The sequence below is a fragment of the Nocardioides montaniterrae genome, assembly GCF_054782655.1.
Window position 1 is genome coordinate 55654 of record NZ_BAAGSB010000008.1, and the last position, 54793, is coordinate 110446.

Sequence of the window (54793 nt, forward strand, 5' to 3'; positions counted from 1 at the left end):
CAGTAGGCGGGCGTCACCAGGATCAGGAAGATCGTGGTGAGGCCGAAGATCCAGCTCTCGACCTTCATCGGGTGACTCCATCCTTCTCGGTCAGCTCGGCCAGGTCGTCGTCCATCTCGATGGCGGCGATCTCCGGGTGGTGGAGGTCGAACGCCGGGGACTCGGACCGGATCCGCGGGATGCTCACGAAGTTGTGTCGCGGCGGCGGGCAGCTCGTGGCCCACTCCAGCGAGCGGCCCCAGCCCCACGGGTCGTCGGTGTTGACCATCGGGGCCTTCTTGGCCGTCACCCACACGTTGTAGAAGAACGGCAGGAACGAGGAGGCCAGGATGAACGCGCCCACGGTCGAGACCTCGTTGAGCGTGGTGAACCCGTCGCTCGGGAGGTAGTCGGCGTAACGACGCGGCATGCCCTCGATGCCCAGCCAGTGCTGGACGAGGAAGGTCGTGTGGAAGCCGATGAACAGCAGCCAGAAGTGGATCTTGCCCAGGCGCTCGTCGAGCATCTTGCCGGTGAGCTTGGGCCACCAGAAGTAGTAGCCGGCGAACATCGCGAAGACGACCGTGCCGAACACCGTGTAGTGGAAGTGCGCCACCACGAAGTAGGAGTCGGAGACGTGGAAGTCCAGCGGCGGGCTGGCCAGGATGATGCCGGTCAGACCACCGAACAGGAAGGTCGTCAAGAAGCCGACCGACCAGAGCATCGGGGTGTCCATCCGGATGGACCCGCCCCACATGGTGCCGATCCAGTTGAAGAACTTGACGCCTGTCGGGACGGCGATCAGGAACGTCATGCCGGAGAAGAACGGCAGGTTGACCGCGCCCGTGACGAACATGTGGTGGGCCCACACGGCGACGGACAGGATCGCGATGCCGAGCGTCGCGGCGACGAGCCCGACGTAGCCGAAGATCGGCTTGCGGCTGAAGACCGGGAGGATCTCGGAGATGATGCCGAAGAACGGCAGCGCGATGATGTACACCTCGGGGTGACCAAAGAACCAGAACAGGTGCTGCCACAGGATGGCGCCACCGTGCGAGGTGTCGAAGACGTGCGCCCCGATCTGGCGATCAGCCTCCAGGGAGAGCAGCGCACCGGCCAGGATCGGGAAGGCCACCAGGACCAGGATCGCGGTGATCAGCACGGTCCACACGAAGATCGGCATCCGGAACATGGTCATGCCGGGCGCCCGCATGCAGATGATCGTGGTGATGAAGTTGACCGCACCGAGGATGGTGCCGAGACCGGCCATCCACAGGCCCATGATCCACAGGTCGCCACCCGCACCGGGGCTGTTGACCGAGTCGGAGAGCGGCGTGTACGCGAACCATCCGAACGAGGCCGCACCCTGCGGGGTGAGGAAGCCGGCACCGGCGATGAGGCCGCCGAAGAGGTAGAGCCAGTAGCTGAACATGTTCAGTCGCGGGAACGCGACGTCGGGCGCACCGATCTGCAGCGGCATCACGGCGTTGCCGAAGCCGAAGAACAGCGGGGTCGCGAACAGCAGCAGCATGATCGTGCCGTGCATCGTGAAGAGCTGGTTGAACAGCTCCTCGTTCACGATCTGCTGGCCGGGGTAGGCCAGCTCGGAGCGCATGATCAGCGCCATGATGCCTGCGGCGACGAACCAGGCCATGGCCGTGCCGAAGTACAGGTTGCCGATCAGCTTGTGATCGGTGGTCGTCATCGCCCGGACGAGGAGCGTGCCCAGGGGCTTGCGCTTCGTCGTCTCGACGGATCGCGCGGCGGTCGCGGTCACTTCTCGCCCTCCTCGGCGTTGTCCCCGTTGAGGTACGGCTGGGAGGCGTACTTGCCACCCAGGACCGGAGCGTCAGAGACGTTGGCGGGGTTCTTGGCCAGATCGGCCAGGTACTTCACGTAGTCGGCCCACGGGACGACCTTGACGTTGAACAGCATCCGCGAGTGGTAAGTGCCGCAGAGCTCGTAGCACTTGCCGGCGTACGTCGCGGAGGTGACTCCGTCGTCGAGCGGGAGCGTCTTGACCTGGTACGAGTTGTGCTCGCCCGGGACGACGTCCATGCGCATCCCGAAGGCGGGGATGCCGAAGTCGTGGATGACGTCAGGGCTGTGCAGGTTGAACAGCACGGTCTTGTCCGCCGGGATGACCAGGGTGGGGATGTCCTCACCGGTACCGGAGACGAAGGTGTTGTCCATGACCTTGTCAGCGGCGGCACCGTTGCGGTCGTGGGCGTACTTGGAGTCGGGGACCGACTGGTTGAAGGTCCACTCCCACTTCTGGCCGACGACGTTCACCACGACGTCGGGGTGCGCGCTCTCCTCGAGCGCGAAGTTCTGCACACGCACGGTGTGGGCGAAGAACGCCACGACCATGATGATCGGGAAGATCGTGTAGAAGATCTCGATCGGCAGGTTGTACCGGGTCTGAACGGGGACCTCGTCGTCACTGCGGCGGCGGAACCAGAAGGCGGCACCGAGGATCAGTCCCCAGGTCACGACACCGGTCGCCAGTGCAGCGATCCAAGCGCCCTGCCAGAGCTCCAGGACCTTCACGCCGGTCTCGGTCCGCATGACAGGCATGCCGAACCGCTCCCACTGGTTATCGGTGGCGCAGCCGCTCAGGCTGAGCGCGAGTACGACGAAGCCGGCGAGCGGGACAACGCGGCGAAGTCGCCGGCGGGGAGCCCGCATGCGCTCGGGGTGCTTCAAGCCCACGAACGAGCCTTCCTCTCGAGGGTCACAGAACATCGGAAGAGTATCGGAATCCGAGGCCGCGGTGCCCGCAGGGTCACGATTAGTTCCACGGTGCGGCGTATCCCACACGACCCGTCGATAGTGTCGAGGCGTGAACGACGAGCGGCACTACCTCGACACCGCGTCGACCGTGCCGTTGCACCCCGCCGCTCGCGACACGCTGCTCGCTGCGCTCGTGCGGGGGTACGCCGACCCGCGGCGGCTCCACCACGAGGGGCGTGATGCCCGGCTGCTCCTCGACAACGCCCGAGCGGTCGTGGCCGACGCCCTGAGCGCCCATCCGGACGAGATCGGCTTCACCTCCTCGGGCACCGACGCGGTCCACCGGGGTCTCCTGGGCCTGGTCACCGGGCGCGACGAGCGCGCCGGCATCGTGCACTCCACGGTCGAGCACTCCTCGGTGCTCCATGCCGTCCAGTGGCGCGACGGCCACAGCGCCGGCGTACCCGTCGACGCGACCGGGCGGGTCGACCTTGCCGAGATGGACCGGCTCGCGGCAGAGCCCGACGTCGCCGTGGTCGCGCTGCAGGCCGCCAACCAGGAGGTCGGCACGCTGCAGCCCGTCGACGACCTCGACGTGCCGGCCGGCACCTCACTCTTCGTCGACGCCGCCGCGGCCGCCGGCCACGTCCCGCTCCCCCGCCGCTGGGACGTGCTCACGGCCTCCGCGCACAAGTGGGGCGGCCCTGCCGGCGTCGGCGTGCTCGCCGTACGCCGCAAGACGCACTGGACCTCGCCGTTCCCTGGCGACCACGGCCTGGACTCCCCCGGCTTCGCCAACGTGCCGGCCGCGCTCGCCGCGGCGGCCGCCCTGCAGGCGGTGGTCGCCGACCAGGAGACGTCCGCCGATCGCCGGTTCCGTCAGGTCGAGCGCATCCGGCAGGCGGTCGCACTGCTGCCGGACACCGAGGTGCTGGGCGACCCCGTGCGCCGGCTCCCGCACCTGGTCACCTTCTCCTGCCTCTACGTCGCCGGCGACGAGCTCGTCCACGCGCTCGACCGGCGCGGGTTCGCGGTCGCCAGCGGTTCGGCGTGCACGGCCTCTACGCTGGAGCCCAGCCACGTGCTGGCCGCGATGGGGGCGTTGACCCACGGCAACGTGCGCGTCTCGGTCGGCGCGACCACCTCCGACGACGAGGTGGAGGCGTTCTGCGCGGCCGTCACCGAGGTCGTCACCGAGATCCGCCGGAGTGCGGGCCTGTGAGGGAGTCGACCGGCCGCCTCGGCGCGCGACGCGGTCGCGGGCCCCGGTCCGAGGCCGGGCGCGACCGAACGAAGCTGGTGAACCTGTGAGCGAGCGGATGGTGCTGGACTGCGGGGACCAGCCGTGCCCGCGGCCGATCATCGAGCTGGCCAAGGCGTTCACGGGCGTGCCGACGGGCGGCGAGATCGCGGTGATCGCCCGCGACCCGGCGGCCCGCTTCGACGTACCTGCCTGGTGCCGCATGCGCGGCCAGGAGTATGTCGGCGAGGAGGTCACCGCGTCGGGTGACCCCCTCTACGTCGTACGACGTCTCAGCTGATGAACTGAGCGATCTCGTCAGCGGCCTCGTCGCCGTACGACTCGCGGATGCGCTCGACGAACTGGGCGTGGGTGAAGTCGTACTCCTGGGTGCCGACCGTCTCCACGACGTACGCCGCGAGCACGCAGCCGATCTGGCAGGCGCGCTCGAGCGAGAGGCCCCAGTTGATCGCGGCCAGGAAGCCGGAGCGGAACGCGTCACCGACGCCGGTCGGCTCGATGGCCTTGACGTTCGTGGCCGCGGGGACCTCGAGCTTGAGGCCGTCCTTGTCGGTGACCCGGACGCCGTCCTTGCCGAGCGTGGTGACCTGGTAGCCGACCCGGCTCAGGACCTCGTCGGCGCTCCAGCCGGTCTTCTTCTCGATGACGTGCGACTCGTACTCGTTGGAGAAGAGGATCGCGGCGCCGTCGATCAGCGGGCGGATCAGGTCCCCGTCGGCGAAGGCGAGCTGCTGGGAGCAGTCGGAGATGAAGGCGTAGCCGCGCTGACGGCACTCCTCGGTGTGCCGCAGCATGCCGTCGGGGTCGTCCGCACCGATCAGGACGTACGACGGCGTGCCGACCCGCTCCACGATGGGGGCCAGCTCGATCAGCCGGGCCTCGCTCATCGCGCCGGGGTAGAACGAGGCGAACTGCGCCATCGTGGAGTCGGTGGTGCAGACGAAGCGGGCGGTGTGCTTGGAGTCGGAGACGTGCACCGACTCGCAGTCGACGCCGTGGCGCTCGAGCCAGGACCGGTAGTCGCCGAAGTCCTCGCCGACCGCACCGACCAGCACCGGCTTCTGGCCGAGGCGACCCAGGCCGAAGGCGATGTTGGCGGCGACGCCGCCGCGGCGTACCTCCAGGTCCTCGACCAGGAACGAGACCGACAGCTTGTCCAGCTGGTCGGGCACGAGGGAGTCGGCGAACTTTCCGCCGAAGGTCATCAGGTGGTCAGTGGCGATCGAGCCGGCGATCAGCAGCGGGCCGTGGGAAGCAGCAGTCACGTGACGGCACCCTACCCACGCCTCGTCACACATGATCAGCGCCGCCTGAAGATCTCGCGAATGTGACGGTGGGCGAAACATCCGAAGCTACCGACCAGTAGACCTCGGCGTACCTGTCGGTAACCCCTAGCGTCGAAGGCATGACCCCTTACGAGGAGCCGGGCTCCCCCACCGAGCTCAAGGACAGCTGCGAGGCCGTCACCCGTCTGCTGCGCGCCGCCGCCGACCGTGCCCTGAAGCCTGCCCCGAGCATCCACTTCGACGAGTTCGTGCAGGACGTCCCGAAGAAGGCCATCGCGATCTCCGAGGCCGCCCGCAAGCTGGCCGGCGCGATCCACTTCCACCTCGACTGACCGTCGAGTGACCGGCCCGACCGGCCAGCCTCAAAAACGCCGAACGCCCCTGGTTTCCCAGGGGCGTTCGTGCGTGCTGGATCAGCTGAACGAGTCGCCGCAGGCGCAGGAGCCGGTGGCGTTCGGGTTGTCGATCGTGAAGCCCTGCTTCTCGATGGTGTCGACGAAGTCGATGACGGCACCGTTGAGGTAGGGGACGCTCATCCGGTCGACGACCACGTTGACGCCGTCGAAGCCGGTGACGACGTCGCCGTCGAGGGTGCGCTCGTCGAAGAAGAGCTGGTAGCGCAGGCCGCTGCAGCCGCCCGGCTGGACGGAGATGCGCAAGGCCAGGTCGTCACGACCCTCCTGGTCGAGCAGGCTCTTGACCTTCTCGGCAGCAATGGGGCTGAGGTTGATCTGGTCCTCGCGGCGGTCGGTCAGGACCGGGGCCGCGACGGTCTGGGTGCCGGCCTGAGCCGCACCGGTCTCGGCGTTCGCACCGTGGCTGTGGCCGCCACCGCAGCAAGCGTCTCCCATGGTCACTCCAAACGTGTGTCGCAATGTCTGTGCAGCAGGCCCGGGATCGGGCTCACTGAGGTCAATGGTCGCACACGGCCGGTTATTCCCGGTGTTCGTCAGTCCCAGACGAGAACGGGCTTCACGACCTTGCCCGAGCCGCTGTCGGCGACGGCTTGCGCGATCTGGTCGAAGGGGTAGGTGGTGACCAGCCGGTCGACGTCGAGCCGTCCGTCGGCAGCGCGCGCGAGCAGGTCGGGGATCATCGTCAGCGGATCGCCCTCACCCTCGATCGACGAGCGGATCGTCAGGCCCTTCTGGAGCAGCTCGATGGCGTCGATCTCGTACGTCGGGGCGCCCAGGCCCAGCGCGATCAGCGTCCCCTGGGGTCGCAGCGAGCGCTGCGCCTGCAGCACGACGGCGGAGATCGCCGTCGTGTCGATGGCGTACGCCGCTCCGCCCCCGGTCGCCTGCTTGACCCGCTCCTGGATCGGGGAGTCGCCCTGGGACGGGTCGAGCGCGATCGCGCCGTACTCCTCCGCGAGGCTCCGCCGCGAGGCCACCGGGTCGACGGCGACGACCGTGCCGATGCCGGCGCCGCGTGCGGCCGCGATGGCGGCCAGCCCGACCGCACCCGCTCCGAACACGACGAGGCTGAGCCCGGGCGCCGGCGTACCGCCACCCAGGACGACGTTGAGGACGGTGCCGGCACCGGTCTGGAAGCCGCAGCCGTACGGGCCGAGCCGGGTGAGGTCGAGCTCCTTGTCGACGACCACGCAGTTGTCGGCGTACGCCAGCGCGTGGCGGGCGAAGGACGACTGCCCGAAGAAGCTGCCGCCCACCCGCTCGCCGTCGCGGCTCATCGTCGAGGACCCGTCGGCGCGCATGCCCATGTAGTTGAGCAGCAGGGTCTGGTCGCAGTAGCCGACGTCGCCGGCGCGACAGGCGTCGCAGTCGCGACACGAGCGGAAGCTGAGCACCACGTGGTCACCGACGACGATCCCGGTGACGGCCGAACCGACCGCCTCGACGACACCCGCACCCTCGTGGCCGACGACGACGGGCATCATCTCGGCGGGCAGCATCTGCGGGACCGTCAGGTCGGTGTGGCACAGCCCGGTCGCGACGACGCGGACCAGCACCTCGTCCTCGCGCGGCTCGTCGAGCTCGATCTCCGCCTCGACGAACGGCCCACCGGGCGTCTCGACGACGTACGCCGTGGTCCTCATGCCTGACGCTCCAGCCAGAACCAGTAGAGCTCGGCGACACCGAAGGTCTGCTCCAGCTTGCCGTTCATCACGCCGACGAGCGTGTCGCCATCGACCGCCTTGAAGTGGTCGAAGACCGGCAGCTTGTCGTAGACCATGGTCGCGGTGGTCTCGCCGCGGAAGCCGACCTCCCAGAGCGAGGCCGCTCCCCCGCCGGCCGCCTCGGCGTTGGCGAAGAGCTCACCCTGCTCGTCGCGGCAGACCATCGGCACGGCGTCGAGCGGCCCGTCGAACCGCTTGCCGTGCCAGCGCAGGCGGGTCAGCGCCTTGCCGGCGAGGTGGCCGGTCGCGAAGTCGCCCCCGTGCCAGGCGCCGAGGATCTCCTGGACGCTGACGGTGCGCAGGTCGGCCCAGAGGGCGTCCAGGTCGGCGGGATCGACGTGGTCGGCGGTGCGGAGCGCCTCGAAGCGGGCGCGGAGATCGGTCACCGAGCCAACGTAGAACACGTTTCAGTACGGCGCCACGGCCACCCGAGGATCAGCGCGGGGACCAGGTGCGGGCCACACGCTCCGCGAGCTCCGCGAGCGCCGCGCGCGGCTCGGTGAGAGCGCGGTCGCCGGCCGTCTCGGTCAGGGAGTACGCCGCCTCGATCCCCAGCGCGCGCATCTCGCGGGAGCCCACGTCGACCCGGCCGGCCAGCGCGATGCAGGGGCGGAGGGCGTGCGCGGCGATCGCCGCGACGCCGTACGGGACCTTGCCCGCGCGGCTGCTGAAGTCGAAGGCGCCCTCGCCGGTGATGACGAGGTCGGCGTGGCCCGCCCGGTGCTCGAGCGCGTTCAGGCCGGCGACCAGCTCGATGCCGGAGACGCGGGTGGCACCGAGCAGCATCAGCCCGAAGCCGATGCCACCACCCGAGCCGGCGCCGGGCTCGAGGGCGAGCCGCTTGTCGGTGAGGTCGGCGAACCGCTGCAGCGCCCCGTCCACCCAGGGCAGGTCCTCCTCGCGGATCCCCTTCTGGGGACCGAACGTCTTGGTCGCACCGAACAGGCCGGTGAGCGGGCTGTCCACGTCGCTGGCGAGCACCAGCTCGATCCCGGCGAAGAGGTCCTGCACCGCCACGAGGTCCACGGCCTCCAGCGTCTTGAGGCCCTCCGGCCCGTCGTCGAGGTCGCCGCCGTCGGCGTACGCCCCGAGCGCAGCGAGCAGGCCTGCTCCCCCGTCGGTCGTCGCCGTGCCACCGACGCCCACGACGATGCGCCGCGCGCCGGCCTCGAGCGCGTGCGCGAGGAGCACGCCGACGGAGTGGCTGCTGCGCCGCAGCGGATCGGAGTCGCCGGCCACCTCCAGGCCCACGGCCTGGGCGCACTCGAGGTAGACGGTGTCGCCGTCGCGCAGCAGCGTGGCCGGCAGGACGTCGTACTGGACGTCCTGGTCGGGCAGGCTGGTGACGGCGGTCGCGAGCAGCTCGCCCTGCGTCGCCGCGGCGATCACGTCGACGAAGCCGGGGCCGCCGTCGGACATCGGCGCGAGGTCGATCGTGTCGTCGGGCGCGTGCCGCCGCCAGCCCTCTCCGATCGCCTCAGCGGCCTCGACCGCGGTCAGGGTGCCGGCGTACTTGTCGGGCGCGACCAGGATCCGCATGGGGCCAGCCTAGGATTGAGCACATGAGCACTGTGGACCTGCCGCTGCTTCCCCTGGGCAAGGGCGTCGACCCGCTGTCCGAGCGCGGCGTCGACTGCCCCGGCGACCTGCCCGAGGCGTCCGACCCCGACCTGGTCGAGCGCGCCCGCGCGGCGAAGGCCGCCTTGGGCGAGAAGCTCTTCGTCCTGGGCCACCACTACCAGCGCGACGAGGTCATCCAGTTCGCCGACGTCACCGGCGACTCCTTCAAGCTCGCCCGCGACGCGGCGGCCCGCCCGGACGCCGAGTACATCGTCTTCTGCGGCGTGCACTTCATGGCCGAGTCCGCCGACATCCTGACCAGCGAGAAGCAGCAGGTGATCCTGCCCGACCTCGCCGCCGGCTGCTCGATGGCCGACATGGCCCGGATCTTCCAGGTCGAGAAGGCCTGGGAGGCGCTCGCCGCCGCCGGCGTGCAGGAGCAGGTCGTCCCGGTGACGTACATGAACTCCTCGGCCGCCATCAAGGCGTTCTGCGGCCGCAACGGCGGCGTCGTGTGCACGTCCTCCAACGCCGAGGTCGCCCTCGACTGGGCGTTCGAGCAGAAGGGCGAGGACACCAAGGTCCTCTTCCTGCCCGACCAGCACCTCGGCCGCAACACCGCCGTCCTCAAGCTCGGCCTCAGCCTCGACGACTGCGTCCTGTGGAACCCGCTCAAGCCCAACGGCGGCCTGACCGTCGACCAGGTCAAGGCCGCCAAGATCATCCTGTGGCAGGGCCACTGCTCGGTCCACGGCCGCTTCTCCGCCGACGTGATCGACGAGCTGCGCGCGAAGGTCCCCGGCCTCAACGTGATCGTCCACCCCGAGTGCCAGTACGAGGTCGTCACCAAGGCCGACCTCGTGGGCTCGACGGAGTTCATCATCAAGACGATCGAGGCCGCCGAGCCCGGCACCAGCTGGGCCATCGGCACCGAGCTCAACCTGGTGCAGCGCCTCAAGAACGCCCACCCGGACAAGAACATCATGTTCCTCGACCGCAACGTCTGCTACTGCTCGACGATGAATCGGATCGACCTGCCCCACTTCGTGTGGGCGTTGGAGAACCTCGTCGCCGGCAACGTCGTCAACGTCATCGAGGTCGACCCGCAGACCGAGGCCGACGCCCTCGTCGCCCTCCAGCGCATGCTGGACCTCCCCGGAAAGTCCCACCGTGACTGATGCCCTCCCGCCGTGTCCCGAGTGCGCGAGCGAGTACACCTACCCGCTCGGTGACCTGATGGTCTGCCCCGAGTGCGCGCACGAGTGGTCACCCAGCGAGGCAGCGGCCGAGGCCGACGCCGAGGCGGCCGCCGCGGTCATCAAGGACGCCAACGGCAACCCGCTCGCCGACGGTGACGACGTCGTCATCGTCAAGGACCTGCCGGTCAAGGGCGCTCCCAAGGCGATCAAGGCCGGCACCAAGGTCCGCGGCATCCGCCTGATCGACCCGGCCGTCGCCGGCCACGACATCGATTGCAAGGTCGACGGCTTCGGTCCCATGCAGCTCAAGTCCAGCGTTGTCCGAAAGGCCTGACCGACCCGTGTTCCGCCGTACCAAGTCCGAGGCCGCCCAGGCCCACGAGCCGTCCGCGACCCAGGTCAAGGAGGGTGGCAAGGGACGACCCACGCCCACCCGCAAGGAGGCGGAGGCCGCCGCGAGGGCGAAGGCGAAGGTCCCGCGGACCCGCCGCGAGATGATGCAGGCCGACAAGGCACAGCGCGCGGCCGCTCGCCAGAAGATGCAGCAGGGCATGAAGGACGGTGACGACCGTTACCTGACCTCGCGCGACAAGGGGCCGGTCAAGCGGTTCGTCCGCGACTTCGTCGACGCCCGCTTCTCCATCGTCGAGATGATGATCCCGCTGCTGGTGGTCTCGCTGATCCTCGGCTGGAGCGGAAAGCCGGCGCTCGTCAGCGCCAGCTCGCTGGTCCTGATGGTCACGGTGCTGTTCGTCGCCATCGACATGGTCTTCGTGATCATCCGGCTCAAGCGTCAGCTCAAGGTGCGGTTCCCGAACGAGTCGCACAAGGGCACCACGTCGTACGCCGTGATGCGGTCCATGCAGATGAAGTTCATGCGGCTGCCCAAGGCCCGCGTCAAGGTCGGCCAGCAGCTCCCCGACACCTATCACTAGGGCCGGGGAGCCTTCGCGGCTCAGGCCTGAGCGGTCCACTCCGAGCGCTGCGGCGACTCGGTGAGCGACGGGTCGCTGACGATCACGCCGTCCAGGACCCGGTCGATCGCGGACATGACCTCGGCATCGAGCTTCACGCCCGCGGCCTTGACGTTCTCGCTGACCTGCTCGGGACGGCTCGCCCCGATGATCGCCGCGGAGACGTTGTCGTTCTGCAGGACCCAGGCGACGGCCAGCTGAGCCAGCGACAGGTCGACCGACTCGGCGATCGGCTTGAGCTGCTGCACGCGCTCGAGCACGTCGTCCTGGAGCAGTCGCGCGATGAAACCGGAGCCCCCGTTCTCGTCGGTGGCGCGCGAGCCGGCCGGCGGCGGCTGACCCGGGAGGTACTTGCCGGTGAGCACGCCCTGCGCGATCGGCGACCAGACGATCTGGCCGATGCCGAGCTCCTTCGAGGCCGGCACGACCTCGGACTCGATGACGCGGTAGAGCATCGAGTACTGCGGCTGGCTGGAGACGACCGGGACGTGCAGCTCCTTGGCCAGCGCGGCAGCCTCACGCAGCTGCGAGGCCTTCCACTCCGAGACTCCGATGTAGAGCGCCTTGCCCGATCGCACGACGTCGGCGAACGCCAGCATCGTCTCCTCGAGCGGGGTGTCGTAGTCGTAGCGGTGGGCCTGGTAGAGGTCGACGTAGTCGGTGCCGAGCCGCTTGAGCGACCCGTTGATCGACTCCATGATGTGCTTGCGCGACAGACCGTGGTCGTTGTGCTTGCCGGGGCCGGTGGGCCAGTAGACCTTGGTGAAGATCTCCAGGCTCTCGCGCCGCTGGCCGATGAGCGCGCGTCCCAGCACGCTCTCGGCGGCCGTGTTGGCATAGACGTCCGCGGTGTCGAAGGTCGTGATGCCTTCCTCCAGCGCGCGGTGCACGCACGCCGTCGCCGCCTCTTCCTCGATCTGTGAGCCGTGGGTGAGCCAGTTGCCGTAGGCGATGGCCGAGATCTTCAGCCCGCTCGCCCCGAGGTTGCGGATTTCCATGCTCCCGACCCTATCCAGCACCCCAACCGGTGCACCCGCCATCGGCTCGCCCTGACAGGATCGCGGCATGGACATCGCAGACGTCTCCGTCCGGGTCGCGTGGCCGGCCGATGCCGGGGCGATCGCGGACCTCCAGCTGCGCAGCTGGTACGCCGACGCGCTGACCGCCCGCCTCGCAGAGAGTGGGCTGGGGCGTGACGACCTGGCGGACGCCGTACGCCGCGGTCTCTCGCAGCCGCCCGAGGCGCGGCGCCGCTGCCTGGTGGCCCTGGCCGGCACCCACGTCGTCGGGATGGCCTACACGGGCCCGGCCACGGATCCCGACGGCGACCCGGCCGCCGACGGCGAGATCGTCGAGTTCCTCATCGACCCCGCGGCCGTTCGGGCCGGCCACGGATCCCGCCTCCTGCAGGCCTGCGCGGACACCCTCGTCGCCGACCGGTTCTTGCGCGCCACCCACTGGCTGGCCACCACGGACGACGCCGCACGCACCTTCTTCGAGTCCGCCGGCTGGGCCGCCGACGGCGCGACCCGCGAGCTGGCCGACGACCGCACCGGCACTCCCCTGCGCCAGGTCCGCCTGCACACGTCGCTGACGTGACGCAGGCCCGCACCGTCCCCATAAGCCGGTGCGGGCCTGCCGCAGGTGGGTCAGCTGACGTCGACCGCGCTCCAGGCCGCCGCCACCGCGGCGTACTGGCTGCTCGTGGCGCCGTACAGGTCGGAGGCGGCCCGCAGGGTCGCGGTCCGCGCGCCGGCGTAGTCGGTGCCGGAGGTGAAGTACGTCGTCAGCGCGCGGTACCAGATCCGCTGCGCGGCATCGCGTCCGATGCCGGAGACGGTGCTGCCGTCGCAGGTCGGCGAGTCGTAGGCGACGCCGTTGACGGTGCGCGCGCCCGAGCCCTCGGCGAGCAGGAAGAAGAAGTGGTTGCCGATGCCTGAGGAGTAGTGGACGTCGGCGTTGCCGGCGTTGGGGGTCCAGCAGTTCAGCGACGAGCCGTCCGAGGCGGGGTCGTCCATCCGGCGCAGCGGCTTGGCACCGTTGAGCGCGAACTGCTCACCGATCAGGTAGTCGCCCGGGTCCTTGGGGTTGTTCGCGGAGAACTCGACCATCGACCCGAAGATGTCTGAGGTGGCCTCGTTGAGCCCGCCCGACTCACCGGAGTAGGTCAGGCCAGCGGTGTTCTCGGTGACGCCGTGCGACATCTCGTGGCCCGCGACGTCCAGCGACGTCAGCGGGCCGTAGCTGGTGCCGTTGCCGTCGCCGTACGTCATCTTGGTGCCGTCCCAGAAGGCGTTGACGTAGTTCTTGCCGTAGTGCACGCGGTTCCACGAGCCCGCACCCGTGCCGAAGATCCCGTCCCGGCCGAAGGTGGTCTTGTAGTAGTCCCAGGTCATGTTCGTGCCGTACTGCGCGTCGACGGCTGCCGACTCGCGGCTGGCCGTCGTACCGGTCCCCCACACGGTGTCGGAGCTGGTGAACTGGGTGCCGGTGACGCACGCGAGCCCGAGCAGGGTGCACAGGATGCTGTCGGTGCCGTTCTTGGCATCGACGGTGTAGGTGCCGCCGCGGGTCGCGTCCTTGAGGATGTACGACGACCCCGACTGGCTCACCTGGAGCGGGACCTCTCCGCCGTAGAGGGAGTAGCCATCGCCATCGACGGTCTCGATCGTCTCCTCACGACTGATCACCCGGCCGGAGGACGCGTCGACGTAGGTGATCAGACGGCTTGGCGTGCCGTCGGCGTGGACCCCGCCGGTGGTGACGCGGTAGGCCAGCCGCGGGGTGGCGGCCAGCGCGTCGACGACGAGCTCGGGCGTCCCGTGCGCCTTGATGCCGGCGACGTCGCGGGCGGCACCGGTACGGACCAGAGCGGCGGCCGTGGCGGCGCTCGCGCTGACGCGGGGTGTCACGGAGAGGTCGAGCGGAGCGGCCAGGGTCTGGCTGACGCCCTTCCAGGAGTCGTCGGCGCCCCGGTGCACGACCAGGTCGCCACCCTCGACGGGCAGCCCCTGGTAGGTGCGGGCCATCCGCACGTGCGTCGCCCCGTCGGCGTCGACCTCGGTGGCCGTGACCGCGAACCGCTGGCCGCCGGTGGCACGAGCCGCCGCCGGGTGGTCCGCGAGAGCCGAGAGCGCCTGGTCCGCCCGGGAGTGGCGTGCGGACGCCGTCGCGCCGTGGGCGCCGCCCGGCACGACGGCCACACCGATGACCGCCGCGACGGCGAGGGTGGAGACAAGTCTGGGGAGCATGTCTCGACACCTTGCCGCGCGGCCGGTCTAGCCCACCATCGATCGGGCACTGCAAGTTCCTGCATTGCAGGAACCTGAGGGAGAACGGCCAGGCTCAGCCGAGGTCGAGGAAGTGCTCGAGACCCACGGTGAGACCCGGGTGATCGACGATCGCGCGACAACCGACGAGCACGCCGGGGCCGAACGACGCGCGGTCCATGGAGTCGTGCCGGATGGTCAGCGTCTCGCCCGGGCCGCCCATGACGACCTCCTGGTGCGCGATCATGCCCCGGATCCGCAGGGCATGGACGCGTACGCCGTCGACGTCGGCGCCTCGCGCGCCGTCGATCTCCTGGGACGTGGCGTCCGGGAACGGCGCCGACCCTGCGGCGCGGCGCGCCTCGGCGATCAGCGAGGCGGTGCGGGCGGCGGTACCGCTCGGCGCGTCCGCCTTGGTCGGGTGGTGCAGCTCGATGACCTCGACCGAGTCGTAGAACGGTGCCGCGATGGTGGCGAACCGCATCATCAGCAGGGCGCCGATGGAGAAGTTGGGGGCGATCAGCACGCCGGTCTGCGGCGAGTCCGCCAACCAGGTCTCCAGCTGCGCGAGGCGCGAGTCGTCGAAGCCCGTCGTACCGACGACGGCGTGGATCCCGTTCTTGATGCAGTGCTCCAGGTTGCCCATCACCACGTCCGGGTGGGTGAAGTCGATGACGACCTGGGTGTCGCTCTCGACGAGGGCCGCGATGTCGTCACCCTGGTCGATGCCGACGGTGAAGGTCAGGTCCTCGGCCGCCTCGACGGCCTTGACCATCTCCTGGCCGACCTTGCCCCGGGCCCCGATCACCCCTACGCGCACGCTCTCAGTCACGACACAGGAGTCTATGGGCCTCGACCTGCGCACCGGAGTGCGGTCGCTTCTGGCAGGCTGACCCCCATGGCAGTTCAGACGATCCCGGCTCGCATCCGCTGGGCGGTCGACTTCATGGACGTCCAGCACAACGACCACGTGCTGGAGATCGGCTGTGGCTCCGGTGCGGCCGCCGACCTGATCTGCCGCCGCCTCGAGGGCAAGGGCAAGATGTTCGCCATCGATCGCTCCGAGGCCGGCGTCGACCGCACCAAGCAGCGCTGCGCCCAGCACGTCGAGGCCGGCAAGCTCAGCGTCCGCCAGATCGACCTGGCCACGCTCCGCGTCCCGGTGAAGCGTCTGACCAAGGTCTTCGCCTTCGACGTCCACCTGTTCTGGGTCCGCGACTGCACCGACGAGGTCGCCCTGCTCCACGAGCGCGTGCTCCCCGGCGGCTCGGTCAACCTCTTCTTCGGCACCCAGCGCGAGGAGGACGTCCCGGAGATCCTGCAGAAGACCTCCGCCGCCCTCACCAAGGGTGGGTTCCGCGTCTACATCGTCGACAGCAAGAACCCGGGCGTCATCGGGATCATCGGGCGCCGCTGAGTCCTGCAGGTTTCCCAAGGGATGCAGGAAAACCTGCACTCCCCCGTGGTTGTAGCGCTTGGGAAGTGCAGGTTCGGCTGCATACCTTGGGAAAACTGCAGCGCGAGCCCTACGGCCCGACGACAGCCAACAGCTCGGGCCGCGCGAACACGTCGGCTGCGACACGGGCGCAGTCGTCGAGGGTGACGGCATTGATGCGCTCGATGATCTCGTCGATGCCGTAGAGCTGGCTGTGCGTCAGCTCGCCCTTGCCGATCCGCATCATCCGGGCGCCGGCGTCCTCGAGGCCGAGCACCAGACCCCCGACCAGCTGGCCCTTGCCCCGGCGCAGCTCGTCCTCGTCGATGCCGTGGGCGGCGAGGCGCTGGAGCTCGGAGCGTACGACGGCCAGCGCGTCCTCGGCACGGTCCGGCAGGCAGCCCAGGCCGACGCCGGTGAGGCCGGAGTCGGAGTAGTGGCTGGCGAAGGAGTAGACCGAGTAGGCCAGGCCGCGGCGCTCGCGCACCTCCTGGAACAGCCGGCTCGACGTCCCTCCGCCGAGCGCGGTGCTGACCACACCGAAGGCGAACCGGTCGGCGTCGTCGCGGGCCGGGCCCTCGGAGCCGACCACGAGGTTGACCTGCTCGAAGGGCCGGCGTACGCGTGCCTCGCCGGCGTGGACCTTGGGACGGCGTACAACGGCGCGCGGAGCGATCGGCTCGGCCCGGCCGGCGAGGAAGTCACCGCGACCGAAGGACTTCTTGACCAGGCGCACCACCACGTCGTGGTCGACCGCCCCGGCGGCCGCGACCACCATGTTCTGCGGGGTGTAGTGGCGCCTCCAGAAGCGGCGGATGGTCTCGCGCGGCATGCCCCGGATCGACTCGACCGTGCCGGCGATGGAGCGGCCCAGCGGCGACTCGGCGCCCCAGGCCACCTCGGCGAACAGGTTGTGCACCACGTCGTCCGGGTCGTCCTCGTGCATCGCGATCTCGTCGAGGATGACGTCGCGCTCGGCGTCGACGTCGGCCGCGGTGATCAGCGACTCGGTGATCATGTCGCCGAGCACGTCCACGGCCAGGGGTAGGTCCTCCCCCAGCACCCGCGCGTGGAAGCAGGTGTACTCCTTCGCGGTGAAGGCGTTGAATTCTCCGCCCACGGCGTCGAGCGCGATCGAGATGTCCAGCGCGGTACGCGACCGGGTGCCCTTGAACAGGACGTGCTCGAGGAAGTGCGAGGCGCCGTGCGTCGAGGCACGCTCGTCGCGCGAACCGACGCCCACCCACACACCGACCGTCGCCGATCGCGCCCCGGCCATCTCCTCGGTGATGATCCGCAGGCCCGACGGCAGCTGCGTCCGGCGTACGACGGAGGTGGTCCGCCCTTCGGTGTCGCGAACCGTCTCGATGGTGGTCGTTCTGGCTGCCGACGACGCGCGCAACTGCATCCCCCGACGGTACCCAAGCGTTTGACCAGTCGCCGTATCGGGAAGCCGTTCCTTGTACCGCCGTTCGGAGCGGTGCAAGGCGCACAGGAGGTATCGGGGCGATGGCCGAGGATGTACAGGTCCAGTTCAGGGCGCTCTACCGGGCGGGCACGCACTCCTTCCCCGCCACAGCGAGCGAGATCGGGACCTCCCTGCAAGGCATCGGGGACGTCTACCACCAGTGGAAGAAGCCGGTGAGCGATGCCGGCTCCCCTGCCAGCCTGGTCAAGGCCCTCGACATCAACGCCGAGATCTACCACCTGCTCCGCCGCGCCGAGCTGTCCTGGCAGGACGCCGCCCACGGCGTGCTCGGCATCGCCCGCGACTTCGAGCGCAGCGACTCCGACGCCGCTGCGGCCATGCACCGGCTGGGGATCAAGGAGCAGGATCTCCAGCCACCCCCGATGGCAACGCCGCCGAAGCTGAACGGGGACGCGTCGTGAGGGCGCCTGACCCCGACTCCGGCGACGGCGGCACTTTCAGCCAGTCCGTCTTCGTCAGCCTGACCAACGAGGTCGAGCAGCTCCTCGGCGACCTGCTGGGTATCGAAGCGGTGTCGCAGATGTTCCTGAGCTATCTGCGCAACCTCGCGCTGCATCCCGAGGACGACGCAGGTACTCCCACGGTGCGGGCTCAGCAGATACCGGCGACCGCGGCGTACACGGTCTACCCCACCCTGCCGCTGGCCCCGATCCAGAGCACGGGCCAGGCGGACTACCAGCAGTGGACCAACGATGCGTTCAACATCGGCAAGGACCAGGCGTACGGCACGGCCGCCTGGCTGAGGTCGATCACCTGCAACTACTACGAGGTCGATGCGGAGGCGCTCACGTCCGGCGCCGCGCACCAGCTCCAGAACGCCGTCAACCACGGGATCCAGATCAACAACGACATCGACGACGTCAACGTCGCCTTGGGGCACTGGCACGGCGACGCCAAGGACTCCTACGCGAAGTGGGCCGCCGACGCCTGCGTCGTGCCCTCCGCTCTGCTCCACTACGCCTGCGGCGCTGCGCTCTGCGCAGGTGCGGGCGGCCGAGCGATCGACGCCACCCAGCAAGCCATGCTCAAGCAGGTCACGCACGCCCGCGACCTCCTCCGCACGACGATCCAGGCATGGCACGACTCGGCTGCAGACTTTCCGTTTCCGCCCGGCAGCGGGTGGAAGTTCGCAGACATCGGGGCCGCCATCGACGGCAAGATCAAGAAGGCTGTGTCCGACCTCGTCGACCAGATCCCTGCACCCCACTCGGTCAAGACGCTGGCCGAGCAGATGGTGACGGGCAAGGTCGAGTCGACGCTCACCGGCCTGGTGGCGAAGGCTCCCGGCGGCGCGGAGGTATTGGGGGCGTACCACATCGCGACGGTCCTCGAGAGCGACGTCGTCGACGTCGCTCCCCAGCAGGCCGCCCACACCATCTCCACCAAGCTGGTCGCGAGCCTGCAGGCGATCGTGCGCGAAGGGGACACCGCCCTCTCGCTGCCCGAGGCCAAGGTCGCGAGCCTGCTGCACAAGCTGGAGACCGACCCCGACCTCGTGCTCGCGCGCCTGCCGCGCGACCCGCACGGGACCTACACGACCTACTGAGAAAAGACCGAGGCCCGGCCAGCGGATCGCTGGCCGGGCCTCGGCGGTGGAGCTAGGAGGTCACTCGTCCTCGGAGCCCTCGGCCTCAGCAGCCTCGTCGGAGGCGTCCGCGCCACCCTCGACGACGGGGATGAGGGAGAGCTTGCCGCGGTCGTCGATCTCGGCGATCTCGACCTGGAGCTTCTGACCCACCGAGACGACGTCCTCGACGTTGTCGACGCGCTTGCCGCCGGCCAGGCCACGCAGCTTGCTGATGTGCAGCAGGCCGTCCTTGCCGGGCATGAGCGCGACGAACGCACCGAAGTTGGTCGTCTTGACGACGGTGCCGATGTAGCGCTCGCCGATCTCGGGCATCGTCGGGTTGGCGATCGCGTTGACCGCGGCGCGAGCGGCCTCGGCCGCCTCGCCGTTGGTCGCACCGATGTAGACCGTGCCGTCGTCCTCGATCGACACGGTCGCGCCCGTGTCGTCCTGGATCTGGTTGATGACCTTGCCCTTCGGGCCGATGACCTCGCCGATCTTGTCCACGGGGACCTTCACGGTGATGATGCGCGGCGCGTGGACCGACATCTCCTGTGGGGCGTCGATGGCCTCGGCCATCACCTCGAGGATGGTCAGGCGGGCGTCCCTGGCCTGCTTGAGGGCGGCGGCCAGGACCTCGGCCGGGATGCCGTCGAGCTTGGTGTCGAGCTGGAGCGCGGTGACGAACTCCTTGGTGCCGGCGACCTTGAAGTCCATGTCGCCGAACGCGTCCTCGGCACCGAGGATGTCGGTGAGCGCGACGTACTCGGTCTTGCCGTCGACCTCACCGGAGATGAGGCCCATCGCGATACCGGCGACGGAGGCCTTCAGCGGAACACCGGCGGCGAGCATGGCCAGCGTCGAGGCGCAGACCGAGCCCATCGAGGTCGAGCCGTTGGAGCCCATGGCCTCGGAGAGCTGACGGATCGCGTAGGGGAACTCCTCGCGCGACGGCAGCACCGGCAGGAGCGCGCGACGGGCGAGCGCACCGTGACCGACCTCGCGACGCTTGGGCGAGCCCACGCGACCGGTCTCACCGGTGGAGAACGGCGGGAAGATGTACTTGTGCATGTACCGGCGGTGCTTCTCCGGCGAGAGCGTGTCGAGCTGCTGCTCCATCTTGAGCATGTCGAGGGTGGTGACGCCCAGGATCTGGGTCTCGCCACGCTCGAACAGCGCGGAGCCGTGGACGCGCGGGATGACCTCGACCTCGGCGTGCAGCGGGCGGATGTCCGCCAGGCCACGACCGTCGATGCGGACCTTGTCGCGCAGGACCTGGGTGCGGATGGCGGACTTGGTGACGGCCTTGTACGCCGCACCGATCTCGCCCTCGCGACCGGCGAAGTCGGCGCCGATCTTCTCGAGCAGGGCGCTCTTGATGCGGTCGCCCTCCTCGTCGCGCTCCTGCTTGGACAGGACGGCCTCGCGCTTGCCACCGACGCTGTAGAGCTCGCGGACGTCCTCGCCGACAGCGGCGTCGACGGCGGCGTACACGTCGTCCTGGAAGTCCAGGAAGATCGGGAACTCCTGAACGGGCTTGGCAGCCACGTTCGCGAGCTCGGTCTGGGCCTCGCAGAGCTGCTTGATGAACGCCTTGGAGGCGTCGAGGCCCTGGGCCACGACCTCCTCCGTCGGTACGACGGCGCCGCCGGCGATCAGCTCGAGGGTGGCCTCGGGGGCCTCGGCCTCGACCATCATGATCGCGACGTCACCGGTCTCGGTGACCCGACCGGCCACGACCATGTCGAAGACCGCGGTCTCGAGCTGGCTGTGCGTCGGGAAGGCGACCCACTGGCCCTCGATGAGGGCGACACGGGTGGCACCGACCGGGCCGGAGAACGGCAGGCCGGAGAGCTGGGTGGAGAGCGACGCGGCGTTGATCGCCAGGACGTCGTACGGCGTGTCCGGGTTGAGCGCCATCACGGTGATGACGACCTGGACCTCGTTGCGCAGACCCTTCTTGAAGGTCGGGCGCAGCGGACGGTCGATGAGGCGGCACGCGAGGATCGCGTCCTCGCCCGGGCGACCCTCGGAACGGAAGAACGAGCCGGGGATCTTGCCCGCGGCGTACATGCGCTCCTCGACGTCGATGGTCAGCGGGAAGAAGTCGAAGTGGTCCTTCGGGTGCTTGCCGGCCGTGGTGGCCGACAGCAGCATCGTGTCGCCGTCGAGGTAGGCGCTGACCGAGCCAGCGGCCTGACGGGCCAGGAGGCCCGTCTCGAACTTGACGGTGCGGGTGCCGAACTTGCCGTTGTCGATAACGGTCTCTACGGCGGAGATGACGGGTTCAGTCACAGATGTTCTCTTGTTTCGTACGTCGTGGGACTCGTTGTCCCACAGGAATTGGACTTGTTGTCATGGTCACCCTAGCGAGGGCGACCGGAAATGCAGAACGGACAGCCCCGTGCGGGGCTGTCCGTTCTCGTGCATCTGAGGGTCGCGATCAGCGACGCAGGCCCAGTCGCTCGACGATCGAGCGGTAGCGCTCGATCTCGGTCTTCTTCAGGTAGTTGAGAAGACGACGGCGCTGGCCGACGAGCAGCAGCAGGCCACGACGGCTGTGGTGGTCGTGCTTGTGCTGCTTGAGGTGCTCGGTCAGGTGGCCGATGCGGTGGCTGAGCAGTGCGATCTGCACCTCCGGCGAACCGGTGTCACCCTCGGTCGTGGCGTACTCGGCGATGATCTTCGCCTTGGTCTCAGCGTCGGTTCCGACTGCCATTTCTTTCCTGCTTCCGGTTCGTTGCGCGGTGCCCCAGCCTGAATACCTGGAGCGCTCTCGTTCCGCGGCCGTTCATACGGCGTACGTCGCCCCTGGGGGCAACCTGGCGAGGCTATCAACCGGCGCGGGGGCCGGCCGAATCCGCGTGACGAGCACGACGCTCGTCACACCGATAAATAGGTGACAGATGGAACTGTTCTGCGGGAGAATCCAGGGGTGGCTCCCCCACGTCCCACCTTGCTCCAGCTGCGTGCCGGCCAGGCCCTCGGCCTGTTGAGCATTCCTGCGTACAACTGGTGGATCGGCGCGATCGCGGCCGGCATGGTGACCAGCCCCGACGGCATGTTCAGCGACCTGGAGGCCGTCGGCCAGCCGCACGCCACCCTGTTCGGCCGCCTCGACATGGTCTCCGGCGCCCTGGTGGTCCTGGGGCTGCTGCTGATGGGCGCTCCTCGCACGAGCGAGCGCCTGCGTGAGTGGAAGCTGATGCTGGGCTTCGGTGTCACCGGCGTGATCGGCGGGATGTATCCCTACGCGTGCCCGGAGGGCCGCGACGACGCCTGCCGCGACGCCGAGTGGTCCCTGCAGCTGCCGCTGCACCACTACGTCCACATGGCCTCAGGCATCGTCGAGTTCGCCCTCATCACGATGACCGTCGCCCTGATGTGGCGTCGGGTCCGCGACGCGGCACCGAGCCCGTTCCGCTCGTTCGTCGGGCTGCTCGGTGCGATGCTGGCGATCGGCTACCCGGCGATCGCGTGCTCGTACCTGCTCGACCGCTTCGACGCCCCGGTCGAGGCGCTCTTCTTCATGGTCTTCGCGGGCGCTGTCGCCGCGACCGTCCTCGAGCCGGAGCCCGGGCGGGTCCTCGTGCCGGCACCCCGCCTGCAGACGGCCACGCACGAGCCGTCCTGCTGACGTCGCCGCCCGGTCAGGCGAGGAGGTCGCGCGCGCGGCGTACGTCGTCGGCCATCGCGGCCAGCAGGTCCTCGACCGAGTCGAACCGGACCATGCCCCGCAGGCGGTCCACGAAGGCGACCTCGACCTGACGGTCGTAGAGCTCCAGACCGGTCCGGTCGATGACGTAGGACTCGACCCGGCGCTCGCGCTCGCCCTCGAAGGTCGGATTGGTGCCGACCGAGATGGCGGCGGGGTACGTCGTGCCCGCATCGGGGCCGTCCAGCACGGTCAGGTGACCGGCGTACACGCCGTCGGCGGGAGCCGCGGCGCCCTTGCGCAACGGCACGTTGGCGGTCGGGTAGCCGAGCTCGCGACCACGCTGGTCGCCCTTGATGACGACGCCGCGCACCGAGAAGTCACGGGCGAGCGCCTCGGCCGCACCGGCGACGTCGCCCTCGGCCAGGCAGGTCCGGACGTAGGTCGAGGACCAGACCTGCGGGCCGCCGTCGAGGGTGACCTCGTCGACCACGAAGTCGTGGACGGCTCCCTGGGCACGCAACAGGTTGCAGTCGCCGGCTGCGCGGTTGCCGAAGCGGAAGTTCGCGCCGACGACCACCGCGTTCGCGCGCAGCGCCTCGACCAGGATCCGCTCGACGAACTCCAGCGGGCTCCACGCCGCGATCTCGCGCGAGAACGGGATGACCAGGACGTCGTCGACGCCCGCGGCGGCGAGCAGCTCGAGCCGCTCCTCGACGCTGGTCAGCGTCGGAGGCGCGTGCTCGGGGCGCAGCACCGCGATGGGGTGCGGGTCGAAGGTCACCGCGACCAGACCGGCCGAGCCGACCTGGGCGGCCAGCTCGCGTGCGCGGCGTACGACGTGCTGGTGGCCGAGGTGCATGCCGTCGAAGTTGCCGATGGTGACCGTGGAACGGCCCAGGTCGGCTGGTACCTCGCCGAAGTCTCGCCACACACGCACGGCGCTCATCCTACGAAGACCGCCTCCGGGCGCGCGACGGCACCGTCGGGTCGGTAGAGCGCGAGGAACTCCCCCGCCGGGTCGAAGACCGCGGTGAGGGCGTCGATCGCCAGCTCCAGCGGCCGGCCGTAGCGGACCAGCTGTGCCTGCTCGGCGTCCAGGTCGATGCTCGGGAAGGCCGCGCGGGCGGCGTCGGCGATCGGCAGGATCGTGAAGTCCTCGCCCAGCTCGTCGAGGGTGCGGGCGGAGGTCAGGTCGTAGGGACCGACGGCCGTACGCCGCAGCGCCGTCAGGTGTCCGCCCACGCCGAGCGCGGCGCCGACGTCGCGCGCGATGGCGCGGATGTAGGTGCCCGACGAGCAGCGCACGGAGATGTCGACGTCGTGCCCACGGACCGCGTGCACCGTCAGCTCGTGCACGGTCACCGGTCGTGCCCGGAGCTCGACGTCCTCGCCGTCACGCACGCGCTGGTAGGCGCGCTTGCCGTCGACCTTGATCGCGCTCACGGCGGTCGGCACCTGGTCGATGTCGCCGACCTGGGAGGCGAACGCCGCTCGGACGGCCTCCTCGGTCAGGTGGTCGGTGGCCACCGGCGTGCCGAGCTCGCCCTCCGCGTCGTCGGTCGAGCTGACCTGCCCGAGCCGCACGGTCGCGTCGTACGCCTTCTCGGTCAGCATCAGGTGGCCGAGCAGGCGCGTGGCCCGCTCGACCCCGACGACCAGCACGCCGGTCGCCATCGGGTCGAGCGTGCCGGCGTGGCCGACCTTCCGGGTACCGGCGAGGCGGCGTACGCGTGCGACGACGGTGTGGGAGGTGATGCCTGCCGGCTTGTCGACGACGACCAGACCGGACTCGGTCATGGTTCCTGAGTAGGCGACGAAGGAGCCGTATCGAAGGGCTCCTCCTCGTCCCAGTCCTCGCCGTCCTCGTCCTCGAGCTCGCGGGGCTTCTTGTACGGGTCCTCCTCGGAGGCGTACGCCGCGCCCTCGCGCTGCGCTGCCACCTCGGCGTCGGCCTGACGGGCCCGCTCCAGCACCTCGTCGAGGTGCCGCGCGGTCTCCGGCAGGGCGTCGTGGAAGAACGTCAGCGTCGGCACGATGCGCATGCCCAGCTGCTTGGAGACCTCGGAGCGGATCAGGCCCTTGGCCGACTCCAGCGCCTTGGCCGTCTCGGTCTCGTCACCGTTCAGGACTGTGTAGAAGATCGAGGCCTGCTGGCTGTCGCCGGTCAGGCGTACGTCGGTGATGGTGACGAAGCCGAGACGCGGATCCTTGATCCGGCGCTCGAGCATCTCGGCGACGATGACCTTGATGCGGTCGGCGATCTTCCGCACGCGGGGGTTGCTCATGTTGTGTTCCTATCAGTCGGCAGAGCCGGTGGCATCCAGGGGACACCACCGGCTCCGACCGGGTTGAACGATCTCGCAGATCAGCTGCGCTGGATCTCGCGCATCTCGTACGACTCGATGACGTCGCCTTCCTGGATCCCACCGAAGCCACGGAGGACCGCACCGCACTCGAAGCCCGAACGGACCTCGGTGACGTCGTCCTTCTCGCGCTTGAGCGAGGCCAGGTCCAGGTTCTCCTGCAGCGTGACGTTGTTGCGCAGCAGGCGAGCCTTGGCGTTGCGGCGGATGACACCGTCGGTGACGTAGCAACCGGCGATGGTGCCTTCCTTGTTGTCCACCTTCGAGGACTTGAAGATCGCCCGGATCTCGGCGCGGCCGAGGGAGACCTCTTCGTACTCGGGCTTGAGCATGCCCTTGAGCGCCGCCTCGATCTCCTCGATCGCCTGGTAGATGACCGTGTAGTAACGGATCTCCACGCCCTCGCGGTCAGCCCGCTCCGTCGCCTTGCCCTGCGGGCGGACGTTGAAGCCGATGATGATCGCGTCGGAGGCCGCGGCCAGGTCGACGTTGGTCTCGGTGATCGCACCGACACCGCGGTCGATGACCCGGATGCCGACCTCGTCGCCGACGTCGATCTTGGACAGGGCGTCCTCGAGAGCCTCGACGGAACCGGACACATCGCCCTTGAGGATGAGGTTGAGCTCCTGGCTCTCGCCCTTCTCCATGGAGGCCATGAAGTCCTCGAGCGAGCGACGGATCCGACGCTTGGCCTGCTGGGCGGCACGCTCGCGCGCCTCCCGCTTCTCGGCGATCTGGCGAGCCATGCGGTCGTCCTCGACCACGATGAAGTTCTGGCCTGCGCCGGGAACGGCGGAGAGACCGAGAACCATCGCCGGACGACCGGGGTCGGCCTGCGTCATCTCGTTGCCGTACTCGTCGAGCATGGCGCGGACACGGCCGTGGGCCGGACCGGCGACGATCGAGTCACCGACGCGGAGCGTTCCGCGCTGGACCAGGATCGTGGCGACCGGACCGCGACCGCGGTCGAGGTGGGCCTCGACGACCAGACCCTGGGCGTCCTGGGTCGGGTTGGCCCGCAGGTCGAGCGACGCGTCGGCGGTGAGCACGACGGCCTCGAGCAGCTTGTCGAGGTTGAGCCCCGCCTTGGCCGAGACGTCGACGAACATCGCGTCGCCGCCGTACTCCTCGGGGATCAGGCCGTACTCGGTCAGCTGGCCACGAACCTTCGTCGGGTCGGAGTCCGGCTTGTCGATCTTGTTGACCGCGACCACGATCGGGACGCCGGCGGCCTTGGCGTGGTTGAGCGCCTCGACCGTCTGCGGCATGACGCCGTCGTCGGCCGCGACCACGAGGATCGCGATGTCGGAGGACTGCGAACCACGCGCACGCATGGCGGTGAACGCCTCGTGACCCGGGGTGTCGATGAAGGTGATGCGACGGTCGGTGCCGTCGACCTCGGTGTGGACCTGGTAGGCACCGATGTGCTGTGTGATGCCACCGGCCTCGCCCTCGATGACGTTCGCACCGCGAAGCGCGTCGAGGAGCTTGGTCTTTCCGTGGTCGACGTGACCCATGACGGTGACGACCGGAGGACGGACCACGAGGTCGTCCTCGTCGCCCTCGTCGGCGCCGAACTCGAGGTCGAAGGACTCGAGCAGCTCGCGGTCCTCGTCCTCCGGGGAGACGACCTCGACGACGTAGTTGAGCTCGTCACCGAGCAGCTCCAGGGTCTCGTCACCCACGGACTGGGTGGCGGTGACCATCTCACCGAGGTGGAACAGCATCTGCACCAGCGAGGCGGCGTCCAGACCGATCTTGTCGGCGAAGTCCGTCAGCGAGGAGCCACGGGCGAGACGCACGGTCTCGCCGTTGCCCTTGCGGACACGCATGCCGCCCAGGGTCGGAGCCTCCATGGCCTCGAACTCCTGGCGACGCGCCCGCTTCGACTTGCGGCCACGACGGGCGGGACCGCCCGGACGACCGAAGGCACCCTGGGTCTGGCCACGCTGGCCGGGACGGCCACCGCCGCCGGGGCGACCGGCGAAGCCGCCGGGACGACCCGGGGCACCGGCACCGGCACCACCGGGGGCGCCACCCGGGCCACCACGGCCCGGAGCGCCGGGACGGCCGGGGCCACCACCGGGACGGCCGGGACCGCCACCGGGACCACCGGGGCCACGACGGCCCGCGGGACCGGCCGCGAACGCGGCAGGCGACTTCGGCATCATCGCCGGGTTGGGACGCGGCATGCCGGGACGGCCGGCGCCGCCGGCCGGCGGACGCGGCGGACGGTTGTCGTCGGTCGTGCCGTCACGCGGCGCCGGGGCGGGGCGACGGCCCATGCCCTGGCTGGGCGCGAACGGGTTGTTGCCGGGGCGGGTACCGCCCGGCTTGCCGACCGGACGCGGGGCCGGGGGCCTGGGGGCCGGAGCCTTCGGCGCGGGCGCCTTGGGCGTGGCAGGGGCCGCAGCGGCCGGCGCAGCAGCGGCCGGCGGCTCAGGAGCCTCGGGCGCGACCGGCTCGGGAGCCGGCGCGGCCTTCTTGGCCGGACCGGGACGCGGTCCGGGCTTGACGGCGGGCGCGGCGGCCTCGGCGGCGGGCGCCTCGGCAGCAGCGGGCGCCTCAGCAGCGGCGGGGGCAGCCGGCGCGGCGGCCTTCTTGGCCGGCGCCTTGGGCGCGGGGGCCTTGGCGGGCTCGGCGGCAGCGCCACCATCACCCTTGGCAGCCAGCAGGTCGGCGGCGTACGCAGCCTCGAACTTCTTGACAGCCGGAAGCTCGACGCTGGATGAAGCAGTCTTGGCGAACTCTCCGATCGCACTCAGCTTCTCCAGCGCTTCCTTGCTGGTGATGCCGTACGTCTTCGCGAGTTCGGAAACTCGGGTCTTGGCCACAATTCTCCTTTTGGCCCAGACCCGATGGGGCGAGTCTTAGACCGTTGATGGGTGAAGCGAAACGAACATGCTCATCGCGAAGTACTCATCGAGTGCTCATGAGCGGGGTGCTCCCGTTTCTGTTGGACCGGCTTCCCTTGTTCGGCCGGTCGGATCGGTCTGAGTGTCGAGGTGGTCCCCCACCGGTGCGCTGGACAACCCCGACGCAGCTCCGGTCACCCGGAGCGCACGTGCGAAGGCCTTCCGCCGCACCGCGAGGTCGTAGCACGCGGTCGTGGGGTGCAGGTGCGCTCCACGACCCGGTGCAGTGGCGTTGGCATCGGGTACGACGACCGGCTGACCGGTCTTCGGATCCGAGCCGACGGTCACCCGCAACAACTCGCTCTTGGCCGCTCGTCTCCGGCAACCGATGCATGTGCGGACGGGCCCCGTGAGGGGAGAATCGTCCGCCTGTGCAGGGGAAAACCTTTGGCGAGCCACCAAGGCGCAACACTACCGCCTCGGGCCACGAAGACCCGAACCGGCAGACGGGTCAGGCGCCCGCAGGCTCCTCATCGGAGTGGATGTCGATCCGCCAGCCGGTGAGGCGGGCCGCGAGGCGGGCGTTCTGGCCCTCCTTGCCGATCGCCAGCGACAGCTGGAAGTCGGGTACGACGACCCGTGCGGACCGCGCCGCGGCATCGACCACGCGGACCTCCTTGACCTGGGCCGGCGACAACGCGTGGGCCACCAGCTCACTCGGGTCCTCGGACCAGTCGACGATGTCGATCTTCTCGCCGTGCAGCTCGGACATCACGTTGCGGACCCGCTGACCCATCGGGCCGATGCAGGCGCCCTTGGCGTTGAGCCCGGCGACCTTGGTGTGCACCGCGATCTTGGTGCGGTGGCCGGCCTCGCGGGCGATCGCCGCGATCTCGACGGAGCCGTCGGCGATCTCGGGGACCTCGAGGGCGAAGAGCTTCTTGACCAGGTTGGGGTGTGACCGGGACAGGGTGACCTGCGGGCCGCGCATGCCCTTGCGGACCGAGATGACGAGGGCCTTGATCCGGGTGCCGTGCTTGTACTCCTCGCCGGGTACCCGCTCGCTCAACGGCAGCATCGCCTCGATCTTGCCGAGGTCGACGAGCACGTCGTCCGCGTTGCGCCCCTGCTGGATGATGCCCGAGATGATGTCGCCCTCCTTGCCGGAGAACTCACCGAACCTGATCTCGTCCTCGGCGTCGCGCAGGCGCTGCAGCATGATCTGCTTGGCGGTCATCGCAGCGATCCGGCCGAACCCGTCCGGGGTGTCGTCGAACTCGCCGATCTCGTTGTCGTCGTTGTCGTACTCGACGGCCATGACCCGCACGTGGCCGGTCTTGCGGTCGAGGTCGACCCGCGCCTTCTCGTAGGCACCCGGGCTCTTGTGGTAGGCCATCAGGAGGGCCTGCTCGATCGCCTCGACGAGGACGTCGAACTTGATCTCCTTCTCGCGCTCCAGCGTGCGGAGGATGCTGAGGTCGATGTCCATGGGTCACTTCTCCTTGCGGTTGAACTCGATCTGCACGAGCGCCTTGGCGACGTCGGCGTACGACACCGCGCGCTCGGCGCCCTCGACCGAGAGGGTCACGGTGGCGTCGTCGGACGCGGTGATCCGGCCGGTCACCGTCTCGCCGTCGGCGAGGGTGACCTTGACCAGGCGGTCGGCGTTGCGGCGCCAGTGGCGCGGAAGCGTGAGCGGACGGTCGACGCCCCGCGAGGTGACCTCGAGGGTGTACGGCATCTCCCCCATCGCGTCGGACTCGTCCAGCAGGGCGTTGAGGGCCCGGGTGGCAGTGGCGACGTCGTCCATCGAGACGCCGCCGTCCTTGTCGACGGCGATCCGCAGGACGCGGCGCTTGCCGGCGGGCGTGATCTCGACCGCCTCGACGTCCAGGCCGAGGTCGCTCAACGGCTCTGACACGAGGGACTCGACCCGGTCGGCGTCATTCGATCGATTACCCGATCCCATGGGGAGTCTCCCTGTGTCCTGTTGTACGAGCTGGTTGTAGAGCCAACCCTAGGGCATGTCAGGTGACCCTCCGACTATCCTCACCCGGTGACCATCAGCCTGCCGCCGACCGATCGGCGCGGCCTCCTGCGTGGCGCCGCCGTCGCCACCCTCGCCCTGCCCGTCCTGGCTGCCTGCGACGCGACCGAGGTCACGCCGCGGAGCGGATCGGTGAAGCAGTCGGGCGACTCCTCGGCCGCCGACGCCGCCCTCGTCGCGAAGATCGCCGGGCAGGTGGCGGGCACGCGCGCCGCGGCCCAGAAGCTGGCCAAGCACGACCACGCGCACCGGACCTGGGCGCTCCAGCTGGCATCCCTGCACCAGCAGCACCTGGCCCGTCTCGGCACCGGCTGGATCGCGCCCGGGGTCGTCGCGGGGACACCGAAGTCGCTCATCGCCGCCGAGGAGCGCCTGCAGCAGTCGTTGGTCAGGGCCACCGGCCAGGTCGAGAGCGGAGCCCTCGCCCAGGTGCTCGCCTCGATGGCCGCCGCGATCGGGCAGCGGCTGGTGGTCGCATGAGCACCTCGCCCGCGATCAATGCGCTCCAGGACGTGCTCGCCGCCGAGCACGCCGCGACCTACGTCTACAGCGTCCTCGGCGCACAGACCTCCCAGTCGGCCCAGGCCTCGCTGTACACACAGGTGACCGCCGCCTTCCTGGCGCACCGCGACCGCCGCGACACCGTGACCGACCGGATCCGCGCGCTCGGTGCCGAACCCGTCGCGGCCTCGCCGGCGTACGCCGTCCCCGCGAACCTCTCGACCGCTGCCGCCATCGGCGCTGCGGCCCTGAAGCTCGAGAGGTCGTGCGCTGCGACGTACGCCTTCGCCGTCGGGAGCACCACGGGCGCCGACCGCGCCTGGGCGACCGATGCCCTCCTCGACGCGGCGGTCCGCGAGGTCCGGCTGGGCGGGCACCCCGAGGCGTTCCCCGGCATCTGACCCTCGTTCTGCAGGTTCGTGCACTGCATGTTTATGAGGATCGTTCCTAGGTGTACATCGGGCCGATGCATTGCATGATTGTGCATGCGCGGCGTACGAGCCCCACCTCGTCGCTCGCGTGTATGGACCGTGTCCCCGGTCACCGAGGGTCCGCGGCTCCGTACTTCGGGGGACATCTCGGGAGTTCCTCGGAGTTCGAGGCCGCGGACCCCGGCATTTTTCAAGGCGCGAGCGCGTCGCCGCCACCGGCGCCGCGCTGCCGCGCTCGCAGTTGACGTTCGCTCGGGCCAAGGCTCGTTGGCGGCTTGCGGTCAGCAGCTCATGCTTGGTGCGCTCGGTTGCGGTGGCGGTCAGCGCCAGGGGGCGATGAGGGCGGCGATGTCGGCGAGGCGGTGGGCGACGGCGTCGGGGGTGCCCTCGGTGTGGCCGACCTGGTCGGGCGGGATGGCGCTGTGCGGGATGTGGACGGCGCGCATGCCGGCGTTCTGGGCGCCCCAGACGTCGTCGTACAGGCGATCACCGACGTAGACGCAGGCGCTCGGCTCGGTGACGCCCACGGCCTCCATCGCTGCCTGGAAGGCGCGTGGGGACGGCTTGGTCCACGGGATCTCGCTGGAGTAGACGTCGCCGTCGATGAGGTGGTCGATGCCGTCGCGCTCGAAGACCCCGCGGTGCCATGCTCGCGGCCAGAGGGTGTTGCTGAGCACCCCGACCCGGATGCCGTCGGCGCGCAGGGCCTCGAAGAGCGGGCCCACCTCGGGGTCGGTCTCGGTGTGGGGCACCCAGAAGTCGTGGTAGGCGCCGAGCAGCTCGGGGTCGTGCGGCAGCCCGGCCGCGTCGAAGAGGTCGGCGATGGTCGCGCTGCGCTGCTGGTCACGACTGCGTCCCCAGATCACGCTGCCGGCCTCGTGCAGGGCACGAGCGTGGGTCTCGACAGGCTCGACCACCGAAGGATGGTCCGCGGCACGGTCGACCGCCGCCGCGAGGGCCAGCGACTCGGCGTGGAAGTCGATGTCGTGCCAGCGCGTCAGGGTGCCGCCCCAGTCGAAGATCACGGCCGCGATGCGTGAGCTGCTCATGCCGCCGACCCTACGAGGCGGCACCCCCGGCGGGCACCCGGGCGAACGCGGCGATCTTGCGGGCGAGGCGCTCGGGCTGGTCCAGGGCAACGAAGGTGAGCGCGTCCGGGATCTCCACCAGCCGGGCGTCCGGGAAGGCAGCAGCCAGCCGCTGCCCCAGCGCGAGCGTGAAGAAGCGGTCGCTCGGGCCCCAGCAGAGCAGCACCGGGCGATCGAAGCGGGACAGCCACGACTCGGCGTCGACGAGCTCACGTCCCGTCCACCCCCGGGCGAAGCGTGCGACGTCGTCGCGCACACCTGCGTCGTCGACGTACGGCATCACCCACCCGAGCGTCTCCGCCGCGGTGAGGGAGCGGGCGACCAGCGGCCCGAAGCCGAGCAGGCCGTTGCGGAGGCGAGCCGACCGCATCGGCCGCATCAGCGCGCGGGCGAGGCCCGGGTGACGCGCGGCGCGGAAGAGCACGTTGAAGGGCGCCGGAGGGAAGGCCTCGAAGGCATCGCAGTTGGTCAGCACGAGCCGCCCGATGCGCTCCTCCCCCACGCCGAGGAGGAGCTGGCAGACCGCACCGCCCGTGTCGTTGCCGACCAGCACGACGTCGCGCAGGTCGAGGGCGTCGAGGAACGAAGCGACGATGCGCGCGACGCCACGCGGCGAGAGGTCGGCGTCGGGCCGCATCGCCGTCCGGTGCGCGCCCAGGGGCCAGGTCGGCGCGAAGGTGCGGAAGCCCTGCTCCGCCAGCCGCTCCGGCACGTCGGACCACAGCGTGTCGTCGACCAGGAAGCCGTGGACGAGCACGACCGCCGGTCCCTCGGCAGGACCGGACTCCCGGTAGTGGACCGTCCCGGCCGGAAGCTCGATGCTCCGGCGCGTCCCTGCTGTTCCCATGACTGCCTCCACTAAGGTTACGAACACGTTGTACGTAACTTACGGACAGGTTGTATGGAAATCAAGAGGACCCAGGCCGAACGTTCGGCGACGACCCGTGCTGCCCTGGTCGCCGCCTCGCGCGGGCTCATCGCCGAGCATGGGTACGGCGCACTCTCGACCGACCAGATCGCCAAGGCGGCCGGTGTCACCCGCGGCGCGCTCTACCACCAGTTCGCCGGCAAGGAGGAGCTCTTCGCCGCTGTCTTCGAGCAGGTCGAGTCCGAGATCGCCGAGCGGATCGACGCCTTCATCGAGGCGGCCGCGCCCGACGACGTCCAGTCCATGCTCGGTGCCAACATCGACGCCTGGCTCGCGACCTGCGCCGAGCCCGAGTTCCACCGGATCGCGCTGATCGAGGCTCCCGCCGTCCTGGGCTGGGAGCGCTGGCGCGAGGTCGGTCTCCGCTACGGCGTCGGTCTCGTCGAGTCGGCGCTCCACTCGCTGATCGACGCCGGCCTGGTGGCCGATCGACCGGTCCGACCGCTCGCCCACGTCCTCGTCGGCGCCCTCGACGAGGCCGCCCTGTACTGCGCCCAGGCCGAGGACCGGGTGCGGGCCACGGCCGAGGTCCGCGAGGCGCTGCTCGCGCTCCTCACCGGCCTGCTCATCGGCTGACCACCGCGTCGAGCGCGACCCTCAACCCGTCAGTCGGTGCGGTAGGTCCACGGAGAAACCATGAAGTGGTTGTCGCCGCCGTCGCTGCAGGTGACGCCCCACCGGCGCGACCAGCAGCTGATGGGGCCGTCGCGGAAGACCTGGCCGTAGGCCAGCACCTCGTCCGGGTCGGGGACCAGGACGTCCGTGGCGCACAGGAAGCTGGGCTCGTCGCCGTTGGCCATGCCCAGCCCCTCGAGCGCGGTCGGGCCGCACCAGTGGCGGTCACCACCAGGGACGTGCCAGCGCTTGGTCGAGACGGCGCACTCAACACCACGGGTCGCGGGCGTCGCCCGACAGGTGATGTTGTGGTCGGGCGTCTCGAAGGTCGAGGGGTGGCGCGGGTGCGTCCCGGGCGCCCTGCTCGAGGTCGCGCTCGTCGCGGCGCCCGTCGCGGCGACCGGGTGCGTCGTGGGTGCGGCGGGGTGCGCGACGGGACCGCCCGCACCGCATCCCGTGAGCACGAGCCCGGTCAGGCTCGTCGCCGCCAGCAGGGTCAGCCTCTTCACGATCATGACGAACCTCCGGCTCAGGAGCGCCGAGAGCGCCCACTCCCCTCTCCTGACGCGGGGAACCGCCCGGAAGTTGCAGGTCAGCCGCGGACGATCTCGCCGATGCGTGCGACGGCATCGGCCAGCGGGAGCTCGGTGCGCTCGCCGGTACGCCGGTCCTTGACCTCGATCACCTGGTTGTCGGGGTCGGCCACGCCGCGGCCGACGGTCACGATGGTCGGTACGCCGATGAGCTCGGCGTCCTTGAACTTCACGCCGGGGCTGATCTTGCCGGCGCGGTCGTCGTACAGGACGTCGAGGCCCGCGGCCGCGAGCTCGCCGACGAGCTGCTCGGCAGCCGCGAAGACGGCCTCCTCGCGGCCGGCGGCGACCACGTGGACGTCGTACGGCGCGATGTTGCGTGGCCAGCAGAGTCCGATCTCGTCGAGGCTGTCCTCGGCGATCGCGGCGACGGCGCGGGTGACGCCGATGCCGTAGGAGCCCATCGTCACGGTGACCAGCTTGCCGTTCTCGTCGAGCACCTTGAGCTCGAGCGCCTCGGCGTACTTGCGGCCCAGCTGGAAGACGTGGCCCATCTCGATGCCGCGCGCGGTCTCGAGGGTGCCGTCGCAGCGCGGGCACTCGTCGCCATCGCGGACCTCTGCGGCCTCGATCGTGCCGTCGGGAGTGAAGTCGCGGCCCGCGACCAGGTCGATGACGTGGGAGCCGTCGACATTGGCGCCGGTGACCCAGCGGGTGCCCTCGACGACACGGGGGTCGACCAGGTAGCGGATGCCGCTCTTGGACTCCTCACCCAGGACCTCGGGGCCGATGTAGCCCTTGACCAGCGCGTCGTGCTTGCGCAGCTCGCCGTCGTCCATGGGCTCGACGGTGATGGGCTCGAGCTGGCCCTCGAGGCGCTTGACGTCGACCTCTCGGTCGCCGGGCAGGCCGATGGCCAGGGGCTCACGCGTGCCGTCGGGGTGGGTGAGGACGAGCAGCACGTTCTTGAGGGTGTCGCCGGCGGCCCACGGACGGTCGTCGCGCGGGAAGGCCTCGTTGAGGTGGTCGACCAGGGTGGCGATGGTCGGCGTCGCGGGCGTCGCCTCCGCGTGGGCGGCCGGGGCGTCGGCGTACGGGAGCGCCTCGGGGGCGCGGACCTCGACGGCCTCGACGTTCGCGGCGTAGTCGCAGGTGGTGCAGCGGACGTAGGTGTCCTCGCCGACCTCGGCCTTGGCGAGGAACTCCTCGGAGGCGGAGCCGCCCATGGCGCCGGAGGTCGCCTTGACGACGACGTACTCGAAGCCGAAGCGGTCGAAGATCTTCACGTACGCCGCGCGGTGGGCGTCGTACGACGTCTGCAGGCCCTCGTCGGAGATGTCGAAGGAGTAGCTGTCCTTCATCACGAACTCGCGGCCGCGCAGGAGGCCCGCCCGCGGGCGCGCCTCGTCGCGGTACTTGTTCTGGATCTGGAACAGGCTGACCGGCAGGTCCTTGTAGGAGCCGTAGAGGTCCTTGACCAGGAGCGTGAACATCTCCTCGTGGGTCGGACCGAGGAGGTAGTCGGCCTCCTTGCGGTCCTTGAGCCGGAAGATGCCGTCGCCGTACTCGGTCCAGCGGTTGGTGGCCTCGTAGGGCTCGCGGGGCAGCAGCGCGGGGAAGTGCACCTCCTGCGCACCGATCGCCGCCATCTCCTCGCGGATGATCGTCTCCACCTTGCCCAGGACCCGCAGGCCCAGCGGCAGCCAGGTGTAGATGCCCGGCGCGGCACGGCGGATGTAGCCGGCCCGCACCAGCAGGCGGTGGCTCGGAACCTCGGCGTCCGACGGGTCCTCGCGCAACGTGCGCAGGAAGAGCGTGGACATGCGGCTGAGGTTCCCGGTCATGGGAGCAAGGCTAAGGGTGCCTAACGACCGGCGCGGAGCGCGCCCCGGATCATCGGGAGCTGCAGGGGCAGACGCGCCAAGGACGCCGCCTGCATCGCGCGGTTGTCGCCATGGAACGCGTCGACCGCCATCTTGACGTTGCCCGGGAAGACGCCCGCGAGCAGACCGGCACTCGCCAGGCCGGCGACCCGCCGGGTCGCCGGGTTCAGCATCCCGACGGCGCAGAGCAGCTCGGCCACGCCCGAGCCCACGATCACCTCGCGGTGGGCCGGCACCCACGAGGGCATCAGCGGCTCGAATACCGACGGCTTGAGCAGGTGGACGGTGCCGCTGACGAGGAAGGCGCCGGCGACGATCTTGGCGTCGGTGCGGAGTGGTGCGGTCATCGGGTCTCCTCGGTTCAGAACATGATGGTGGCGAAGCGGTTGGTCTCGACGAAGCCGACGGTCTCATAGACCGCGCGGGCCGCGTCGTTCCAGTCGTTGACGTAGAGCGAGACATGGGGAGCGATGGTTGCCCGCACCTGCTCGACGACGGCCGCCATGCCGGCGGTCGCCAGGCCCTGGCCACGCAGGTGGGGCGGCACCCAGACCCCCTGGATCTGCGCGGCATCCCGGGTCGCACAGGCGACCTCGGCCTTGAACACCAGCTCGCCGTCGGCGTACCTGGCGAAGGACCAGCCGCGGTTCACGAGCTGCAGCACGCGGGCACGATAGAGGTCGGACCCGCCGTACTCCGGCGAGACGCCGACCTCCTCGGTGTACATCGCGACGCAGGCCGGGTAGAGAACCTCGAGATCGGACGGGCCGCTGAGGCGTACGTCGGGGTCGGCCTCGACGGCCGGTGCGGTGGCGATCTCCAGGTGTCGCTGGTCCCAACGGATCTCCCGCGGCCTCCCCCAGCGCTCGCCCACGCGCTCCCAGAACGGCCGGACGGCCTCCTGCGGGCCCACCAGCGTGGACGCCGTACGCCGGTGCGCGAGCGCGCGGTCCGCGAACGCGACCGCGTCGTCGGGGTCGGCCTCGACCGGCACCAGGTTGGCGCCGAGGTGACACGCCGCGACGAGCTCGCCGGCCTCGAACCGGCCCCACATCTCGCCGCCCAGCCAACGCGGCTCGAGGTTGGTGGTCTGCGCGCGGTGGATCGCGAAGACGTTGGTGACCGGGTCCTGCTGCGCGAGGTCGAGGAAGGAGCCGAGATCGGCTCCGGTCAGGGCCCGCACCCCGCGACGTGTGGTCAGCACGCCGCCACCCTAGTGCGCAGCGCCGCCAGCACGCCCCACCTCCACCTCAGCTGTCTCCGGGGAGGCGGCATGGCCCGAAATGACCATAGGATGCGGGACGATGACCCGATCCGGGCATGGGGGCTGCTGCACGACGCTGGACCCGGCCGCTCGGTCTGCGGCCCTCGGGAACCACCTGCACTCCAGCCCACGAAGGAACGACCCATGTCACGCTCCCTGCCGTTCAGCTCCCGGATCCGCAAGCGTGTCGCCGTGCTGGCGGGCACCGCCCTCGTGGTCGGTGGGCTCCTCTCCGCCCCGGGTGCCGCTGAGGCACGTCCGGGCGGCGGCGGTGGCGGGACCACCGACCCGTGCGGCACCGCCGTCTACAAGCCCGGCGGCGGCAGGTGGGCCTGCACGTTCGACGACGACTTCTCCGGACGCAGCATCGACACCAGCAAGTGGCTGGTCAGCTCGACCGCGCAGAGCGGCTTCACGGTCGGCCAGACCTGCTTCACCACGAACAACGCCTCGGTTGGCAACGGCGAGCTGCGGCTCACGGCCCGCGACATGGGCGCGCCGTTCACCTGCACCACGCCGTACGGCTCCTTCCAGACCCGCTACGCCGGCGCCCACATGGGCACGGTCGGCAAGTGGTCGCAGACCTACGGCCGGTTCGAGGTCCGTGCGCGCTATCCCCAGAGCGGCCCCGGCGCGCGCGGCGGGTTCTGGCTCTATCCCGCCAAGCAGGCGTACGGCGCCTGGCCTGCCTCGGGCGAGATCGACGTCGCCGAGTGGTGGTCCAGCGCCAAGACGATGGTTCTGCCGACGCTCCACTACTCCGGCAGCTCCTCCACCGACACCGGCTGGAACTGCTCGGTCGTCGACCCGACCCAGTGGCACACCTACACGCTCGACTGGGAGCCGACCCAGATGACGTTCTCCATCGACGGCACCACGTGCTTCACCGACAGCTGGACGCCGGACGCCCCGCTCGTGGCGCCGCAGCCGTTCGACCAGCCGTTCAACATGATCCTGAACATGGCCGTCGACAACACCGGATCGAACCTGGTCGACAGCACGACCACGCTGCCGGCGACGTACGAGGTCGACTACGTGAAGGCCTGGAAGTAGTCCAGCGGGAGGCCCTGCGACGCGGGCGGGCTCGGCGGCTGCCGACCCCGCCCGCGTCTCTTTTTGCGTTTCACCTCCCCCAGGGGGCCGTGCGGGTCTACTGTGCGCTCAAACCGCTGGGGGTCTCGGGAGCCGGCCTGCGCTCTCGAGGAGCTTTGCATGCACCACCGTTCCCGCCGTCGCGCCTTTTTCGCCGCCCTGGCCACGTTCGTCACGGCCGTCGCGCTCGCCGCGCCCGGACGCACCGCGTCGGCCTCCCCCACCTCCCCCGCGGCCACGACCTCGGCCCGCAGCACCGCGCCGTACTGCGGGACCGCGATCCACAAGGGCGACGGATCGCCGTGGCACTGCACGTTCGGTGACGACTTCGGCGGGACCACCCTCAACGGCAACAACTGGGTGATCGGCGAGACCGCGAAGACGGGCTTCAGGATCGGCAAGACCTGCTTCACCAAGGACAACGTCGCGGTCGGCAACGGACACCTCAGCCTGACGACCAAGGACATGGGCCACGAGTTCTACTGCGGCGGCGGGCCGCTGATCGTCGGCTTCTTCACGCGCTACACCGGCGCCCACATCGCCACCTGGAGCAAGTTCGCGCAGGCCTTCGGACGATTCTCGGTCCGCTCCCGCTACCCCGACAACGGCTCGGGGCTCAAGGCCGGCCTGTGGATGTACCCGCAGAAGCAGGTCTACGGCAAGTGGCCGAACTCGGGCGAGCTCGACGTCTCCGAGTGGTGGTCGAACACCCCGCGCCAGGTGGTGCCCGGCCTGCACTACCGCGGCAGCGACTGGCACGTCGACAACGGCTGGAAGTGCTTCACCTCGACGCCCTACCGATGGCACACGTACACGCTGGTGTGGACCCACAAGGAGATGCGGTTCAGCATCGACAACAACACCTGCTTCCGGCGTACCGTCCAGCCGGACGCGCCGTTCGTCGCGCCGCAGCCGTTCGACCAGCCGTTCACGATGATCCTGAACATGGCGGTCGGCAACGGCAACCGCGGGAACTACATCGACGACACCTCCCGGTTCCCCGCGACCTACCAGGTCGACTGGGCGCGGGCCTGGCGCTGAGCCCCACCACTTGCCCCGCCCGCTTCCGCCCTCAGGAGACCCCTTGGCCGCCGTACGTCGTCGCTTCGTCCTGCTTCCCGCTGCACTCGTCGCGTTGGCCGCGACCGTCACGCTGACGGTGCTGCCCGGCTCGCCCTCCCCCGCTCAGGCCACGTCCGGCCGGACGACCGCTGCGCGTACGGCGGTGGACGGGTGCGGCCCGGTGATCCGCCGCTCCAACGGCAGCGCGTGGCAGTGCAGCTTCGCGGACAACTTCAGCGGGGTCGCGATCGACACCAGCAAGTGGCTGGTCAGCTCGACCGCGAAGAGTGGCTTCCGGGTGGGCAACACCTGCTTCATGACCCAGAACGTCGCCGTGACCGGGGGCCATCTCGACCTGACCGCAGCCAGCGGACGCCGTTTCTACTGCCGCTCGGGCGCCGGCGGGTTCTCCACGACCTACACCGGTGGCCACATCGGGACCGTCGGGCGCTTCTCCCAGACCTACGGGCGGTTCGAGGTCCGCGCCCGCTACCCGCAGAACGGGCCCGGGCTGCACGGCGGGTACTGGCTCTACCCGGCGAAGATGACCTACGGCCGCTGGCCCGCGTCCGGTGAGATCGACTCGGCCGAGTGGTGGTCCAAGGACCCGACCCACGTGCGGCCCACGCTGCACTACCGCGGCAGCACAACGGCAGCCGACTCCGGCGCCGGCTGCGTCGTCGCCGACCCGACCGCGTGGCACAGCTACACCACGGTGTGGACGCCGACCCTGATCCGGTTCGCCATCGACGGCACCACCTGCTTCCGGCGTACGTGGAAGCCCGGCTACCCGTTCGTCGCCCCGCAGCCCTTCGACAAGCCGTTCAACATCATCTTGAACATGGCGGTCGACGCTCCGGCATCGTGGAACCACCCCACCGCCGAGACGGTGCTGCCGGCGAAGTACCAGGTCGACTACGTCAGGGCCTGGCGCTGACCCCGGACGACATCAGCCGACGCTGACCTCGGCGCCGGCGCCGTCGACGGGCTCCATCGTCTCGGCGAGCTTCATCGCCTCCTCGATCAGCGTCTCCACGATCTCGGACTCGGGAACGGTCTTGATGACCTCGCCCTTGACGAAGATCTGCCCCTTGCCGTTGCCGGAGGCGACACCGAGGTCGGCCTCACGGGCCTCCCCGGGACCGTTGACGACGCAGCCCATGACGGCCACGCGCAGCGGGACCTCCATGCCCTCGAGGCCCTTGGTGACACGCTCGGCCAGTGTGTAGACGTCCACCTGGGCGCGGCCGCAGCTCGGGCACGAGACGATCTCGAGCTTGCGCGGGCGCAGGTTCAGGCTCTGCAGGATCTGGATGCCGACCTTGACCTCCTCCACCGGCGGGGCCGAGAGGGAGACGCGGATCGTGTCGCCGATGCCCTTGCTCAGCAGCGCGCCGAAGGCGGTGGCGGACTTGATGGTGCCCTGGAACGCCGGGCCGGCCTCGGTCACGCCGAGGTGCAGCGGCCAGTCGCCGGCCTCGGCGAGCAGCTCGTAGGCGCGGACCATGACGACCGGGTCGTTGTGCTTGACCGAGATCTTGAAGTCGCGGAAGCCGTGCTCCTCGAACAGGCCGGCCTCCCAGATCGCGCTCTCGACGAGCGCCTCGGGCGTGGCCTTGCCGTACTTCTCCAGCAGGCGCTTGTCGAGCGAGCCGGCGTTGACGCCGATCCGGATGCTCGTGCCGTGGTCGTTCGCCGCGGCCGCGATCTCCTTGATCTGGTCGTCGAACTTCTTGATGTTGCCGGGGTTGACGCGTACGGCGGCACAGCCCGCCTCGATCGCAGCGAAGACGTACTTCGGCTGGAAGTGGATGTCGGCGATCACCGGGATCTGCGAGTGCTTGGCGATCTCGGGCAACGCGTCGGCGTCGTCCTGGCTCGGGCACGCCACGCGCACGATGTCGCAGCCCGCGGCGGTCAGCTCGGCGATCTGCTGGAGCGTGGTGTTGACGTCGCTGGTGAGCGTGGTCGTCATCGACTGCACCGAGATCGGGTGGTCGCTGCCCACGCCCACCTTGCCCACCTGGATCTGCCGCGTCGGGCGACGCGGAGCGAGGACGGGCGCCGGAGCGGAGGGCATTCCCAAGCCGATGGCAGTCATGGCTCCAGCCTAGTGCGCGGGGTCTCGGCGGGCTCGATCACCGGACCGGCTCGACGTCGTGGGTCGGTCAGGACGTGATGTGGACGGGCACGACGAGGTCGCCGACGATCAGCACGACGCCCATCACCAACATGGCACCCGCGACGACGTACGCGACCGGGAGCAGCTTGGCGGCGTCGACGTACCCGGGGTCGGGGCGACGACGCAGCCGCGCGAGGCCGCGGCGTACGGCCTCCCACAGGGCGCTGGCGATGTGGCCGCCGTCCAGGGGCAGCAGCGGCACCAGGTTGAACATGCCGATGAAGAAGTTGAAGCCGGCGATCAGCATCAGGAGGGACAGGGCCTTGTCCTGGATGCGGATGTCGTGGTTCGCGGCGGTCTCCCCCGCGAGCCGGCCGCCGCCGACGATGCTGATCGGCCCGGCCGGATCACGCTTCTGGATGCCGACGATCGCCTTCGCTACGCCCCAGACCTTGACCGGGAGCGTGGCCAGCGAGGTGACGACGTCCTTGGTCATCCGGCCCATCTGCTGCAGCGTGTAGAGCGGGCCGCCGGTGGTGGGGTCGGAGGTCGGCACGACACCGAGGAAGCCGACGCGTTTGTTCACCAGCTGGCCCGCGTGGTCGGGCGGACGCACCGTGGTCGTGGTGCGGATGGTCACGTCGTGGCCCCCACGGGCGACCACGATCGTCGCGCGACGGGTGCCGTTCGCGCGGATCAGGGAGTTGAACTGGCTCCAGTCGGCGATCCTGGTGCCGTTGAAGGAGACCATCCGGTCACCGGTCCGGATGCCCGCGGCGTACGCCGGCGTCGGGTGCTTGCTCAGCTCCGCCGGGGTGCAGACCCGGCCGTCTTCGCTGAGCGGGACGACGCAGGGGATCACTCGCTCGACGGTGATGCCGGTGTGCTCGTCGCCCTTGTTGCCGTAGGTCGCGAAGACCGAGGCGAAGATGGTGAAGGCGATGACCAGGTTCATGGTCGGACCGCCGACCATCACGACGACCTTCTTCCACCAGGGCATCCGGTAGAAGAGGCGGTCGTGGTCCTCGGGCCGGATGTTCTCCCACTCGGCCACGCGCGCGTCGGAGATGAGCTGCGTGAACAGGCCCGTGTTGGACTTGCGGACCCGGAGGACCTGGTTGCCGTCGGCGTCGACCGCGGCCTCGTCGGCGAGGTCGGTCGCGCCCGGGGGCAGCATCCCGACGATCTTGACGTACCCACCCAGGGGGACGGCCTTGAGGCCGTACTCGGTCTCGCCGACCTGCTTGCTCCACACCGTCGGCCCGAAGCCGATGAAGTACTGGGTGACCTTCCCGCCGAACGCCTTCGCCGGGATCAGGTGGCCGAGCTCGTGCAGACCGATCGACGCGGCGATCGCGAGCACGAAGATCAGCACGCCGGCGGCGTACAGCAGGGCGGTCATCGGTCACCTCGGGTCTGGATCGTGCGGGCCGCGGCCTCGCGGGCCCAGGCGTCGGCGGCGACGATGTCGTCGACGCCCAGCGCCTCTCCCGAGCGTACGTCGTGGGCGGCGAGCACGTCGCCGATCGTGTCGACGATCTGGGTGAACCGGAGCCGTCCGTTGCGGAAGGCGTCGACGGCGACCTCGTTGGCCGCGTTGTAGACGGCCGGGGCGGTGCCGCCCGTTGCGCCCGCGGTGCGGGCCAGGCCGACCGCGGGGAACGCCGCGTCGTCGAGCGGGAAGAACTCCCACGTCTCGGGTCGGGACCAGTCGACGGCCGGAGCGGCCTCGGGCACCCGGTCGGGCCAGTCCAGGCCGAGCGCGATGGGGATCAGCATGGTCGGCGGACTGGCCTGCAGGATCGTCGAGCCGTCGACGAGCTCGACCATCGAGTGCACCACCGAGGTCGGGTGCACCACGACGTCGATCCGGTCGAACGGGATGCCGAACAGCAGGTGGGCCTCGATGACCTCCAGGCCCTTGTTGACCAGGGTCGCGGAGTTGATGGTGATGACCGGGCCCATGTCCCACGTCGGGTGGTTGCCGGCCTGCTCCGGCGTGACGTCCTCGAGCTGGGCGCGGGTCCGGCCCCGGAACGGTCCGCCGCTGGCGGTGAGCACGAGCCGGCGTACGTCCCGGTAGTCGTGGGTGCCGTCACCGGTGGAGACGCGCAGGCACTGGGCCAGCGCGCTGTGCTCGGAGTCGACCGGCACGATCTGGCCCGGCTTCGCGCGCTCGAGGACGAGCGGGCCACCCATGACCAGGCTCTCCTTGTTCGCGAGCGCGAGGGTGTTGCCGGCGTCGAGGGCCGCCAGCGTCGGCCGGAGGCCGACGGCGCCGGTGATGCCGTTGAGCACCACGTCGCAGTCGTACGCCGCGGCCTCGATGCTGGCCTGCTCCCCCAGTCCGCTCACGGCCGGCGTGAACTCCGCGACCTGGCGCTGGAACAGGTCGGGGTTGCCGCCGCCGGCGGTCAGCCCGACGACCCGGAACCGGTCGGGGTTGGCCCGGACCAGGTCGAGGGCCTGGGTACCGATCGAACCGGTGGATCCGAGGATGACGACGTCACGCACCCCTCCATCCTCGCAGCCACCCACCACCGAGCTCCGCAGTGGCGGACACGACACCGCGATCTCTCCGATCTCCCTGCGCCGACGCCTCCGGCAGAGGATCCTTGGGCCGTGCCATCCCGGCTTCGGATCCCGTTGCTGACGGCGCTCCTCGCAACGATCGTGCTCGCCCTCGCCTTCGGTGGCGGCGGTGCGTCGACCTCGTCGGCGCGGCGCCCCGTCGCGCTCGCGCGACCCGTCGCGGCCCAGGCCGCCGTGCACCCGACGTCGCCGGAGACCACTCCCGTCGACGGATCGCACTGCCGCGGGCTGGTCGCGCTGACCTTCGACGACGGCCCGCAGCCCGGTGTCACCGAGCGCCTGCTCCACTCCCTCGTCGCGCTGCACGCCCCAGCGGCGTTCTTCATGGTCGGCTGGCGCGTCCAGGCGTACGCCGGCACCGCCCGTGCCGTGGCCGACGCCGGTTTCGCGATCGGCAACCACACCTGGGAGCACGTCGACCTGGAGCTGCAGAGCGACCGCCAGGTGCGCAGCGCGCTCGGCCGCACCACGCACGCACTCCTGCGGGCGGGTCTCCCCCCGACACACCTGATGCGCCCGCCGTACGGCGCGATCGACGTACGCGTGCACCACGTGGTCCGCTCGCTCGGGCTGTGGCCGGTGCTGTGGACCATCGACTCGATGGACTGGAAGTACGGCGACGCCCGGCAGATCGCGCACCGCATCGTGGCCGCGCTGCGGCCGGGCCAGGACAACCTCGTGCTCCAGCACGACGGCGTCGCGCGTTCGCACATCTCGATCAAGGCGGTGCCGCTGGTCGTCCGGCGGGCCCGTCACCTGGGCTACTGCTTCGTCGGGCTCGACGCGCACGGCCACGTGGTGCGGCCGGCGGGCTACGACCCGCGGAAGGCCGCTAGGCGCCGCTGATCTCCGCGAGCAGCCGGTCGGCCGCGGTGTAGGGGTCGCTGGCACCGGACACGACTTCCCGGGCGAGCTCGTCGAGCAGGTCGGTGCTGCCGAGCGATCCCCAGCGACGGCGCAGCGAGGTCATCGCCAGCGCCTCGATCTCCTCGCGGCTGCGGCGTACCTTGCGCGCCGCGCCCTCGCCGGTCGACTCGAGGTGCGCGCGGTGCTCCATGAGCGCGTCGACGACCTCGTCGACACCGGTGTTGGTGGAGGCCGTGGTCAGCAGGACCTGCGGCTTCCACGCGCCCTCGCGACGCTCGGCCAGGCCGAGCATGCCGCGCAGGTCACGGCGTACCTTCTGGGCGCCGTCTCGGTCGGCCTTGTTGACGACGTACAGGTCGCCGATCTCGAGGATGCCGGCCTTGGCGGCCTGGATGCCGTCGCCCATCCCGGGCGCGAGCAGCACGACGGTGGAGTCGGCGAGACCGGCGATCTCGACCTCGCTCTGACCGACGCCGACCGTCTCGACGAGCACGACGTCGAAGCCGCAGGCGTCCAGCACACGGATCGCCTGCGGGGCGGCCCAGGACAGGCCGCCGAGGTGGCCGCGCGCGGCCATCGAACGGATGAAGACCCCCGGGTCCAGGACGTGGTCGCCCATGCGGATCCGATCGCCCAGCAGCGCGCCGCCCGAGAACGGGCTGGACGGGTCCACCGCGAGGACGGCCACCCGGAGGTCGCGCTTGCGCAGCTCACCGACCAGGGCGTTGGTCGAGGTCGACTTGCCCACGCCCGGTGCGCCGGTCAGGCCCACGACATGTGCCTTGCCGGCGTACGGCGCGAGGGTGCGCATCAGGTCGGGCAGGAGCGCGGACTCGTCCTCGACGAGCGAGACCAGCCGGCCGACGGCGCGGGCGTTGCCCTCGCGTGCCGAGGCCACCAAGTCAGGAACGGCCGCCGCGGTGACACCGCGGCGGCCGCCCTGGATGTTGCTGTTGGTCAAGCCTCAGGCCTTGGGGACGCGCACGATCATCGCGTCGCCCTGGCCGCCACCGCCGCAGAGAGCGGCGGCGCCGGTGCCACCACCGCGACGCTTGAGCTCGTTGGCGAGGTGCAGGACCACGCGGGCGCCGGACATGCCGAGCGGGTGACCCAGCGCGATCGCGCCACCGTTGACGTTGACGATCTCGTCGGAGATGCCGAGCTCCTTGGCCGACGCCATGCCGACCGCGGCGAAGGCCTCGTTGAACTCGACCAGGTCGAGGTCGCTGGCCTGCAGGCCGGCCTTCTCGAGCGCCTTGGCCGTGGAGGCGGCGGGCTGCAGCTGGAGGCTGGAGTCCGGACCCGCGGTCTGGCCGTGCGCGACGATCTCGGCGAGGTAGGTGAGGCCCAGCTCCTCGGCCTTGGCCTTGCTCATCACGACGACCGCAGCGGCACCGTCGGAGATCTGCGAGGCCGAGCCGGCGGTGATGGTGCCGTCCTTGACGACCGGGCGGAGGCCGGCGAGCGACTCGGTGGTGGTGTCGGCGCGGACGCCCTCGTCCTGGCTCACGACGACGTCGCCGCGGCGGCTGGAGATGGTGACCGGGACGATCTCGTCGTCGAAGACGCCGTTCTTCTGCGCCTCGGCGGCACGCTGGTGCGAGCGGGCCGAGATCGCGTCCTGCTCCTCGCGGGTGAACTTGTCCGACGCCGCGTTGCAGGTGTCGGTCAGGTTGATCATGGCCTGCTTGGTGAACTGGTCGAAGAGCGCGTCGTAGACCATCGAGTCGACGAGCGTGGTGTCGCCGTACTTGAAGCCGTCACGCGACTTGGGGAGCAGGTGCGGGGCGTTGGTCATGGACTCCATGCCACCGGCGACGACGATCTCGGCCTCGCCGGAGGCGATCATCTGGGAGGCCTGGCCGATGGCGTTGAGGCCCGAGAGACACACCTTGTTGATGGTGATGGTCGGGACGTTCATCGGGATGCCGGCGCCGTGCGCGGCCATGCGCGCCGGGTTCTGGCCGGCACCGGCCTGGATGACCTGGCCCATGATCACGTAGTCGACCTGGTCCGCCGAGACGCCGGCCTTCTCCAGAGCGCCCTTGATGGCGACGGCACCGAGGTCGGCGGCGGAGAGGGACGCGAGACCACCCATGAGGCGGCCGATCGGCGTACGCGCGCCGGCGACGATGACGTTGGGGTTGTCGGACATGTTTCCTCCGTGGAAGGCGAACCAGTGAACTTTTGCGACTGTACTCGGGCTCAACGCGCGTCGGGCAGGGGTCTCGTCCCCCACCGCGTGAGGCTCTCGTCACAGGCTCGCGCTGGACGACGTACGCCGGCCTCGCGGCATGATGGCCCCATGAGCCTGAGCGACGTCCAGCACCTGTTCACCGCCATCGACCACGTCGGCATTGCCGTCCCCGACCTCGACGAGGCGATGAAGTTCTACACCGAGGTATACGGCATGACCGTGGCCCACGAGGAGACCAACGAGGAGCAGGGCGTCCGCGAGGCCATGGTCCGCGTCGGCGACACCGACTCCTGCATCCAGCTGCTCGCCCCGCTCTCGCCGGAGTCGACGATCGGCAAGTTCCTGGCCAAGTCGGGCCCCGGTCTCCAGCAGCTCGCCTACCGCGTCGCGGACATCGACGCGGTCTGCGCGACCCTGCGCGAGCGTGGCCTGCGGCTGCTCTACGACGTCCCGAAGCGCGGCACGTCGAACAGCCGGGTCAACTTCATCCACCCCAAGGACGCTGGTGGCGTGCTCGTCGAGCTCGTCGAGCCGGCCGCGGACGCCGCGCACCACTGAGCACGCTGGTCACTCCGGTGCGCAGGAATCCCCGGTTCACCGGTGATTCCTGAACTTCCACCCCATTGCATTGGTCTGGAAGTTCAGCTTTCACCGGTGAACCGGTGATTCCGACACCCACCTGAACCCGACCGTCTCCCCCGGCCTCAGCTGGGCGAGGCGGTCGGTGTCTTCCTCCACGACGACGCCGACGACGGGATAGCCACCCGTCACCGGGTGGTCCGGCCCGAAGACGATCGGCTCGCCGCTCGGAGGCACCTGGATCGCGCCCCTGGTCGCGCCCTCGCTGGGCAGCTGCCGCTCCGGGTCCTGAAGGACGAGGCGGCCGCCCTCGAGCCGTACGCCGACCCGGTCGCTCTTGCCGCCGACGACCCATCGGGTGCGGGTGAGCAGGGCGGGTTCGGCGATCCACCCGGCACGCGGCCCCGGCACCACCCGGAGGACCGGGCACTCGGCGTACGACCTCAGCGGGACGGCGTCGACGATGATGTCGCCGGCGACCTGGCGACCGACCGGCAGGCGGTCGCCGACGGCGACCGGCCGCGGGCCGATCGCCGAGAGCGTGTCGGTGGAGCGGGAGCCGAGGACCGGCGCGACGTCCACGCCGCCGCGGATGCAGAGGTAGGAGCGCAGGCCGGTGGGCGGGACCCCGAGCCGCAGTCGTTGACCGGGCCGCAGCGCGACGATCGCACCGGACGGCTCCGCGCGGCCGTCGATGCTCAGCTGCACGGGCGCACCGGTGACGCAGACCCAGGATGTCGCCGTCGCCTCGACCTCGAGGCCACCGAGGACGACCTCGAGCGCAGCGGCACCGGGTGCGTTGCCGAGCAGCCGGTTGCCGAGGTCGTACGCCGAGACGTCGGCCGCACCGCTCGCCCCCACCCCGATCGCGGCATGCCCGGGCCGGCCGGCGTCCTGGACGAGCACTGGCCCGCCGACGGCGTGGACGACCAGCTCACGCATCGAGCGCCTCGAACCTGACCGTGGCACCGGCCCGCAGCAGCGCGGGCTCGTCGCGCGCGAGGTCCCAGAGGACGGCGTCGGTCCGCCCGATCAGCTGCCACCCGCCCGGCGACTCGCGCGGGTAGATCCCGCTGAACTCCCCCGCGAGCCCGACGGCCCCCGCCGGCACCCTCGTCCGCGGGGTGTCGCGCCGCGGCACCGTCAGCCTCGCGTCGCCTCCGACCAGGTAGGCGAACCCCGGAGCGAACCCGCCGAACGCCACCCGCCACTCACTCTCCCCGTGTGCCCGCACGACCTCGGCCTCGTCGAGACCCGTCAGCCGGGCGACCTCGACCAGGTCGGGGCCGTCGTACGTGGTGGGGATGACGACGTCGGGTAGTCCCTGACGAAGAGCACACTTCTGACGGGGGAAGTCGTGCTCTTCGTCAGGGACCACCGCCCGCAGGCGCTCGACCCACACCCCCGGGCGCGCCTTGAGGAGCACGGTCCGCGCACCGGGTACGACGTCCGCGACGACCTCGGCGACCGACGGCGAGGAGCGCAGGAGGTCGGTGAGGGCGACGACCTCGTCGGTCGAGGCGAGCTCGACGAGGAGGGCGCGGTCGCCGTACGGGAGGAGCCTCATGCGAAGGCCGCGACCTCCACGCCGGACTCCGACAGCGCGGCGCGGACGGCAGCCGCGATGGCCACCGCGCCCGGGGAGTCGCCATGCACGCAGAGCGAGTCGACCGCCGGCGCCAGCGACACCGCTTGAGCGGCGGCCTCGGAGGGCGACTCGAGCAGCGCACCCGCCTGGCCGCGGGGCACCAGTCCACCGTCCGGGAGGTAGCCGCGGTCGGCGAAGCCCTCGGTCACCACGGTCAGGCCGGCCGCCTCGGCCAGCAGCAGGAAGGGCGAGCCGGGCAGGCCCATGACCGGCAGGCCGCCGTACTCGACGACGGCGTCGATCACCGCCTGCGACTGCTCGGGCCGCTGGTTGACCGCGTGGTAGAGCGCACCGTGCGGCTTGAGGTAGCGCACCGACGTGCCGGCCACTCGCGCCAGCCCGTCGAGGGCGCCGAGCTGGTAGAGCACGTCCGCGGTCAGCTCGGCCGGCGACATCGCGATGAAGCGGCGGCCGAACCCGGCAAGGTCGCGGTAGCCGACCTGGGCGCCGATCGTGACGCCGTGCGCCACGCACATCGCGACCGTACGCCGGAGCGTGAGCGGATCTCCCGCGTGGAACCCGCAGGCCACGTTCGCCGAGGTGAGGTGCGGGAGGAGGGCGGCGTCGTCGCCGAGCGTCCAGCGTCCGAACGACTCGCCCACATCTGCATTGAGGTCGACCACGGCTCTATCGTGGCCCATGCGTGTCCGCATGGCGGGCAACCGATGAGACGGCCCTCACGAACGCACCCACAACCGGTTAACGACCGGTAACCTCCGCGACGGCCGTATTGCCACCCCCGATTCCGCATCCGTTAGGGAGACGACGACCGTGCAGCACATCCTCGACGCCATCCAGGCCGAAGCCAGTCCCGAGGAGTTCGCCAACCTGGCGCTCCCGGAGTCCTACCGCGCCGTCACCGTCCACAAGGACGAGGTCGACATGTTCGAGGGCGTCCAGTCCCGCGACAAGGACCCCCGCAAGTCGCTGCACCTCGACGAGGTCGCGATGCCCGAGCTGGGCCCGGGCGAGGCGATCGTCGCCGTCATGGCCTCCGCCATCAACTACAACACCGTGTGGACCTCGATCTTCGAGCCCGTCTCCACGTTCGGCTTCCTCGAGCGCTACGGCCGCGAGTCGGACCTCGGCGCGCGCCACAACCTCGACCACCACATCGTCGGCTCCGACCTCTCCGGCGTCGTGCTGGCCGTCGGCCCCGGCGTGACCAAGTGGAAGGCCGGCGACCGCGTCGTCGCGCACTGCCTCTCCGTCGAGCTCGAGGCCCCCGACGGCCACAACGACACGATGATGGACCCGAGCCAGCGCATCTGGGGCTTCGAGACCAACTTCGGCGGCCTCGCCGACGTCGCCATGGTCAAGGCCAACCAGCTCATGCCGAAGCCCGAGCACCTCACCTGGGAAGAGGCCGCCTCCCCCGGCCTGGTCAACTGCACGGCGTACCGCCAGCTGGTCTCCAAGAACGGCGGCGGCATGAAGCAGGGCGACAACGTCCTGATCTGGGGCGCCTCCGGCGGCCTCGGTGGCTTCGCCACGCAGTACGCCCTCAACGGTGGCGCCAACCCGGTCTGCGTCGTCTCCAACGAGGAGAAGGCCCAGATCGTGCGCAACATGGGCGCCGAGATGGTGATCAACCGCTCCGAGCTCGCTCCGAAGTTCTGGAACGACGAGGGCACCAAGCAGGACCCGAAGGAGTGGAAGCGCTTCGGTGCTGCCATCCGCGAGCTCACCGGCGGCGAGGACATCGACATCGTCTTCGAGCACCCGGGTCGCGAGACCTTCGGCGCCTCGGTCTTCGTCACCCGCAAGGGCGGCACCATCACCACCTGCGCGTCGACCTCGGGCTACATGCACGAGTACGACAACCGCTACCTGTGGATGAACCTCAAGAAGATCGTCTCCAGCCACTTCGCCAACTACCGCGAGTCGTGGGAGGCCAACCGCCTCGTCGCGCAGGGCAAGATCCACCCGACCCTGTCGCGCGTCTACTCCCTCGAGGACACCGGCCAGGCCGCGCTCGACGTGCACCACAACAAGCACCAGGGCAAGGTCGGCGTGCTCTGCCTGGCCCCCGAGGAGGGCCTCGGCGTGAAGAACGCCGAGATGCGCGAGAAGCACCTCGACAAGATCAACCTGTTCCGGGGCATCTGATCTAGGAGCCCGCAGCAACGTCAGCAGATCCCACTCCGGGACACCGGGGTGGGATCTGTTGCGTTCATCGGGGAGGATTGGCCCGACCCCGAGTAACACCGAGCCACTTTGGAGCTTCCGCCGATGAGCGACCAGGGCCTTTCCATCTTCGACGACGAGTCGGACGACACCCAGACCGAGACCGACGAGCAGGCTCCCGAGGCCGCCCGGGCCGAGGAGACCCAGGTGATCGCGACCCCCGTCGTCGCTGCCCCGGCTGCGCCCGCCGCGCCCGCGCCCTCCGCGCCCGCGCCCTCCGCGCCGTCCGCCGTGACCCGATCGTCGGTGAGCCAGGTCGGTACCTCGACGTCCTCGGCCAACCCGCTCAGCGCCCTGCCCCTCGTCCGCCGCGGCGGCTACGACAAGGCCGCCGTCGACACCCACATCCGCCAGCTCTCCGCCGAGAAGGCCAACCTCGGCGCCAGCCTCGAGGAGTCCGAGCGCCGCGTCATCGAGCTCGAGCAGGAGCTCGCCGGGCTCAAGGAGACCGTCGCCGAGACCGACACCCCGTCGTACGCCGGACTCGGCGGCCGTGCCAGCGCGATGCTGCGCCTTGCCGAGGAGGAGGCCGCGGAGATCCGCCAGACGGCCAAGCAGCAGGCGGCCGAGATCCTCGCCCAAGCCGAGGCCGACGCCCGCGCGATGCGCGCCGAGGCGGCCCGCCACACCGACGAGCTGCGCGCCGCGCACCGGTCGGAGATGGAGGAGAACCGCTCGCGGCTGCTCACCGACGCCGAGCAGGAGCGCGAGCTCGCCAAGGGCGAGGCCGAGGACATGCGGGCGGCGGCCCGCCGCGAGGCCGACCAGCACAAGATGGCCGCCCACCAGGAGGCCGCCGAGCTGCGCAGCGAGGTCCAGCGCGAGGTGGAGCAGGCGCGTGCCGCCGTCGACCGCGAGGTGATGGAGGCCCGCCGGATGCTGGCCGTGGAGAAGGAGCGTCTCGCCCGCGAGGCCACCGACCACCACAAGACCGCCGTCGCCGAGACCCGCAAGCTGGTCGAGGAGTCCGAGCAGCGTGCCAACGCCGCCGAGGAACGCGCCGCCGAGGCGTCGCGCCAGGCCTCGGCCAACCGCGCCGCGGCCCAGTCCGAGGCCGAGGGCATCCTGGCCCGCGCCCGCAACGAGGCCGAGCAGATCCTGGCCTCCGCCAAGACGCAGGCCGAGGCGCTCAAGGGCACCGGCGACGCCGAGGCCGAGCGCAAGGCGTCCGCCACGCGCGCCGAGCTCGACCGGCTGACCCGCCGCCGCGACGCGATCACCGCCCAGCTCTCCTCCCTCGCCGACCTGGTGGCGGGCTTCAGCGCGGACGAGAGCTGAGACCGGCTTGACCGAGGTGCCCGCCCCGCCGGCGGAGGACGAGCCGACGTACGGCGTACCGGGCGAACGGTTCGACCGCCGCTCGCCGTTCTTCATCGGCTTCGTCGGCGCGACGGGTGCCCTGCTGGCCTACAGCCTCTACCAGGCCTTCCTCGGCATCAGCTCGGTGCTGATGCTGGTGGTCGTCTCGTTCTTCCTCGCCGCCGGGCTGAACCCCAGCGTCGAGGCCCTCGAGCGTCGTGGCCTGCGGCGCTCCCGGGCGCTCCTCGTCGTCATCCTGGCGGCCCTGGTCGTGCTGACGCTGTTCCTGGTGGCGATCGTCCCGGTCATCACCGACCAGGTGCACTCGCTGACCGAGAACGTCCCGAACTGGCTCGACGAGCTGCAGCGCAACGAGGCGGTGCGCCGCCTCAACGACGAGTACGACGTCATCGGCAAGCTGAAGGAGTTCGTCTCCAGCGGCGACTTCGTCTCGACCGCGTTCGGTGGTGCGTTGGGCGTCGGGATGAAGATCCTGTCGGTGCTGTTCAACGGCTTCATCATCATCGTGCTGACGCTGTACTTCCTCGCCTCGCTCAAGACGACCACCCACGCCGTCTACCAGCTGGCGCCCGCGTCGCGTCGCCGCCGGGTGGAGCTGCTCGGCGACAAGATCATCGCCAACATCGGCGGCTACGTCTCCGGCGCGTTCGTCGTCGCTCTCTGCGCCGGCATCTCCTCGCTGATCTTCCTGCTGTTCACCGGCATCAGCGAGTACGCCGTCGCACTGGCCTTCGTGGTCGCGATCCTCGACGTCATCCCGATGATCGGTGCGACGATCGGTGCGGTGCTCGTCTGCGCGATCGCCTTCGCCTCCGACGTGCCCAGCGGCATCGCCTGCATCGTGTTCTACGTGATCTACCAGCAGATCGAGAACTACGTCATCTACCCCCGGGTGATGAGCCGCTCCGTCGAGCTTCCGGGCGCGGTCATCGTGATCGCGGCGCTGGTCGGCGCTGCCCTGCTCGGCGTGGTCGGCGCGATGCTGGCCATCCCCGTCGCCGCGGCCGTCGTCCTCGTGTTCCGCGAGGTCGTCGTGAAGCAGCAGGACCTGCGCTGATCGGCATCGGGCACTCGTCTGGAGCGACCGCATGATCGTTCACTCGACGTCTCCTGACGGGCGCGAGGTCGTGACGGTCAGCAGCGATCGATGGCTGATCTGGCTGTACGCCCGAATCGGCCTGGCGACCTCAGCGACCGCTGAATTGGTGATCCTCCTGCTGGCCGCGCGGGGAACGATCGATCACGGTCAGTGCGTGAACGCACTGCTCGTAGCGGCCGGCCCGGTGCTGCTGTCGATCTTCAGCCTGGACTACTGGCGCACCAGCGCGAGGACGGTCTACGTGAGCGACGGCGTACGCCTCCGAGTCGTCCGGCGTTCGAAGGTGGTCTTCGACGAACCCGTCGAGCGGATCAGATGCCTGCGTCTCGGTCCGAAGCTGGGGCCACGGGAGCTGCTGTTCTCGCCGCCGTATCCGGATCTGCCGAGGCTCTGCATCCAGCTCGTCGACGATCCGTACGACGAGGTGAAGACGATTCCGTGCGCCCTCTGGGGCGACGCCGCGCACCAGGTCGCCGTTGCCTTGGCGGCCGCGTGCGGCGGAACCACAGAAGCAATCGAGTGACGAGGTCCACTGCCCACCCGGGCTCGGGCAAAGGCGTCACCAGCGCCTCAAGCCGGCCACAGGCGGCGCTTCTGGCTCCTCTGAGGGACGCTCAGGCGTCGAGGAAGCGGCGCAGGATCTCGGTGACGAGCTCGGGCTTGTCGGCGTGCAGCCAGTGCCCGGCGCCCTTCACCACGACCTTGCGGTTGCGGGGGAACCAACGGTCCATCGCGGCGGCGTACTCCTCGCGGACGTAGCCCGACTCGCCGGCGGCGAGCCACAGCGTGGGCTCGCCGTACGCCGGGGCGCCCGCCAGCCGGTCCTCGGGCCAGTCGGCGATCGTGCTCATGTCGCGAGCGAGGACCTCGAGGTTGGGCTGCCAGGACCAACCGCTCGGCGTACCGCTGTCGCGGCGCAGGTTCTGGAGCAGGAAGCTGCGGACCGTCGGGTCGGTGACGGCAGGGGCGA

At 70.2% G+C, this 54793-nt stretch carries 59 protein-coding genes (2 of these 59 running past the window's edge); 23 read left to right on the forward strand and 36 right to left on the reverse strand.

Going from position 1 to position 54793, the window contains the following annotated elements; translation table 11 throughout:
• The 3 genes in view from ACYVJ3_RS12380 to ctaC are tightly spaced (each overlapping or abutting the next) and all read right to left on the reverse strand, a layout consistent with a single transcriptional unit that may run on beyond the window.
• Positions 1–68: the beginning of a cytochrome c oxidase subunit 4 gene (locus ACYVJ3_RS12380; RefSeq protein ID WP_460853314.1), read on the reverse strand. The gene continues 385 nt to the left of window position 1, outside the view; the window shows 68 of its 453 coding nt (coding positions 1–68); its start codon is at positions 66–68; its stop codon lies off the left edge, out of view.
• Positions 65–1756: an aa3-type cytochrome oxidase subunit I gene (gene ctaD / locus ACYVJ3_RS12385; RefSeq protein WP_460853315.1), complete on the reverse strand. Its 1692-nt coding sequence runs from the start codon at positions 1754–1756 to the stop codon at positions 65–67. The genes ACYVJ3_RS12380 and ctaD overlap by 4 nt, the downstream gene beginning before the upstream one ends.
• Positions 1753–2691: an aa3-type cytochrome oxidase subunit II gene (gene ctaC / locus ACYVJ3_RS12390; RefSeq protein ID WP_460853316.1), complete on the reverse strand. Its 939-nt coding sequence runs from the start codon at positions 2689–2691 to the stop codon at positions 1753–1755. The genes ctaD and ctaC overlap by 4 nt, the downstream gene beginning before the upstream one ends.
• 130 nt (positions 2692–2821) lie before the next feature.
• On the opposite strand from ctaC, the gene ACYVJ3_RS12395 reads away from it, so the two are divergent.
• Both ACYVJ3_RS12395 and ACYVJ3_RS12400 read left to right on the forward strand, forming a co-directional pair.
• Positions 2822–3934, forward strand: a complete 1113-nt coding sequence (locus ACYVJ3_RS12395; protein ID WP_460853317.1) for a cysteine desulfurase family protein — start codon at positions 2822–2824, stop codon at positions 3932–3934.
• Positions 3935–4019: 85 nt separating this feature from the next.
• A complete protein-coding gene (locus ACYVJ3_RS12400) occupies positions 4020–4253 on the forward strand; it encodes a sulfurtransferase TusA family protein (RefSeq protein ID WP_460853318.1) in 234 nt (77 codons plus the stop codon).
• On the opposite strand, the gene ACYVJ3_RS12405 is transcribed toward ACYVJ3_RS12400, so the two are convergent.
• Complete coding sequence (locus ACYVJ3_RS12405; protein WP_460853391.1) at positions 4246–5178, reverse strand: carbohydrate kinase family protein; 933 nt, start codon at positions 5176–5178, stop codon at positions 4246–4248. The two genes, ACYVJ3_RS12400 and ACYVJ3_RS12405, sit on opposite strands and share 8 nt — an antisense overlap.
• 200 nt (positions 5179–5378) lie before the next feature.
• Between ACYVJ3_RS12405 and ACYVJ3_RS12410 the strand changes: the two genes are divergently transcribed.
• Positions 5379–5591, forward strand: coding sequence for a hypothetical protein (locus ACYVJ3_RS12410; protein ID WP_460853319.1), 213 nt, complete (start codon positions 5379–5381; stop codon positions 5589–5591).
• A gap of 81 nt (positions 5592–5672) precedes the next feature.
• Here the strand turns inward: ACYVJ3_RS12410 and erpA are convergent, their stop codons facing one another.
• The 4 genes from erpA to ACYVJ3_RS12430 all read right to left on the reverse strand — a co-directional run bounded on the left by erpA (position 5673) and on the right by ACYVJ3_RS12430 (position 8938).
• Positions 5673–6110 carry an iron-sulfur cluster insertion protein ErpA gene (gene erpA, locus ACYVJ3_RS12415; protein WP_460853320.1) on the reverse strand — a complete coding sequence of 146 codons (438 nt, stop codon included), beginning with the start codon at positions 6108–6110 and terminating at the stop codon, positions 5673–5675.
• Between the two features lie 98 nt (positions 6111–6208).
• Positions 6209–7318 carry an NAD(P)-dependent alcohol dehydrogenase gene (locus ACYVJ3_RS12420; protein WP_460853321.1) on the reverse strand — a complete coding sequence of 370 codons (1110 nt, stop codon included), beginning with the start codon at positions 7316–7318 and terminating at the stop codon, positions 6209–6211.
• A complete protein-coding gene (locus ACYVJ3_RS12425; RefSeq protein ID WP_460853322.1) occupies positions 7315–7785 on the reverse strand; it encodes a DUF4334 domain-containing protein in 471 nt (156 codons plus the stop codon). Before ACYVJ3_RS12425 ends, ACYVJ3_RS12420 begins: the two co-directional genes overlap by 4 nt.
• A 49-nt stretch (positions 7786–7834) precedes the next feature.
• A complete protein-coding gene (locus tag ACYVJ3_RS12430; RefSeq protein ID WP_460853323.1) occupies positions 7835–8938 on the reverse strand; it encodes a glycerate kinase family protein in 1104 nt (367 codons plus the stop codon).
• 23 nt (positions 8939–8961) lie between these two features.
• Here ACYVJ3_RS12430 and nadA point away from each other — a divergent pair, with 23 nt between their 5' ends.
• The 3 genes from nadA to ACYVJ3_RS12445 are packed head-to-tail and all read left to right on the forward strand — an operon-like array spanning position 8962 to position 11093.
• Positions 8962–10137 (forward strand): quinolinate synthase NadA, encoded by a 1176-nt coding sequence (gene nadA, locus ACYVJ3_RS12435; protein ID WP_460853324.1) that lies wholly within the window; start codon positions 8962–8964, stop codon positions 10135–10137.
• Positions 10130–10492: a zinc ribbon domain-containing protein YjdM gene (locus ACYVJ3_RS12440; protein ID WP_460853325.1), complete on the forward strand. Its 363-nt coding sequence runs from the start codon at positions 10130–10132 to the stop codon at positions 10490–10492. Before nadA ends, ACYVJ3_RS12440 begins: the two co-directional genes overlap by 8 nt.
• Positions 10493–10499: 7 nt before the next feature.
• Positions 10500–11093, forward strand: coding sequence for a DUF3043 domain-containing protein (locus ACYVJ3_RS12445; RefSeq protein WP_460853326.1), 594 nt, complete (start codon positions 10500–10502; stop codon positions 11091–11093).
• Between the two features lie 20 nt (positions 11094–11113).
• Here the strand turns inward: ACYVJ3_RS12445 and ACYVJ3_RS12450 are convergent, their stop codons facing one another.
• The gene (locus ACYVJ3_RS12450) at positions 11114–12130 is read right to left on the reverse strand and encodes an aldo/keto reductase family protein (protein ID WP_460853327.1); all 1017 of its coding nucleotides are present in this window, start codon (positions 12128–12130) and stop codon (positions 11114–11116) included.
• Positions 12131–12197: 67 nt separating this feature from the next.
• Here ACYVJ3_RS12450 and ACYVJ3_RS12455 point away from each other — a divergent pair, with 67 nt between their 5' ends.
• A complete protein-coding gene (locus ACYVJ3_RS12455; RefSeq protein WP_460853328.1) occupies positions 12198–12731 on the forward strand; it encodes a GNAT family N-acetyltransferase in 534 nt (177 codons plus the stop codon).
• Positions 12732–12781: 50 nt separating this feature from the next.
• Here ACYVJ3_RS12455 and ACYVJ3_RS12460 read toward each other — a convergent pair whose 3' ends face one another.
• Both ACYVJ3_RS12460 and dapB read right to left on the reverse strand, forming a co-directional pair.
• Positions 12782–14383 carry a M4 family metallopeptidase gene (locus ACYVJ3_RS12460; RefSeq protein ID WP_460853329.1) on the reverse strand — a complete coding sequence of 534 codons (1602 nt, stop codon included), beginning with the start codon at positions 14381–14383 and terminating at the stop codon, positions 12782–12784.
• A 94-nt stretch (positions 14384–14477) separates the two neighbouring features.
• Positions 14478–15233 carry a 4-hydroxy-tetrahydrodipicolinate reductase gene (dapB, locus tag ACYVJ3_RS12465; protein ID WP_460853330.1) on the reverse strand — a complete coding sequence of 252 codons (756 nt, stop codon included), beginning with the start codon at positions 15231–15233 and terminating at the stop codon, positions 14478–14480.
• Positions 15234–15299: 66 nt separating this feature from the next.
• Between dapB and ACYVJ3_RS12470 the strand changes: the two genes are divergently transcribed.
• On the forward strand, positions 15300–15818 hold the full coding sequence (locus tag ACYVJ3_RS12470; RefSeq protein WP_460853331.1) for a class I SAM-dependent methyltransferase: 519 nt from the start codon (positions 15300–15302) through the stop codon (positions 15816–15818).
• Between the two features lie 109 nt (positions 15819–15927).
• On the opposite strand, the gene ACYVJ3_RS12475 is transcribed toward ACYVJ3_RS12470, so the two are convergent.
• Positions 15928–17244: a M16 family metallopeptidase gene (locus ACYVJ3_RS12475; RefSeq protein ID WP_460853332.1), complete on the reverse strand. Its 1317-nt coding sequence runs from the start codon at positions 17242–17244 to the stop codon at positions 15928–15930.
• A gap of 101 nt (positions 17245–17345) precedes the next feature.
• Here ACYVJ3_RS12475 and ACYVJ3_RS12480 point away from each other — a divergent pair, with 101 nt between their 5' ends.
• Positions 17346–17726 (forward strand): hypothetical protein, encoded by a 381-nt coding sequence (locus tag ACYVJ3_RS12480; protein ID WP_460853333.1) that lies wholly within the window; start codon positions 17346–17348, stop codon positions 17724–17726.
• Complete coding sequence (locus ACYVJ3_RS12485; RefSeq protein ID WP_460853335.1) at positions 17723–18871, forward strand: hypothetical protein; 1149 nt, start codon at positions 17723–17725, stop codon at positions 18869–18871. The genes ACYVJ3_RS12480 and ACYVJ3_RS12485 overlap by 4 nt, the downstream gene beginning before the upstream one ends.
• Before the next feature lie 60 nt (positions 18872–18931).
• Here ACYVJ3_RS12485 and ACYVJ3_RS12490 read toward each other — a convergent pair whose 3' ends face one another.
• Complete coding sequence (locus ACYVJ3_RS12490) at positions 18932–21187, reverse strand: polyribonucleotide nucleotidyltransferase (protein ID WP_460853337.1); 2256 nt, start codon at positions 21185–21187, stop codon at positions 18932–18934.
• Positions 21188–21335: 148 nt separating this feature from the next.
• On the reverse strand, positions 21336–21611 hold the full coding sequence (rpsO, locus tag ACYVJ3_RS12495; RefSeq protein WP_460853338.1) for a 30S ribosomal protein S15: 276 nt from the start codon (positions 21609–21611) through the stop codon (positions 21336–21338).
• Positions 21612–21827: 216 nt separating this feature from the next.
• Here rpsO and ACYVJ3_RS12500 point away from each other — a divergent pair, with 216 nt between their 5' ends.
• Complete coding sequence (locus tag ACYVJ3_RS12500; protein ID WP_460853339.1) at positions 21828–22529, forward strand: DUF998 domain-containing protein; 702 nt, start codon at positions 21828–21830, stop codon at positions 22527–22529.
• Between the two features lie 13 nt (positions 22530–22542).
• Here the strand turns inward: ACYVJ3_RS12500 and ACYVJ3_RS12505 are convergent, their stop codons facing one another.
• The 7 genes from ACYVJ3_RS12505 to rimP form a co-directional block, all read right to left on the reverse strand.
• The gene (locus ACYVJ3_RS12505; protein WP_460853340.1) at positions 22543–23496 is read right to left on the reverse strand and encodes a bifunctional riboflavin kinase/FAD synthetase; all 954 of its coding nucleotides are present in this window, start codon (positions 23494–23496) and stop codon (positions 22543–22545) included.
• Positions 23493–24347 carry a tRNA pseudouridine(55) synthase TruB gene (gene truB, locus ACYVJ3_RS12510; protein WP_460853341.1) on the reverse strand — a complete coding sequence of 285 codons (855 nt, stop codon included), beginning with the start codon at positions 24345–24347 and terminating at the stop codon, positions 23493–23495. Before truB ends, ACYVJ3_RS12505 begins: the two co-directional genes overlap by 4 nt.
• The gene (gene rbfA / locus ACYVJ3_RS12515) at positions 24344–24835 is read right to left on the reverse strand and encodes a 30S ribosome-binding factor RbfA (RefSeq protein ID WP_460853343.1); all 492 of its coding nucleotides are present in this window, start codon (positions 24833–24835) and stop codon (positions 24344–24346) included. Before rbfA ends, truB begins: the two co-directional genes overlap by 4 nt.
• A gap of 80 nt (positions 24836–24915) precedes the next feature.
• Positions 24916–27747, reverse strand: coding sequence for a translation initiation factor IF-2 (gene infB, locus ACYVJ3_RS12520; RefSeq protein WP_460853344.1), 2832 nt, complete (start codon positions 27745–27747; stop codon positions 24916–24918).
• Positions 27748–27843: 96 nt separating this feature from the next.
• Positions 27844–28227 carry a YlxR family protein gene (locus ACYVJ3_RS12525; protein ID WP_460853392.1) on the reverse strand — a complete coding sequence of 128 codons (384 nt, stop codon included), beginning with the start codon at positions 28225–28227 and terminating at the stop codon, positions 27844–27846.
• A 52-nt stretch (positions 28228–28279) separates the two neighbouring features.
• Positions 28280–29257, reverse strand: a complete 978-nt coding sequence (gene nusA / locus ACYVJ3_RS12530) for a transcription termination factor NusA (RefSeq protein WP_460853345.1) — start codon at positions 29255–29257, stop codon at positions 28280–28282.
• A 3-nt stretch (positions 29258–29260) separates the two neighbouring features.
• The gene (rimP, locus tag ACYVJ3_RS12535) at positions 29261–29737 is read right to left on the reverse strand and encodes a ribosome maturation factor RimP (protein ID WP_460853346.1); all 477 of its coding nucleotides are present in this window, start codon (positions 29735–29737) and stop codon (positions 29261–29263) included.
• Positions 29738–29824: 87 nt separating this feature from the next.
• Between rimP and ACYVJ3_RS12540 the strand changes: the two genes are divergently transcribed.
• Together ACYVJ3_RS12540 and ACYVJ3_RS12545 are read left to right on the forward strand one after the other, a co-directional pair.
• Positions 29825–30295 carry a hypothetical protein gene (locus ACYVJ3_RS12540; RefSeq protein WP_460853347.1) on the forward strand — a complete coding sequence of 157 codons (471 nt, stop codon included), beginning with the start codon at positions 29825–29827 and terminating at the stop codon, positions 30293–30295.
• On the forward strand, positions 30292–30717 hold the full coding sequence (locus ACYVJ3_RS12545; protein WP_460853348.1) for a ferritin-like domain-containing protein: 426 nt from the start codon (positions 30292–30294) through the stop codon (positions 30715–30717). Before ACYVJ3_RS12540 ends, ACYVJ3_RS12545 begins: the two co-directional genes overlap by 4 nt.
• A 350-nt stretch (positions 30718–31067) precedes the next feature.
• Here the strand turns inward: ACYVJ3_RS12545 and ACYVJ3_RS12550 are convergent, their stop codons facing one another.
• Positions 31068–31796: an HAD family hydrolase gene (locus ACYVJ3_RS12550; RefSeq protein WP_460853349.1), complete on the reverse strand. Its 729-nt coding sequence runs from the start codon at positions 31794–31796 to the stop codon at positions 31068–31070.
• A gap of 10 nt (positions 31797–31806) precedes the next feature.
• Positions 31807–32682, reverse strand: a complete 876-nt coding sequence (locus tag ACYVJ3_RS12555) for an alpha/beta fold hydrolase (RefSeq protein ID WP_460853350.1) — start codon at positions 32680–32682, stop codon at positions 31807–31809.
• Between the two features lie 54 nt (positions 32683–32736).
• Here ACYVJ3_RS12555 and ACYVJ3_RS12560 point away from each other — a divergent pair, with 54 nt between their 5' ends.
• Positions 32737–33339: a TetR/AcrR family transcriptional regulator gene (locus tag ACYVJ3_RS12560; protein ID WP_460853351.1), complete on the forward strand. Its 603-nt coding sequence runs from the start codon at positions 32737–32739 to the stop codon at positions 33337–33339.
• Between the two features lie 29 nt (positions 33340–33368).
• On the opposite strand, the gene ACYVJ3_RS12565 is transcribed toward ACYVJ3_RS12560, so the two are convergent.
• The 4 genes from ACYVJ3_RS12565 to ACYVJ3_RS12580 all read right to left on the reverse strand — a co-directional run bounded on the left by ACYVJ3_RS12565 (position 33369) and on the right by ACYVJ3_RS12580 (position 36998).
• Positions 33369–33893, reverse strand: coding sequence for a hypothetical protein (locus ACYVJ3_RS12565; RefSeq protein WP_460853352.1), 525 nt, complete (start codon positions 33891–33893; stop codon positions 33369–33371).
• Positions 33894–33970: 77 nt separating this feature from the next.
• Positions 33971–35755, reverse strand: a complete 1785-nt coding sequence (locus ACYVJ3_RS12570; protein ID WP_460853353.1) for a proline--tRNA ligase — start codon at positions 35753–35755, stop codon at positions 33971–33973.
• Between the two features lie 20 nt (positions 35756–35775).
• Positions 35776–36141 (reverse strand): DoxX family protein, encoded by a 366-nt coding sequence (locus ACYVJ3_RS12575; protein ID WP_460853354.1) that lies wholly within the window; start codon positions 36139–36141, stop codon positions 35776–35778.
• A gap of 14 nt (positions 36142–36155) precedes the next feature.
• Positions 36156–36998, reverse strand: coding sequence for a GNAT family N-acetyltransferase (locus tag ACYVJ3_RS12580; protein ID WP_460853355.1), 843 nt, complete (start codon positions 36996–36998; stop codon positions 36156–36158).
• 204 nt (positions 36999–37202) lie between these two features.
• On the opposite strand from ACYVJ3_RS12580, the gene ACYVJ3_RS12585 reads away from it, so the two are divergent.
• The 3 genes from ACYVJ3_RS12585 to ACYVJ3_RS12595 all read left to right on the forward strand — a co-directional run bounded on the left by ACYVJ3_RS12585 (position 37203) and on the right by ACYVJ3_RS12595 (position 40149).
• Complete coding sequence (locus ACYVJ3_RS12585) at positions 37203–38111, forward strand: glycoside hydrolase family 16 protein (protein ID WP_460853356.1); 909 nt, start codon at positions 37203–37205, stop codon at positions 38109–38111.
• Positions 38112–38270: 159 nt separating this feature from the next.
• Positions 38271–39191: a glycoside hydrolase family 16 protein gene (locus ACYVJ3_RS12590; RefSeq protein ID WP_460853357.1), complete on the forward strand. Its 921-nt coding sequence runs from the start codon at positions 38271–38273 to the stop codon at positions 39189–39191.
• Between the two features lie 43 nt (positions 39192–39234).
• The gene (locus tag ACYVJ3_RS12595) at positions 39235–40149 is read left to right on the forward strand and encodes a glycoside hydrolase family 16 protein (protein WP_460853358.1); all 915 of its coding nucleotides are present in this window, start codon (positions 39235–39237) and stop codon (positions 40147–40149) included.
• A 12-nt stretch (positions 40150–40161) separates the two neighbouring features.
• On the opposite strand, the gene ispG is transcribed toward ACYVJ3_RS12595, so the two are convergent.
• The 3 genes from ispG to ACYVJ3_RS12610 all read right to left on the reverse strand — a co-directional run bounded on the left by ispG (position 40162) and on the right by ACYVJ3_RS12610 (position 43848).
• A complete protein-coding gene (gene ispG / locus ACYVJ3_RS12600; protein WP_460853359.1) occupies positions 40162–41313 on the reverse strand; it encodes a flavodoxin-dependent (E)-4-hydroxy-3-methylbut-2-enyl-diphosphate synthase in 1152 nt (383 codons plus the stop codon).
• A 67-nt stretch (positions 41314–41380) separates the two neighbouring features.
• A complete protein-coding gene (locus tag ACYVJ3_RS12605; RefSeq protein ID WP_460853360.1) occupies positions 41381–42736 on the reverse strand; it encodes a M50 family metallopeptidase in 1356 nt (451 codons plus the stop codon).
• Positions 42733–43848, reverse strand: a complete 1116-nt coding sequence (locus tag ACYVJ3_RS12610) for a 1-deoxy-D-xylulose-5-phosphate reductoisomerase (protein ID WP_460853361.1) — start codon at positions 43846–43848, stop codon at positions 42733–42735. Before ACYVJ3_RS12610 ends, ACYVJ3_RS12605 begins: the two co-directional genes overlap by 4 nt.
• A 108-nt stretch (positions 43849–43956) precedes the next feature.
• On the opposite strand from ACYVJ3_RS12610, the gene ACYVJ3_RS12615 reads away from it, so the two are divergent.
• The gene (locus ACYVJ3_RS12615) at positions 43957–44772 is read left to right on the forward strand and encodes a polysaccharide deacetylase family protein (protein ID WP_460853362.1); all 816 of its coding nucleotides are present in this window, start codon (positions 43957–43959) and stop codon (positions 44770–44772) included.
• Here ACYVJ3_RS12615 and meaB read toward each other — a convergent pair.
• Positions 44759–45754 carry a methylmalonyl Co-A mutase-associated GTPase MeaB gene (gene meaB / locus ACYVJ3_RS12620; protein ID WP_460853363.1) on the reverse strand — a complete coding sequence of 332 codons (996 nt, stop codon included), beginning with the start codon at positions 45752–45754 and terminating at the stop codon, positions 44759–44761. The two genes, ACYVJ3_RS12615 and meaB, sit on opposite strands and share 14 nt — an antisense overlap.
• A 3-nt stretch (positions 45755–45757) precedes the next feature.
• Positions 45758–46948, reverse strand: a complete 1191-nt coding sequence (locus tag ACYVJ3_RS12625; protein WP_460853364.1) for an acetyl-CoA C-acetyltransferase — start codon at positions 46946–46948, stop codon at positions 45758–45760.
• Positions 46949–47098: 150 nt separating this feature from the next.
• Between ACYVJ3_RS12625 and mce the strand changes: the two genes are divergently transcribed.
• A complete protein-coding gene (gene mce, locus ACYVJ3_RS12630; protein WP_460853365.1) occupies positions 47099–47548 on the forward strand; it encodes a methylmalonyl-CoA epimerase in 450 nt (149 codons plus the stop codon).
• A gap of 90 nt (positions 47549–47638) precedes the next feature.
• Here mce and ACYVJ3_RS12635 read toward each other — a convergent pair whose 3' ends face one another.
• From ACYVJ3_RS12635 to ACYVJ3_RS12645, 3 genes are read right to left on the reverse strand one after another with little or no spacing between them, the layout of a single operon-like run.
• Positions 47639–48511: a 5-oxoprolinase subunit C family protein gene (locus ACYVJ3_RS12635; RefSeq protein ID WP_460853366.1), complete on the reverse strand. Its 873-nt coding sequence runs from the start codon at positions 48509–48511 to the stop codon at positions 47639–47641.
• Positions 48504–49136 (reverse strand): 5-oxoprolinase subunit B family protein, encoded by a 633-nt coding sequence (locus ACYVJ3_RS12640; RefSeq protein ID WP_460853367.1) that lies wholly within the window; start codon positions 49134–49136, stop codon positions 48504–48506. Before ACYVJ3_RS12640 ends, ACYVJ3_RS12635 begins: the two co-directional genes overlap by 8 nt.
• Positions 49133–49858 carry a LamB/YcsF family protein gene (locus ACYVJ3_RS12645; protein ID WP_460853368.1) on the reverse strand — a complete coding sequence of 242 codons (726 nt, stop codon included), beginning with the start codon at positions 49856–49858 and terminating at the stop codon, positions 49133–49135. The genes ACYVJ3_RS12640 and ACYVJ3_RS12645 overlap by 4 nt, the downstream gene beginning before the upstream one ends.
• Before the next feature lie 130 nt (positions 49859–49988).
• Between ACYVJ3_RS12645 and ccrA the strand changes: the two genes are divergently transcribed.
• The 4 genes from ccrA to ACYVJ3_RS12665 all read left to right on the forward strand — a co-directional run bounded on the left by ccrA (position 49989) and on the right by ACYVJ3_RS12665 (position 54346).
• A complete protein-coding gene (ccrA, locus tag ACYVJ3_RS12650; RefSeq protein WP_460853369.1) occupies positions 49989–51326 on the forward strand; it encodes a crotonyl-CoA carboxylase/reductase in 1338 nt (445 codons plus the stop codon).
• A 123-nt stretch (positions 51327–51449) separates the two neighbouring features.
• Positions 51450–52682: a hypothetical protein gene (locus ACYVJ3_RS12655; RefSeq protein ID WP_460853370.1), complete on the forward strand. Its 1233-nt coding sequence runs from the start codon at positions 51450–51452 to the stop codon at positions 52680–52682.
• 16 nt (positions 52683–52698) lie between these two features.
• Positions 52699–53781: an AI-2E family transporter gene (locus tag ACYVJ3_RS12660; protein ID WP_460853393.1), complete on the forward strand. Its 1083-nt coding sequence runs from the start codon at positions 52699–52701 to the stop codon at positions 53779–53781.
• 70 nt (positions 53782–53851) lie between these two features.
• The gene (locus tag ACYVJ3_RS12665) at positions 53852–54346 is read left to right on the forward strand and encodes a hypothetical protein (RefSeq protein ID WP_460853371.1); all 495 of its coding nucleotides are present in this window, start codon (positions 53852–53854) and stop codon (positions 54344–54346) included.
• A 91-nt stretch (positions 54347–54437) separates the two neighbouring features.
• Here the strand turns inward: ACYVJ3_RS12665 and ACYVJ3_RS12670 are convergent, their stop codons facing one another.
• Positions 54438–54793, reverse strand: the 3' portion of a protein-coding gene (locus tag ACYVJ3_RS12670) for an alpha/beta fold hydrolase (protein WP_460853372.1). Its footprint extends 433 nt past the window's final position; only the last 356 of its 789 coding nucleotides appear in the window; its start codon lies off the right edge, out of view; the stop codon is at positions 54438–54440.

What these genes read in the sequence shown, in the direction of transcription:
- ACYVJ3_RS12405 (WP_460853391.1), bottom strand. Translation starts at nt 5,178, where the DNA reads ATGACCTTCGGCGGAAAGTTCGCCGACTCCCTCGTGCCCGACCAGCTG.
- ACYVJ3_RS12410 (WP_460853319.1), top strand. Translation starts at nt 5,379, where the DNA reads ATGACCCCTTACGAGGAGCCGGGCTCCCCCACCGAGCTCAAGGACAGC.
- erpA (WP_460853320.1), bottom strand. Translation starts at nt 6,110, where the DNA reads ATGGGAGACGCTTGCTGCGGTGGCGGCCACAGCCACGGTGCGAACGCC.
- ACYVJ3_RS12420 (WP_460853321.1), bottom strand. Translation starts at nt 7,318, where the DNA reads ATGAGGACCACGGCGTACGTCGTCGAGACGCCCGGTGGGCCGTTCGTC.
- ACYVJ3_RS12430 (WP_460853323.1), bottom strand. Translation starts at nt 8,938, where the DNA reads ATGCGGATCCTGGTCGCGCCCGACAAGTACGCCGGCACCCTGACCGCG.
- nadA (WP_460853324.1), top strand. Translation starts at nt 8,962, where the DNA reads ATGAGCACTGTGGACCTGCCGCTGCTTCCCCTGGGCAAGGGCGTCGAC.
- ACYVJ3_RS12450 (WP_460853327.1), bottom strand. Translation starts at nt 12,130, where the DNA reads ATGGAAATCCGCAACCTCGGGGCGAGCGGGCTGAAGATCTCGGCCATC.
- ACYVJ3_RS12455 (WP_460853328.1), top strand. Translation starts at nt 12,198, where the DNA reads ATGGACATCGCAGACGTCTCCGTCCGGGTCGCGTGGCCGGCCGATGCC.
- ACYVJ3_RS12460 (WP_460853329.1), bottom strand. Translation starts at nt 14,383, where the DNA reads ATGCTCCCCAGACTTGTCTCCACCCTCGCCGTCGCGGCGGTCATCGGT.
- ACYVJ3_RS12470 (WP_460853331.1), top strand. Translation starts at nt 15,300, where the DNA reads ATGGCAGTTCAGACGATCCCGGCTCGCATCCGCTGGGCGGTCGACTTC.
- ACYVJ3_RS12475 (WP_460853332.1), bottom strand. Translation starts at nt 17,244, where the DNA reads ATGCAGTTGCGCGCGTCGTCGGCAGCCAGAACGACCACCATCGAGACG.
- ACYVJ3_RS12480 (WP_460853333.1), top strand. Translation starts at nt 17,346, where the DNA reads ATGGCCGAGGATGTACAGGTCCAGTTCAGGGCGCTCTACCGGGCGGGC.
- rpsO (WP_460853338.1), bottom strand. Translation starts at nt 21,611, where the DNA reads ATGGCAGTCGGAACCGACGCTGAGACCAAGGCGAAGATCATCGCCGAG.
- ACYVJ3_RS12505 (WP_460853340.1), bottom strand. Translation starts at nt 23,496, where the DNA reads ATGAGCGCCGTGCGTGTGTGGCGAGACTTCGGCGAGGTACCAGCCGAC.
- truB (WP_460853341.1), bottom strand. Translation starts at nt 24,347, where the DNA reads ATGACCGAGTCCGGTCTGGTCGTCGTCGACAAGCCGGCAGGCATCACC.
- rbfA (WP_460853343.1), bottom strand. Translation starts at nt 24,835, where the DNA reads ATGAGCAACCCCCGCGTGCGGAAGATCGCCGACCGCATCAAGGTCATC.
- nusA (WP_460853345.1), bottom strand. Translation starts at nt 29,257, where the DNA reads ATGGACATCGACCTCAGCATCCTCCGCACGCTGGAGCGCGAGAAGGAG.
- rimP (WP_460853346.1), bottom strand. Translation starts at nt 29,737, where the DNA reads ATGGGATCGGGTAATCGATCGAATGACGCCGACCGGGTCGAGTCCCTC.
- ACYVJ3_RS12545 (WP_460853348.1), top strand. Translation starts at nt 30,292, where the DNA reads ATGAGCACCTCGCCCGCGATCAATGCGCTCCAGGACGTGCTCGCCGCC.
- ACYVJ3_RS12550 (WP_460853349.1), bottom strand. Translation starts at nt 31,796, where the DNA reads ATGAGCAGCTCACGCATCGCGGCCGTGATCTTCGACTGGGGCGGCACC.
- ACYVJ3_RS12555 (WP_460853350.1), bottom strand. Translation starts at nt 32,682, where the DNA reads ATGGGAACAGCAGGGACGCGCCGGAGCATCGAGCTTCCGGCCGGGACG.
- ACYVJ3_RS12560 (WP_460853351.1), top strand. Translation starts at nt 32,737, where the DNA reads ATGGAAATCAAGAGGACCCAGGCCGAACGTTCGGCGACGACCCGTGCT.
- ACYVJ3_RS12565 (WP_460853352.1), bottom strand. Translation starts at nt 33,893, where the DNA reads ATGATCGTGAAGAGGCTGACCCTGCTGGCGGCGACGAGCCTGACCGGG.
- ACYVJ3_RS12570 (WP_460853353.1), bottom strand. Translation starts at nt 35,755, where the DNA reads ATGACCGGGAACCTCAGCCGCATGTCCACGCTCTTCCTGCGCACGTTG.
- ACYVJ3_RS12575 (WP_460853354.1), bottom strand. Translation starts at nt 36,141, where the DNA reads ATGACCGCACCACTCCGCACCGACGCCAAGATCGTCGCCGGCGCCTTC.
- ACYVJ3_RS12585 (WP_460853356.1), top strand. Translation starts at nt 37,203, where the DNA reads ATGTCACGCTCCCTGCCGTTCAGCTCCCGGATCCGCAAGCGTGTCGCC.
- ACYVJ3_RS12590 (WP_460853357.1), top strand. Translation starts at nt 38,271, where the DNA reads ATGCACCACCGTTCCCGCCGTCGCGCCTTTTTCGCCGCCCTGGCCACG.
- ispG (WP_460853359.1), bottom strand. Translation starts at nt 41,313, where the DNA reads ATGACTGCCATCGGCTTGGGAATGCCCTCCGCTCCGGCGCCCGTCCTC.
- ACYVJ3_RS12605 (WP_460853360.1), bottom strand. Translation starts at nt 42,736, where the DNA reads ATGACCGCCCTGCTGTACGCCGCCGGCGTGCTGATCTTCGTGCTCGCG.
- ACYVJ3_RS12625 (WP_460853364.1), bottom strand. Translation starts at nt 46,948, where the DNA reads ATGTCCGACAACCCCAACGTCATCGTCGCCGGCGCGCGTACGCCGATC.
- mce (WP_460853365.1), top strand. Translation starts at nt 47,099, where the DNA reads ATGAGCCTGAGCGACGTCCAGCACCTGTTCACCGCCATCGACCACGTC.
- ACYVJ3_RS12635 (WP_460853366.1), bottom strand. Translation starts at nt 48,511, where the DNA reads ATGCGTGAGCTGGTCGTCCACGCCGTCGGCGGGCCAGTGCTCGTCCAG.
- ACYVJ3_RS12640 (WP_460853367.1), bottom strand. Translation starts at nt 49,136, where the DNA reads ATGAGGCTCCTCCCGTACGGCGACCGCGCCCTCCTCGTCGAGCTCGCC.
- ACYVJ3_RS12645 (WP_460853368.1), bottom strand. Translation starts at nt 49,858, where the DNA reads ATGGGCCACGATAGAGCCGTGGTCGACCTCAATGCAGATGTGGGCGAG.
- ACYVJ3_RS12655 (WP_460853370.1), top strand. Translation starts at nt 51,450, where the DNA reads ATGAGCGACCAGGGCCTTTCCATCTTCGACGACGAGTCGGACGACACC.